The sequence below is a fragment of the Streptomyces sp. NPDC057900 genome (assembly GCF_042887885.1).
GTDB lineage: Bacteria > Actinomycetota > Actinomycetes > Streptomycetales > Streptomycetaceae > Streptomyces.
The window spans coordinates 284,607-341,362 of sequence record NZ_JBHVOI010000007.1 but is presented as its reverse complement, the minus strand read 5'-3'; the positions used below and the strand labels follow the sequence as shown (position 1 = coordinate 341,362).

General features: G+C 70.1%; 56 protein-coding genes and 4 pseudogenes (2 of these 60 cut by a window edge). 45 read left to right on the top strand and 15 right to left on the bottom strand.

The genetic code is table 11. From position 1 onward, the window contains the following. The 6 genes and pseudogenes from arc to prcA form a co-directional block, all read left to right on the top strand. On the top strand, positions 1-371 hold the final stretch of the coding sequence (arc, locus tag ACFVQ0_RS26180) for a proteasome ATPase (protein WP_390091631.1). It extends 1,396 nt beyond the left edge of the window; only the last 371 of its 1,767 coding nucleotides appear in the window; the start codon falls outside the window, past its left edge; the stop codon is at positions 369-371. 239 nt (positions 372-610) lie between these two features. Further along, positions 611-2,122 carry a depupylase/deamidase Dop gene (dop, locus tag ACFVQ0_RS26175; protein WP_390091630.1) on the top strand — a complete coding sequence of 504 codons (1,512 nt, stop codon included), beginning with the start codon at positions 611-613 and terminating at the stop codon, positions 2,120-2,122. Between the two features lie 120 nt (positions 2,123-2,242). Continuing rightward, entirely contained in the window at positions 2,243-2,461 is a 219-nt protein-coding gene (locus ACFVQ0_RS26170) for a ubiquitin-like protein Pup (RefSeq protein WP_311306644.1), read from the top strand. 158 nt (positions 2,462-2,619) lie between these two features. Then, positions 2,620-2,814, top strand: a pseudogene (locus ACFVQ0_RS26165) (endonuclease VII domain-containing protein); the annotation flags it as partial. Further along, complete coding sequence (prcB, locus tag ACFVQ0_RS26160) at positions 2,766-3,611, top strand: proteasome subunit beta (protein ID WP_311306646.1); 846 nt, start codon at positions 2,766-2,768, stop codon at positions 3,609-3,611. The pseudogene ACFVQ0_RS26165 and the gene prcB, both read left to right, overlap by 49 nt. Before the next feature lie 58 nt (positions 3,612-3,669). Next, on the top strand, positions 3,670-4,527 hold the full coding sequence (prcA, locus tag ACFVQ0_RS26155; protein WP_390091629.1) for a proteasome subunit alpha: 858 nt from the start codon (positions 3,670-3,672) through the stop codon (positions 4,525-4,527). Positions 4,528-4,583: 56 nt separating this feature from the next. On the opposite strand, the gene ACFVQ0_RS26150 is transcribed toward prcA, so the two are convergent. Next, a complete protein-coding gene (locus ACFVQ0_RS26150) occupies positions 4,584-5,621 on the bottom strand; it encodes a LacI family DNA-binding transcriptional regulator (RefSeq protein ID WP_390091628.1) in 1,038 nt (345 codons plus the stop codon). A 132-nt stretch (positions 5,622-5,753) separates the two neighbouring features. Between ACFVQ0_RS26150 and ACFVQ0_RS26145 the strand changes: the two genes are divergently transcribed. The 8 genes and pseudogenes from ACFVQ0_RS26145 (at position 5,754) to ACFVQ0_RS26110 (ending at position 10,690) form a co-directional block, all read left to right on the top strand. Beyond that, a complete protein-coding gene (locus ACFVQ0_RS26145) occupies positions 5,754-7,013 on the top strand; it encodes an MFS transporter (protein ID WP_390091627.1) in 1,260 nt (419 codons plus the stop codon). A gap of 9 nt (positions 7,014-7,022) precedes the next feature. Continuing rightward, positions 7,023-8,384: a Pup--protein ligase gene (pafA, locus tag ACFVQ0_RS26140; protein ID WP_390091626.1), complete on the top strand. Its 1,362-nt coding sequence runs from the start codon at positions 7,023-7,025 to the stop codon at positions 8,382-8,384. 337 nt (positions 8,385-8,721) lie between these two features. After that, positions 8,722-8,955, top strand: a complete 234-nt coding sequence (locus tag ACFVQ0_RS26135; RefSeq protein WP_390091625.1) for a hypothetical protein — start codon at positions 8,722-8,724, stop codon at positions 8,953-8,955. 106 nt (positions 8,956-9,061) lie between these two features. After that, positions 9,062-9,184 (top strand): annotated as a pseudogene (locus ACFVQ0_RS26130) (IS5/IS1182 family transposase); the annotation flags it as partial. A 106-nt stretch (positions 9,185-9,290) separates the two neighbouring features. Beyond that, positions 9,291-9,422: a hypothetical protein gene (locus ACFVQ0_RS26125; protein ID WP_390091624.1), complete on the top strand. Its 132-nt coding sequence runs from the start codon at positions 9,291-9,293 to the stop codon at positions 9,420-9,422. After that, positions 9,419-9,547 (top strand): hypothetical protein, encoded by a 129-nt coding sequence (locus ACFVQ0_RS26120; RefSeq protein WP_390091623.1) that lies wholly within the window; start codon positions 9,419-9,421, stop codon positions 9,545-9,547. Before ACFVQ0_RS26125 ends, ACFVQ0_RS26120 begins: the two co-directional genes overlap by 4 nt. Positions 9,548-9,928: 381 nt before the next feature. Continuing rightward, positions 9,929-10,078: a transposase gene (locus tag ACFVQ0_RS26115; protein ID WP_390091651.1), complete on the top strand. Its 150-nt coding sequence runs from the start codon at positions 9,929-9,931 to the stop codon at positions 10,076-10,078. A gap of 240 nt (positions 10,079-10,318) precedes the next feature. Beyond that, positions 10,319-10,690 (top strand): transposase, encoded by a 372-nt coding sequence (locus ACFVQ0_RS26110; protein ID WP_390091622.1) that lies wholly within the window; start codon positions 10,319-10,321, stop codon positions 10,688-10,690. A gap of 347 nt (positions 10,691-11,037) precedes the next feature. Here ACFVQ0_RS26110 and ACFVQ0_RS26105 read toward each other — a convergent pair whose 3' ends face one another. The 3 genes and pseudogenes from ACFVQ0_RS26105 to ACFVQ0_RS26095 all read right to left on the bottom strand — a co-directional run. Continuing rightward, on the bottom strand, positions 11,038-11,895 hold the full coding sequence (locus ACFVQ0_RS26105) for a hypothetical protein (RefSeq protein WP_390091621.1): 858 nt from the start codon (positions 11,893-11,895) through the stop codon (positions 11,038-11,040). 175 nt (positions 11,896-12,070) lie between these two features. Further along, positions 12,071-12,490 carry a hypothetical protein gene (locus tag ACFVQ0_RS26100; protein WP_390091620.1) on the bottom strand — a complete coding sequence of 140 codons (420 nt, stop codon included), beginning with the start codon at positions 12,488-12,490 and terminating at the stop codon, positions 12,071-12,073. Between the two features lie 597 nt (positions 12,491-13,087). Continuing rightward, positions 13,088-13,401, bottom strand: a pseudogene (locus ACFVQ0_RS26095) (transposase); the annotation flags it as partial. Between the two features lie 144 nt (positions 13,402-13,545). Here ACFVQ0_RS26095 and ACFVQ0_RS26090 point away from each other — a divergent pair. The 11 genes and pseudogenes from ACFVQ0_RS26090 to ACFVQ0_RS26040 all read left to right on the top strand — a co-directional run. After that, positions 13,546-14,013, top strand: a pseudogene (locus tag ACFVQ0_RS26090) (proteasome accessory factor PafA2 family protein); the annotation flags it as partial. A gap of 140 nt (positions 14,014-14,153) precedes the next feature. Further along, positions 14,154-15,113 (top strand): FKBP-type peptidyl-prolyl cis-trans isomerase, encoded by a 960-nt coding sequence (locus tag ACFVQ0_RS26085; protein WP_390091619.1) that lies wholly within the window; start codon positions 14,154-14,156, stop codon positions 15,111-15,113. A 43-nt stretch (positions 15,114-15,156) separates the two neighbouring features. Further along, entirely contained in the window at positions 15,157-15,528 is a 372-nt protein-coding gene (locus ACFVQ0_RS26080; RefSeq protein WP_390091618.1) for an FKBP-type peptidyl-prolyl cis-trans isomerase, read from the top strand. A 115-nt stretch (positions 15,529-15,643) separates the two neighbouring features. Next, positions 15,644-16,597, top strand: a complete 954-nt coding sequence (locus ACFVQ0_RS26075; protein WP_390091617.1) for a helix-turn-helix transcriptional regulator — start codon at positions 15,644-15,646, stop codon at positions 16,595-16,597. A 15-nt stretch (positions 16,598-16,612) separates the two neighbouring features. Then, positions 16,613-17,569, top strand: coding sequence for a helix-turn-helix transcriptional regulator (locus ACFVQ0_RS26070; protein WP_390091616.1), 957 nt, complete (start codon positions 16,613-16,615; stop codon positions 17,567-17,569). An 18-nt stretch (positions 17,570-17,587) separates the two neighbouring features. Then, entirely contained in the window at positions 17,588-17,866 is a 279-nt protein-coding gene (locus ACFVQ0_RS26065) for a hypothetical protein (protein WP_390091615.1), read from the top strand. A 60-nt stretch (positions 17,867-17,926) separates the two neighbouring features. After that, a complete protein-coding gene (locus tag ACFVQ0_RS26060) occupies positions 17,927-18,124 on the top strand; it encodes a hypothetical protein (protein ID WP_311306655.1) in 198 nt (65 codons plus the stop codon). A 244-nt stretch (positions 18,125-18,368) separates the two neighbouring features. Further along, positions 18,369-18,659 (top strand): Sec-independent protein translocase subunit TatA, encoded by a 291-nt coding sequence (gene tatA / locus ACFVQ0_RS26055; protein WP_390091650.1) that lies wholly within the window; start codon positions 18,369-18,371, stop codon positions 18,657-18,659. A gap of 46 nt (positions 18,660-18,705) precedes the next feature. After that, complete coding sequence (gene tatC / locus ACFVQ0_RS26050; RefSeq protein WP_390091614.1) at positions 18,706-19,671, top strand: twin-arginine translocase subunit TatC; 966 nt, start codon at positions 18,706-18,708, stop codon at positions 19,669-19,671. A gap of 17 nt (positions 19,672-19,688) precedes the next feature. Continuing rightward, a complete protein-coding gene (locus ACFVQ0_RS26045) occupies positions 19,689-20,597 on the top strand; it encodes a diacylglycerol kinase (protein WP_390091613.1) in 909 nt (302 codons plus the stop codon). 44 nt (positions 20,598-20,641) lie between these two features. Beyond that, entirely contained in the window at positions 20,642-23,476 is a 2,835-nt protein-coding gene (locus tag ACFVQ0_RS26040; RefSeq protein WP_390091649.1) for a DEAD/DEAH box helicase, read from the top strand. A gap of 21 nt (positions 23,477-23,497) precedes the next feature. On the opposite strand, the gene ACFVQ0_RS26035 is transcribed toward ACFVQ0_RS26040, so the two are convergent. The 4 genes from ACFVQ0_RS26035 to ACFVQ0_RS26020 all read right to left on the bottom strand — a co-directional run bounded on the left by ACFVQ0_RS26035 (position 23,498) and on the right by ACFVQ0_RS26020 (position 28,181). Then, on the bottom strand, positions 23,498-24,943 hold the full coding sequence (locus ACFVQ0_RS26035) for an FG-GAP-like repeat-containing protein (protein ID WP_390091612.1): 1,446 nt from the start codon (positions 24,941-24,943) through the stop codon (positions 23,498-23,500). A gap of 221 nt (positions 24,944-25,164) precedes the next feature. Further along, a complete protein-coding gene (locus ACFVQ0_RS26030) occupies positions 25,165-25,608 on the bottom strand; it encodes an SPW repeat protein (protein WP_390091611.1) in 444 nt (147 codons plus the stop codon). A 182-nt stretch (positions 25,609-25,790) separates the two neighbouring features. Continuing rightward, on the bottom strand, positions 25,791-26,435 hold the full coding sequence (locus ACFVQ0_RS26025; RefSeq protein WP_390091610.1) for a fasciclin domain-containing protein: 645 nt from the start codon (positions 26,433-26,435) through the stop codon (positions 25,791-25,793). Positions 26,436-26,552: 117 nt separating this feature from the next. Continuing rightward, on the bottom strand, positions 26,553-28,181 hold the full coding sequence (locus ACFVQ0_RS26020) for a molybdopterin-dependent oxidoreductase (protein WP_390091609.1): 1,629 nt from the start codon (positions 28,179-28,181) through the stop codon (positions 26,553-26,555). Between the two features lie 172 nt (positions 28,182-28,353). Between ACFVQ0_RS26020 and ACFVQ0_RS26015 the strand changes: the two genes are divergently transcribed. From ACFVQ0_RS26015 to ACFVQ0_RS25995, 5 genes are read left to right on the top strand one after another with little or no spacing between them, the layout of a single operon-like run. Then, entirely contained in the window at positions 28,354-29,628 is a 1,275-nt protein-coding gene (locus ACFVQ0_RS26015) for an NAD(P)/FAD-dependent oxidoreductase (RefSeq protein ID WP_390091608.1), read from the top strand. Continuing rightward, the gene (locus tag ACFVQ0_RS26010) at positions 29,622-30,347 is read left to right on the top strand and encodes a DUF1365 domain-containing protein (protein ID WP_390091648.1); all 726 of its coding nucleotides are present in this window, start codon (positions 29,622-29,624) and stop codon (positions 30,345-30,347) included. The genes ACFVQ0_RS26015 and ACFVQ0_RS26010 overlap by 7 nt, the downstream gene beginning before the upstream one ends. Next, positions 30,344-31,678 (top strand): class I SAM-dependent methyltransferase, encoded by a 1,335-nt coding sequence (locus ACFVQ0_RS26005; protein WP_390091607.1) that lies wholly within the window; start codon positions 30,344-30,346, stop codon positions 31,676-31,678. Before ACFVQ0_RS26010 ends, ACFVQ0_RS26005 begins: the two co-directional genes overlap by 4 nt. Then, on the top strand, positions 31,678-33,045 hold the full coding sequence (locus tag ACFVQ0_RS26000; RefSeq protein ID WP_390091606.1) for a class I SAM-dependent methyltransferase: 1,368 nt from the start codon (positions 31,678-31,680) through the stop codon (positions 33,043-33,045). Before ACFVQ0_RS26005 ends, ACFVQ0_RS26000 begins: the two co-directional genes overlap by 1 nt. Beyond that, positions 33,042-33,848 (top strand): DUF1295 domain-containing protein, encoded by an 807-nt coding sequence (locus ACFVQ0_RS25995; RefSeq protein WP_390091605.1) that lies wholly within the window; start codon positions 33,042-33,044, stop codon positions 33,846-33,848. The genes ACFVQ0_RS26000 and ACFVQ0_RS25995 overlap by 4 nt, the downstream gene beginning before the upstream one ends. Positions 33,849-33,862: 14 nt before the next feature. Here the strand turns inward: ACFVQ0_RS25995 and ACFVQ0_RS25990 are convergent, their stop codons facing one another. The 3 genes from ACFVQ0_RS25990 to ACFVQ0_RS25980 form a co-directional block, all read right to left on the bottom strand. Next, positions 33,863-34,033, bottom strand: coding sequence for a hypothetical protein (locus tag ACFVQ0_RS25990; RefSeq protein WP_390091604.1), 171 nt, complete (start codon positions 34,031-34,033; stop codon positions 33,863-33,865). 81 nt (positions 34,034-34,114) lie between these two features. After that, positions 34,115-34,891 carry an anti-sigma factor domain-containing protein gene (locus tag ACFVQ0_RS25985; protein WP_390091603.1) on the bottom strand — a complete coding sequence of 259 codons (777 nt, stop codon included), beginning with the start codon at positions 34,889-34,891 and terminating at the stop codon, positions 34,115-34,117. Then, on the bottom strand, positions 34,888-35,472 hold the full coding sequence (locus tag ACFVQ0_RS25980) for a sigma-70 family RNA polymerase sigma factor (RefSeq protein ID WP_073737408.1): 585 nt from the start codon (positions 35,470-35,472) through the stop codon (positions 34,888-34,890). Before ACFVQ0_RS25980 ends, ACFVQ0_RS25985 begins: the two co-directional genes overlap by 4 nt. A gap of 217 nt (positions 35,473-35,689) precedes the next feature. Between ACFVQ0_RS25980 and ACFVQ0_RS25975 the strand changes: the two genes are divergently transcribed. From ACFVQ0_RS25975 to ACFVQ0_RS25965, 3 genes are all read left to right on the top strand, one after another. After that, the gene (locus ACFVQ0_RS25975; protein WP_390091602.1) at positions 35,690-36,352 is read left to right on the top strand and encodes a PadR family transcriptional regulator; all 663 of its coding nucleotides are present in this window, start codon (positions 35,690-35,692) and stop codon (positions 36,350-36,352) included. Positions 36,353-36,578: 226 nt separating this feature from the next. Continuing rightward, complete coding sequence (locus ACFVQ0_RS25970; RefSeq protein WP_390091601.1) at positions 36,579-37,592, top strand: ATP-binding cassette domain-containing protein; 1,014 nt, start codon at positions 36,579-36,581, stop codon at positions 37,590-37,592. Next, complete coding sequence (locus tag ACFVQ0_RS25965; RefSeq protein ID WP_390091600.1) at positions 37,589-38,368, top strand: ABC transporter permease; 780 nt, start codon at positions 37,589-37,591, stop codon at positions 38,366-38,368. Before ACFVQ0_RS25970 ends, ACFVQ0_RS25965 begins: the two co-directional genes overlap by 4 nt. Positions 38,369-38,451: 83 nt before the next feature. On the opposite strand, the gene ACFVQ0_RS25960 is transcribed toward ACFVQ0_RS25965, so the two are convergent. Together ACFVQ0_RS25960 and ACFVQ0_RS25955 are read right to left on the bottom strand one after the other, a co-directional pair. After that, positions 38,452-39,291 carry a siderophore-interacting protein gene (locus tag ACFVQ0_RS25960; protein ID WP_390091599.1) on the bottom strand — a complete coding sequence of 280 codons (840 nt, stop codon included), beginning with the start codon at positions 39,289-39,291 and terminating at the stop codon, positions 38,452-38,454. Positions 39,292-39,410: 119 nt separating this feature from the next. Further along, entirely contained in the window at positions 39,411-40,319 is a 909-nt protein-coding gene (locus tag ACFVQ0_RS25955; protein ID WP_390091647.1) for a 5'-3' exonuclease H3TH domain-containing protein, read from the bottom strand. A gap of 318 nt (positions 40,320-40,637) precedes the next feature. Here ACFVQ0_RS25955 and ACFVQ0_RS25950 point away from each other — a divergent pair, with 318 nt between their 5' ends. The 5 genes from ACFVQ0_RS25950 (at position 40,638) to ACFVQ0_RS25930 (ending at position 46,822) form a co-directional block, all read left to right on the top strand. Continuing rightward, positions 40,638-41,702, top strand: a complete 1,065-nt coding sequence (locus ACFVQ0_RS25950; protein ID WP_390091598.1) for a glycine betaine/L-proline ABC transporter ATP-binding protein — start codon at positions 40,638-40,640, stop codon at positions 41,700-41,702. Continuing rightward, positions 41,695-44,334: an ABC transporter permease/substrate binding protein gene (locus ACFVQ0_RS25945; RefSeq protein ID WP_390091597.1), complete on the top strand. Its 2,640-nt coding sequence runs from the start codon at positions 41,695-41,697 to the stop codon at positions 44,332-44,334. The genes ACFVQ0_RS25950 and ACFVQ0_RS25945 overlap by 8 nt, the downstream gene beginning before the upstream one ends. 169 nt (positions 44,335-44,503) lie before the next feature. Further along, on the top strand, positions 44,504-45,055 hold the full coding sequence (locus ACFVQ0_RS25940) for a helix-turn-helix transcriptional regulator (protein ID WP_024494137.1): 552 nt from the start codon (positions 44,504-44,506) through the stop codon (positions 45,053-45,055). A 43-nt stretch (positions 45,056-45,098) separates the two neighbouring features. After that, positions 45,099-45,806 (top strand): helical backbone metal receptor, encoded by a 708-nt coding sequence (locus ACFVQ0_RS25935; protein ID WP_390091596.1) that lies wholly within the window; start codon positions 45,099-45,101, stop codon positions 45,804-45,806. Positions 45,807-45,877: 71 nt separating this feature from the next. Then, on the top strand, positions 45,878-46,822 hold the full coding sequence (locus ACFVQ0_RS25930; protein ID WP_390091595.1) for an aminoglycoside phosphotransferase family protein: 945 nt from the start codon (positions 45,878-45,880) through the stop codon (positions 46,820-46,822). A gap of 171 nt (positions 46,823-46,993) precedes the next feature. Here the strand turns inward: ACFVQ0_RS25930 and ACFVQ0_RS25925 are convergent, their stop codons facing one another. Further along, the gene (locus ACFVQ0_RS25925) at positions 46,994-47,716 is read right to left on the bottom strand and encodes a gamma-glutamyl-gamma-aminobutyrate hydrolase family protein (RefSeq protein ID WP_390091594.1); all 723 of its coding nucleotides are present in this window, start codon (positions 47,714-47,716) and stop codon (positions 46,994-46,996) included. Positions 47,717-47,846: 130 nt separating this feature from the next. Between ACFVQ0_RS25925 and ACFVQ0_RS25920 the strand changes: the two genes are divergently transcribed. From ACFVQ0_RS25920 to ACFVQ0_RS25905, 4 genes are read left to right on the top strand one after another with little or no spacing between them, the layout of a single operon-like run. Beyond that, on the top strand, positions 47,847-49,214 hold the full coding sequence (locus tag ACFVQ0_RS25920; protein ID WP_390091593.1) for a glutamine synthetase family protein: 1,368 nt from the start codon (positions 47,847-47,849) through the stop codon (positions 49,212-49,214). A gap of 8 nt (positions 49,215-49,222) precedes the next feature. After that, positions 49,223-50,587: an aldehyde dehydrogenase family protein gene (locus ACFVQ0_RS25915; protein WP_390091592.1), complete on the top strand. Its 1,365-nt coding sequence runs from the start codon at positions 49,223-49,225 to the stop codon at positions 50,585-50,587. A 6-nt stretch (positions 50,588-50,593) separates the two neighbouring features. Beyond that, the gene (locus ACFVQ0_RS25910) at positions 50,594-51,382 is read left to right on the top strand and encodes a 3-oxoacyl-ACP reductase (RefSeq protein ID WP_390091591.1); all 789 of its coding nucleotides are present in this window, start codon (positions 50,594-50,596) and stop codon (positions 51,380-51,382) included. A gap of 35 nt (positions 51,383-51,417) precedes the next feature. After that, the gene (locus ACFVQ0_RS25905; protein ID WP_390091590.1) at positions 51,418-52,359 is read left to right on the top strand and encodes a DUF2510 domain-containing protein; all 942 of its coding nucleotides are present in this window, start codon (positions 51,418-51,420) and stop codon (positions 52,357-52,359) included. A gap of 13 nt (positions 52,360-52,372) precedes the next feature. Here ACFVQ0_RS25905 and ACFVQ0_RS25900 read toward each other — a convergent pair whose 3' ends face one another. After that, positions 52,373-53,575, bottom strand: a complete 1,203-nt coding sequence (locus ACFVQ0_RS25900) for an amino acid deaminase/aldolase (protein WP_390091589.1) — start codon at positions 53,573-53,575, stop codon at positions 52,373-52,375. Between the two features lie 558 nt (positions 53,576-54,133). Between ACFVQ0_RS25900 and ACFVQ0_RS25895 the strand changes: the two genes are divergently transcribed. The 3 genes from ACFVQ0_RS25895 to ACFVQ0_RS25885 form a co-directional block, all read left to right on the top strand. After that, positions 54,134-54,955 carry a hypothetical protein gene (locus tag ACFVQ0_RS25895; protein WP_390091646.1) on the top strand — a complete coding sequence of 274 codons (822 nt, stop codon included), beginning with the start codon at positions 54,134-54,136 and terminating at the stop codon, positions 54,953-54,955. A gap of 137 nt (positions 54,956-55,092) precedes the next feature. Further along, positions 55,093-56,226, top strand: coding sequence for a type VII secretion-associated serine protease mycosin (gene mycP / locus ACFVQ0_RS25890; protein ID WP_390091645.1), 1,134 nt, complete (start codon positions 55,093-55,095; stop codon positions 56,224-56,226). A 72-nt stretch (positions 56,227-56,298) separates the two neighbouring features. Then, a protein-coding gene (locus ACFVQ0_RS25885) for an SseB family protein (RefSeq protein WP_390091588.1) crosses the window boundary here: on the top strand, positions 56,299-56,756 show its 5' portion. It continues 271 nt past the right edge of the window; only the first 458 of its 729 coding nucleotides appear in the window; it begins with the start codon at positions 56,299-56,301; its stop codon lies beyond the right edge, outside the window.

Below are 56,756 nucleotides of genomic sequence, written 5' to 3'. Positions count from 1 at the left end.
CCGAGTCCGAGGAGAACCGCTTCCTTGAGGTGACATACGCCAACGGCGACAAGGAGGTCCTGTACTTCAAGGACTTCAACTCCGGCGCGATGATCCAGAACATCGTCGACCGGGCCAAGAAGATGGCTATCAAGGCCTTCCTCGACCAGGGCCAGAAGGGCCTTCGCGTCTCCCATCTCCTCCAGGCGTGTGTGGACGAGTTCAAGGAGAACGAGGACCTTCCGAACACCACCAACCCGGACGACTGGGCCAGGATCTCCGGCAAGAAGGGTGAGCGGATCGTCTTCATCCGCACACTCGTCACCGGAAAGCAGGGCGCGGACACCGGGCGGTCCATCGACACGGTGGCAAACACCGGGCAGTACCTGTAGAACGCAGACCGGCTGCGGATGCCCGGCCGGGCATCCGCAGCCGGTTGCTTTCCGGACAGCTGCGCCGACACCGCAGCAATGACGTAATTGATCTCCCCACCAGCACAGAGGCGCTCTAGGCTCATGGATACCGCCCGGTCGCGCAGTGCGGGTACGGGCAAAACCGCGCACGCACCGGACAAGCAGCGGTACTTGAGCGCCGTTCCCGGAAGGGAGCGCCGCCGGGCAAGGAGGGCCGCATGACCGTACGGCGAGTAATGGGCATCGAGACCGAGTACGGGATCTCCGTGCCCGGCCATCCCAACGCCAATGCCATGCTCACCTCGTCCCAGATCGTCAACGCCTACGCGGCGGCGATGCACCGGGCGCGCCGCGCCCGCTGGGACTTCGAGGAGGAGAACCCGCTGCGAGACGCGCGAGGCTTCGACCTCGCCCGCGAGACCGCCGACTCCAGTCAGCTCACGGACGAGGACATCGGCCTGGCCAATGTCATCCTCACCAACGGGGCACGGCTCTACGTCGACCACGCACACCCCGAGTACAGCTCCCCGGAGATCACCAACCCCAGGGACGCCGTCCTCTGGGACAAGGCCGGCGAGCGCATCATGGCCGAGGCCGCCGAACGCGCGGCCCAGCTGCCCGGCGCCCTGCCGATCCACCTGTACAAGAACAACACCGACAACAAGGGCGCCTCGTACGGCACGCACGAGAACTACCTGATGAAGCGGGAGACCCCGTTCTCGGACATCGTGCGCCACCTGACCCCGTTCTTCGTCTCGCGCCAGGTCGTCACCGGAGCGGGACGGGTCGGAATCGGCCAGGACGGCCACGAGCACGGCTTCCAGATCAGCCAGCGCGCCGACTACTTCGAGGTCGAGGTCGGCCTGGAGACCACGCTCAAGCGGCCGATCATCAACACCCGCGACGAACCCCACTCGGACGCCGAGAAGTACCGCCGGCTGCATGTGATCATCGGCGACGCGAACCTCTCGGAGATCTCCACCTACCTCAAGCTGGGCACCACCTCGCTGGTCCTCTCCATGATCGAGGACGGTTTCATCAACGTCGACCTGGCCGTCGACCAGCCGGTGCGGACGCTGCACCAGGTGTCCCACGACCCGGATCTCCAGCAGCTGGTCACTCTGCGCAGCGGCCGGACACTCACCGCTGTACAGCTCCAGATGGAGTACTTCGAGCTCGGCCGCAAATACGTCGAGGAGCGGTACGGGGCGGACGCCGACGAGCAGACCAGGGACATCCTGGTCCGCTGGGAGGACACGCTCAACCGGCTGGAGAACGATCCGATGAGCCTGTCGCGCGATCTGGACTGGATCGCCAAGCGGGAGCTCATGGAGGGCTACCGCCGCCGCGACAGCCTCGACTGGGACGCGCCCCGCCTGCACCTGGTGGACCTCCAGTACGCCGACGTACGGCCCGACAAGGGTCTGTACAACCGTCTGGCGGCCCGGGGCAGGATGAACCGCCTGCTGGACGAGAACGAGGTCGAGCAGGCCCGTACAGCACCTCCGGAGGACACCAGGGCGTATTTCCGCGGCCGCTGCCTGGAGCAGTACGCGGACGACGTCGCGGCGGCCTCCTGGGATTCGGTCATCTTCGATCTTCCGGGCCACGACTCCCTGCAGCGGGTGCCCACCATGGAACCGCTCCGGGGCACCCGTGAGCACGTGAAGGACCTCCTGGACCGCTGTCGTACCGCGGAAGAGCTGGTCCGGGTGCTCGCGGGCGGCTGAAAGGGCCGTCGGCTGGGAATCATTCCGATGACCTCCGGACGTTGAGACAAGTACCGGGCCAATGTCGGACCCCGTAGGTAGGGTCTGATCAAGTGCTTCGAACCGAGCGGGGTGAGCTATATGGCGACCAAGGACACCGGCGGCGGACAGCAGAAGGCGACGCGCTCCACCGAGGGGACAGAGGAGCAGGCGCAGGACGCGCAGGCCTCCGAGGACCTTCAGGAGCGACAGGACAAGCTGAGCGACGACGTCGACGACGTTCTGGACGAGATCGACGACGTCCTCGAAGCCAATGCCGAGGATTTCGTGCGGTCGTTCGTGCAAAAGGGCGGCGAGTAGGACGCGATGTCCGGTGTGAGCCGCCCGAAGGGCCGCTCACGCTGACGGCGTTCCCGTCACGGGGTGCCTCTGCCCACAGCAGGGCATCCCGTGGTGGGCCGCGGGCGTACCGCGGGGCTGGGCATCACCGGGCGACAGATGTCCGCGCGATCTCCCCAGCTGTTCCCGCCGTACATGTGGATCACTGCCACCAGACGGGTAGGGTCCGAGGCGTACTGTGCTTCAACCGCAATTCGGCCATCGGCAAGTTGGGGGATGATCCTGACACCTTGCGCAGGGCCATCGCTTACCTGGAGGGAAACGCGTGGAAGCCAACACTCGTAGCACCGGGCGTCTACCAGCTGCCTTCCTGACGCCGGGATCGTCCTCCTTCATGGACTTCCTGACCGACCAGTCGCCCGCGATGCTGCCGGGCAACCGGCAGCTGCCGCCCATGAAGGGGGCCATCGAGGCCCCGCACGGGACGACGATCGTGGCGGCCTCGTTCCCCGGCGGCGTGGTGCTGGCCGGTGACCGGCGGGCGACCATGGGCAGCATGATCGCGCAGCGCGACATCCAGAAGGTGTTCCCGGCCGACGAGTACTCGGCGGTGGGTATCGCCGGTACGGCCGGGCTGGCCGTGGAGATGGTCAAGCTCTTCCAGCTGGAGCTGGAGCACTTCGAGAAGGTCGAGGGTGCCCAGCTCTCCCTGGAGGGCAAGGCGAACCGGCTCTCCACGATGATCCGGAGCAATCTGGCGATGGCCATGCAGGGGCTCGCCGTGGTGCCGCTCTTCGCCGGCTACGACGTCGACCGCGAGCGGGGCCGGATCTTCTCGTACGACGTCACCGGAGGCCGCTCCGAGGAGCAGGGTTACGCCTCCACGGGATCCGGGTCGATCTTCGCCCGTACCTCCATGAAGAAGCTCTACCGCGAGGACCTGACGCAGGAGCAGACGCTCACTCTGGTCGTTCAGGCGCTGTACGACGCGGCGGACGACGACTCGGCGACCGGTGGGCCCGATGTCGCCCGGCGTATCTATCCGATCATCACCGTCATCACCGACGAGGGTTTCCGGAAGCTGACCGAGACGGAATCCGCCGACATCGCCCGCTCGGTTCTGGAACGAAGGCTGGAACAGCCCGACGGCCCGCGCGCCGAGCTGCTCTGACCCCCGTTCCCAGGCTTCTTCGATGCTCTTGTCACTGACAGAAAGGGACGGATAGCCGGTGTCGACGCCGTTCTATGTCTCACCTCAGCAGGCCATGGCCGACCGGGCGGAATACGCCCGGAAGGGCATCGCCCGTGGTCGCAGCCTGGTTGTGCTGCAGTACACCGACGGCATTGTGTTCGTCGGCGAGAACCCGTCCCGTGCGCTGCACAAGTTCAGCGAGATCTATGACCGGATCGGTTTCGCCGCCGCCGGTAAGTACAACGAGTACGAGAATCTCCGCATCGGCGGAGTGCGCTACGCGGATCTGCGCGGATACACCTATGACCGTGACGATGTGACGGCCCGTGGACTGGCGAATGTCTACGCGCAGACGCTCGGCACCATCTTCTCCAGTGCGGCCGAGAAGCCGTACGAGGTGGAGCTGGTCGTCGCCGAGGTGGGCGCGGCGGCGGACGGTGACCAGATCTACCGGCTGCCGCACGACGGCTCGATCGTGGACGAGCACGGCTCGGTCGCCGTCGGTGGCAACGCGGAGCAGATCAGTACCTTCCTGGACCAGCGGCACCGTGACGGGATGTCACTGGCCGAGGCGCTGAAGCTGGCGGTGCAGGCGCTCTCCCGTGATCCCAACGGCAGTGAGCGGGAGATCCCCGCCGACCGGCTGGAGGTCGCGGTCCTGGACCGCACGAGGCCGCAGCAGCGCAAGTTCAAGCGGATCGTCGGCCGGCAGCTGGCGCGGCTGCTGGAGGCCGACGGCGCCGGCTCGACGCCGACGGACGCCCCCTCGGACACGGAGGACGGCGACGACGCCACCACGGCGACGGCCACCGGTAAGCCGGGCGGCAAGTCGACCGGCAAGAAGGCCGTGACCGACTCCGGTGACTCCACCGACTCCGGTGGGGACGTCGAGTAGTCCGTTCCGCCATAAGGCTCTGCCCCGGTCCGCCTCCCCGGCGGGCCGGGGCTCTGTCATGCCGGCCGGCCGGCGGGTGGGGGAGCGGACGAGCCGCGGACGACCAGATGGACCGGCAGGCTGCCGGTCTCGGCCGTGCGGCCGTCCAGAACGGCCAGCAGGGCGCTCATGCCGCGCTCACCGACCTGTTCCGCGGGCAGCCGCACGGTGGTGAGTTCGGGCTCCACGGCCGTGGCCAGGGCCAGATCGTCGAAGCCGGTCACGGAGATGTCGTCGGGTACGCGCAGTCCGAGCCGGCGTGCCGCCTTGCACGCGCCCGCGGCCAGGATGTCGTCGTCGCAGACCATGGCGGTGGGCCGGGGGCCGGGGAGGGCCAGCGCGCGTTCCGCGGCCGCGTGGCCGGCCCGTACGTCCAGCGCCGCCGGCACGGTGCGTACGTCGGTGCCGGGCACGCCGCGCAGGGCGTCCCGGACGGCTTCGGCGCGGACCGCGAACGTCCAGGTGTCGACGGCCGAGGCGAGGTGGACGAAGCGGCGGTGGCCGAGGCCGAGCAGATGCTCCGTCACCTGGCGCATCCCGTCGGCGACATCGAGGTTGACCCGGGCCGCCGGACCCGGGGCAGAGGGGTCGCTGTCGAGCATGACCAGCGGCAGGTCGGCCCCGTGCAGGGCGCCCAGCGCGTCGGCGGCCATCGAGGAGGCGATCACCCCGTCGAGCGCGGCGCGGGCCGAGGCGAAGGGGTCCCGGGCCGGACCGGTGCCGTCGGGCGAGGGGTACAGGACGACGCCGAAGCCGTGTTCCGCGGCGACGGCGGCTGCCCCGGTGTACACCCGGGCGAAGAACTCGTTGGTGAGGGCCGGCACGACGAGCAGGGCGGTCCTGGTGCTGCCCAGGCGCAGACTCCGGGCGGCGAGATTCGGCCGGTACCCGAGCTCGTGGGCGGCCTCCCGCACCCGCTCTGCGGTGGCGGAGGAGACCCGGCCGCGCCATTTGCCGCCGAGGACCAGGGAGACGGTGGCCTGCGAGACGCCGACGGCCCGTGCCACGTCACGGCTGGTGGGCCGGGAGGGGGCGGGCTGTGCTGGGCTGGTCACTCGGGCCTCCGGGCCGGTCGGTGCAGGCGCCGTGAGGTGGACCCGCGCACTGGTCACATGGTACGTATGAACCCGGAAGTTATACGTAAAACCTAGGGTGGCCGTAAGGCGTCCCGGGGAGAGGGGCGGGACATGGCCGCGGGATATCTGGACATCCTCCGGGCGCGGCATGCCGCCCGGCTGCTGACCGGCACCCTCGTGGGGCGGCTGCCGAACGGCACCGCCCCCATCGCCATCGTCCTGTTCACCCGTGCGGAGGGCGGCGGCTACGGCCTCGCGGGCGCGCTCGCCGCCGTGTACGGGCTGGGCACCGCCGTCGGGCAGCCGCTGCTGGGCCGCGCCGTGGACCTGTACGGCCAGCCGCGCGTCCAACTGCCCGCCGCTGTCCTGTCCGCGATCGGAATGACCCTGCTCGCCGTGGTGGGCCTCGGCCCGCTGCCGCTCGCCTACGGGGCCGTGGCCCTCGCGGGCGTGGCCACACCTCCGCTGGAGGGCGGCCTGCGCGCCCTGTGGCCGAGCGTCCTCGGCAGTGAGGACCGGGTGCACCGGGCGTACGCCATGGACGCGGTCGCGCAGGAGGTCATGTTCACGGTGGGGCCGCTGCTGGTGACCCTGCTGGTCTCCCTCTGGTCGCCCGCCGCCGCACTCCTCGTGATCAACGCGATAGGGGTCCTGGGGGCGCTGTCCGTCGTCCTCTCCGAGCCGTCCAGGACCTGGCGCTCCGCGCCGCGCGAGGCGCACTGGCTGGGGGCGCTCCGTTCGCCGGGGCTGCTGGCCCTGCTCGGCTCGTTCTTCTTCGTCGGGCTGGCGTTGGGCTCCATCACGGTGGCGGGCGTGGCCTACGCCGACGACCAGGGCCAGGAGTCCGTCTACGGCTGGCTGATGGCCGCCCTGGGGCTCGGCGCCCTGATCGGCGGCGCGCTGTACGGGGCCCGGCAGTGGTCGGGGCCGCCCGAGCGCCGGCTGCGGGTGATCGTGGCGCTCCTCGCGCTGGGCTACCTGCCGCTGACGCTGACGCCTGGCGTGGTGGCGATGACCGTGCTGGCCGGGGTCGCGGGAGTGTTCCTGGCGCCCGCGATCGCCTGCTCGTTCATCGTCGTCGACCGGCACGCTCCGAGGGGCACGGTGACGGAGGCCTTTTCGTGGCTGGTGACGACGTTCGGGGTGGGCGCGGCGGCCGGGACGGCCGTGGCGGGACCGGCCGTGGAGCTGGGCGGGACGGCGTGGAGCTTCGCGGTGGCGGGGGCCGGTGGAGTGGCGGCGCTGCTGGTTCTGCTGGCCACCGGAAGGGTCCTCGCAGCTCCCGGGCGTAGTGCTGTCGCGGTGCGAGGATCGGAAAATGATCGAAACGGTGCCGTCGAACCCGGTTTCAGCTCGGGCCATCAGGCGTAATGTTCAGTCATGGACCGCCGCATTTTCGGGCTGGAGAACGAGTACGGCGTCACGTGCACGTTCAGGGGACAGCGCCGACTGTCTCCTGATGAAGTGGCGCGCTACCTCTTCCGCCGTGTTGTGTCATGGGGCCGCAGCAGCAATGTCTTTCTGCGGAACGGCGCCCGCCTCTACCTCGACGTGGGATCGCATCCGGAATATGCAACCCCCGAATGCGACAACCTGACCGAGCTGGTCACTCACGACAAGGCCGGCGAGCGCATTCTCGAAGGCCTGCTTGTCGACGCCGAACGCCGTCTGCACGAGGAGGGAATCGCGGGCGACGTCTATCTCTTCAAGAACAACACCGATTCGGCCGGAAACTCCTACGGATGCCATGAGAACTACCTCGTGGCCCGGCACGGGGAATTCTCCCGGCTCGCGGACATCCTCATTCCCTTCCTCGTCACGAGGCAGCTGATCTGCGGCGCCGGCAAGGTACTGCAGACCCCGCGGGGCGCCGTCTACTGCGTCAGCCAGCGTGCCGAGCACATCTGGGAGGGCGTCAGTTCCGCGACGACACGCTCCCGTCCGATCATCAACACCAGGGACGAACCGCACGCGGACGCGGAGCGGTACCGCCGCCTCCACGTCATCGTCGGTGACTCCAACATGTCCGAGACGACCATGCTGCTCAAGGTCGGCGCCACCGACCTGGTGCTCCGCATGATCGAGGCGGGCACGGTGATGCGGGATCTGACGCTGGAGAACCCCATCCGGGCGATCCGGGAGGTCAGCCACGACATCACGGGACAGCGCAAGGTGCGCCTGGCCAGCGGCCGTGAGGCATCCGCCATCGAGGTGCAGCGCGAGTACTACGAGAAGGCCGTGGACTTCGTCGACCGCCGCGGCATCCGTACGGGCAACGTCGAGAAGGTCCTCGAACTGTGGGGCCGCACGCTCGACGCGGTCGAGGCCGAGGACCTCGACCGGATCGACACCGAGATCGACTGGGTCATGAAGTACAAGCTCATCGAGCGGTACCGGGGCAAGCACAACATGACCATGTCGAATCCGCGGGTCGCCCAGATAGACCTCGCCTACCACGACATCCACCGCCGCCGAGGCCTGTACTACCTGCTGGAGCGCAAGGGGCAGGCCGCCCGCATCTGCAACGACCTGAAGATCTTCGAGGGCAAGTCGGTGCCCCCGCAGACCACCAGGGCCCGGCTGCGCGGCGACTTCATCCGGCGGGCCCAGGAGCAGCGCCGGGACTTCACCGTCGACTGGGTCCACCTCAAGCTCAACGACCAGGCGCAGCGCACGGTGTTGTGCAAGGACCCGTTCCGTTCCGTGGACGACCGAGTGGAGAAACTGATCGCGGGTATGTGAGCCGGTGGCACGCACCACGGCCCCCAGGACTTGCCGGTCCTGGGGGCACCTCTCATGGCCTTGATCAACAGCGGCGATCATGCGATCGTGGCGACGTTTCGGGACCGTTTGCCGGGGCATTGCCCATGGAGACATCCATGATCAAGGCTCTTGCCGCAAGGCACCGTTCGGCAGTCCGAAGATGGCCGCCAAGCACAAGGTCGGAATCGATACTCCCAATGGACCCCGCGTCCGTTCGAGGCCCGAATCGAACGGAAGGACAGGAAGCCACTGGTGGCACGGTGCGGCGGACCGACGGCAGTGAGCGGCGGAACTCGCTGATCGTCAACCGATCCGGGTGGACTATCCGCAGAATGAACTCATCGCGAGACTCCTGGCGGATACGTGCGAGATCTGGGGAAGCGAGGGCAACGTGCAAGTGCACCACATCCGCGCTCTCGCACATGCCGGATTGCAGTCTTCCGACTGGGCGCGCGCCACGCTCCACCGGCGCCGCAAAGCGGTTGTGGCCTGCGATACCTGCCACGACCGTATCCATTCGGAAGGGCCGACCAGACCACTCACGCAGTAGTCACCGGAGAGCCGGATGACAGGAATCCTTCATGTTCGGTTCGGCGGGAGGCCGCGCGGAACAGGACCTGCCACGGCAAGCGCCTCACTGCGCGGCCGACCCAACCGCCTGGCTCCACGGCTTCAAACGCCTCCGCATCCGCTGGGAACGACGAGCAGACATCCACGAAGCCAATCTCAAACTTGCCTGCTGCCTCATCACCCACCGACTGTTCAGGGCAGTGCTCTAACCTTGACCAGCAAGATTGTCGGTCATCCCGTAGATGGCCGCGGCGCATTTCATGATCCACGCTCATGAGTGACCGTTCGCTTTCGTACGCCTGGTTGGCTTTGTAGATGAGCACGGTATCTGAGGACCTGAAGGCAATGACCAACGAGTTCGAGCACGAGCACGGATTCCCACCAGGGACCAATGTGGTCCGGCCGGCCACGACGATCAGGCCACTGCTCGCATGCTCGTCCAAGTGAGTCTCGCCCCTGCTGGCCTGGTGACCTTCTACGACAGCATTGGTGACGTCACTTGGGCGGACGTCGGCAACGGCTACTTCGTCGCCCCTGCAGGGGATGTTTTTCTGCAGCTCAAGGAGTATTGAGCTGTCGATATGGGCGTGGCCCAGAAGTCCTGCGGTCTGGCCATTGGGTCGAACGTAGGAGGCCAGTCCCACATCGCTGCCCCTGGCGGGGCGATCTACCGGACGCGAACAGCATCGCTGGACGAGCCTGAGCTCGACCGCGTGGCCGATGACCTGCAGCAGTTTCCGGAGTTGCTAGAGCAGGCCTGACCGGTTCGTCAATAGCGGTGGGCCGGGATACCTCTAGGGACGGACCTCTGCGCGTCATTGTGTTATTCGTTGTTACAGCGGCTAACACAATGAGGTGGCTGGGCCATGGTGGCCGTGTCCGCGTCTTGATTTGGGCGTTGGCGGTGCATGGGGACTTCGCCGTGCATCGTGTCGGATGACTTGTAGGAGCGGATCGAGCCGCTCCTGCCGCGCAAGGAGCGTCGGTTCCGGCACCCGGGCCGGAAGCTGCTGCCCGACCGGGAGGTGCTGTGCGGCATTCTCTTCGTGCTCCACATGGGCATTCAATGGGAGTTCCCGCCGAAGGAGTTGGGATTCGGGTAGGGCATGACGTGCTGGCGACGGCTGCGGGACTGGAACGAGGCCGGCGTCTGGCAGCGCTTGCACGAAGTGCTCTGGCCGAGCTGAACGCGGCTGCCCGCCTCGACTGGTCGCGGGCCGTCGTCGATTCCAGCCACGTGCGGGCCGTAAAAGGGGGGCCACACGGGACCGAGTCCGGTCGATTGTGCCCGATCCGGATCGAAACACCACCTGATCACGGACGGCCACGGCACTCCGCTCGCCGTGATCCTCACCGGCGGCAACCGCAACGACGTCACCCAGTTACTGCCTCTAATCGACGCCATCCCGCCGGTCAGAGGCGGGGTCGGTCACCCACGACACAAGCCCGACTCCCTCTTCGCCGGCCGCGGATACGACCACGACCTACCGCGACGAGGTCCGCCAACACCGGATCGTGCCGGCCATAGCCCGCCGCGGCACCCGCCACGACACTGGACTGGCACCTACCGCTGGGTCGTGGAACGCACCTTCGCCTGGCTCCACGGCTTCAAACGCCTCCGCATCCGCTGGGAACGCCGAGCCGACATCCACGAAGCCTTCCTCAAGCTCGCCTGCTGCCTGATCACCCGCCGACAGATCAACTCATTGTGTTAGCCGTTGTTAGTGGCGTGCAAGTACGAAACAATGCAGAGTTGCGTATAAGCGATCCCTCCGAGTCGTTCACGCATGCTCTAGACATGGAATTTTACTGTCCGTTTGGTGACGTTGAGGGATTCGGCGAGATCATCAAAGACGGGTGCATTGGATAGGAGTGAAAAGGCCTCCTTCTCGCGGGTGGTCAAGCTGTGTAGAGGGATAGGGTGCGATCAAGTGCTCCGGTAAGAGGAGGCGGAAGTGTGGGGGCGGCTTCACGGCAGGTTTGACAGAAATTGATTCAAGATTCGATCCGCTTGAGAATTTCTGTGGCGAAATTCTCGACGTGGTCGAGCTTCCGTGATCTGTTAACGGGTGAGCGATTCGGCGAGCTTGGTCCTCTCTTTAAGCTGACGTTTAGCGAGATCGAGTGTCTTGATATTGGTGTGAATTGTTCTATTCTGATAGATGGATTGAACATCAAAATAGACACCCGCCAAATTTACCTTTTGCTTACACTTGACGTCCTTCTTTGCGGCGTTTATGGCGCGAGGGGAGGATGGATCCTTATCGAATCCCAGTTGCGTGGCCGCCTTCATCGGATCACTTGCGGTGAATCCTTGCTTCTTCATGCATGCAGACCAAAGCTTGTTGACATTCTTGATCCGTGAGTCATTCAGAGCTGCAGACTCGGCATCTCTCTGGAGGCTGAAGACGTACAGGAGATCAACACTGTCTGGTGTGCGAGCGTAGAGCTTTAGAAACGATTCTCTGGTGCAGCCCCCGACAGGTACCCGCCGACCGTTGATTTTTTGCTCGCTGCCACCTTGTTTTTCGGCTTCCTCTTGGCTCATCGGCAGATCTTCGAGAGTCAAATCGTTCGCTCCGGTCAGGGCGACACGCTCAGCTTCACTACGCGGTGACGCGCCCTCGGATTGAGGGTCCGTCTCGACCTTGCGTCCATATCCGTGTCGAGCGGCGATCTCCATGTCGAGAATTCCAAAAACCCCCGCATGCCTGTGATCCGTGGAGGTGGAAATTTTTTCGGGGGGAGCATACTCGAATCCAAATCGCTCCATGCATTGATTCGTCAGAATCGCCTGGGCCCTGTCAAATTTCTCTTGCTCCTGTTCTGACGCTTGGTATTCGTCAAGGGGGAACTCCAAACCCTCTGTTGTTGTAATCTTAGGGGCCGTCACTGGGTGATGGGCCGTTTCGTCATTCACCGGGTCGTGGGTCGAACAACTCATGAGGAGGGCAGACATACACGCGACAGAAGTTGACCGCGTAAGATAATACCAATAAGAGCGCATGCGGATTCCTGTAATAGAGCAGAAAGCGGAACCGCCATTCTGATCCGAAAACTCGGACAGAATGGCGGCCCTGAGTGCACGGGGGAGATTAACCCTTCCAGATGGCCCGGTATGTGGCATCTGCGAACGAAGTAATGGCATTCTTGTAATTTAGAGAGGCGTTTCCTGCGTATCCTGCGGGAAGTGATCCTTCGAGGCCGCCACCCCTCACTCCGGTATAGACCCAAATAGTCCCGTGAGTGCGATTCCAGTACGCGGCGGCGTTATTGTTGACGGTCTGCCCCTGGCCTGCGCAGCTGACGTAGATGCTGGACGATTTATAATAGTCCTGGCTCAAGTCTCCATCTGCGATCGCGACGCCGGGCTGGTTGTGGTCAAATACGCACCCCTTTTGGTTGGAGTTGTAATAGAGGCCGAACTCTCCGTCGTTGAGGGTGCCGTCCTTGTCCGCCGCCGATGCGATGCTGACAGTCGCGAGGGTGACGCCGATGGCGGCAGTCGTCGTCACGGCTGCTCTGGCAAGGTTTCGTGCGATTGTAGATCTGGACATATCTACTCCTCCTAGGAGTGTTTGTGGTCTCGGGGATCGTGGCTCGCGACAGTTATCCAATCAGAGTATAAGGATGATACGCAACTATCTCATGAGGCAGGTTCGTTTAATCCGGTTGGGTTCCGCAGTCTGGCGTTGTCTGGTGAGTGACCGGTGTGTCTCCGCCCATCTGGATCCCTCGACAGCGGAACTGTTTGGAATGGGAGGTTCAGGGGTGTCTGGGTTGGTTTATCTGCATGGATGACTGGCACCCGATCTAATTCGGGGCCCTACCTCGCCGTTTCGGTTGAGGTGATGAGGCGTCGCTGAGGGGTCATTGCGGGTGGTCGACGGGATCTCGGTGCTCGGTCATGGCGGAGTCCCGGCGCAGGGGTCGGGTTCTCCAAGGTCCTTCGGATCGTGGTGGGCCGGGGTTCGCCGGTCAGCTGGCGGGACGGGGTAACGCGGCGAGGCGAAGGAAGGTGCTGGTCAGTTCAGGTCTCCAGGGCCAGGTCGCCGATATTCGTAAGCCCAGGCGGCGGCCAGTTCGCCGTCCAGCAGCAGGACGCGGGCCCAGGCCAGCAGGTCGATCGTCGTGAGGCTGCGAGCCAGACGGTGTGATGCCGAAGTGACGATGGCCGACGGGGCCCGCAGCGTCCCGACATCGGCCAGGCAGCCACCGCGACCGCCAGCGCCACGTCCAGCAGGATCTTCCCGGGGTCGGAGACAGCCTGCGGCTTCCGCCAGGGCCCCAGGGCTGCGGATACCGCCTGGTCAAAGCCCGTCTTGCGGACTGTCTGTATTAGCAGGACCGCACCGGCCTGCGAGACCACCTGCCGACCGTCTCCCTGGACACGGACACGCGGGTACGACGAGAGAGGCTCTCTCACCTGGAAAGTGCTCTTTTTTCACCAGAACCCTCAGAAAGTCCTATCGTTGCAGGTCAAGGGAACTTTTCGAGTTCCTGATGAACTCTTGGACAGCCCTCGTGAAAGCGCGAGGCTAACGATTTCACGAGCGGTAGGGTCAGCCGCAGGGTGCGAAGATGCTGGTTAGGGGCTCTGCGCGCTGGCGATGCGGGTTCGCGGGCGCTCGACGGGCCGGTCTCCATCGAGATCGACTGGGGCATGAAGTACCAGCTCATCGAGCAGTACCGGGCGAAGCGAAACATGACCATGTCGAATCCGAGGGGCGCTCAGAGAGACCTCCCCCACCGCGACATCCACCGGCGGCGCGGGCTCCACTACCTCCTGGAGCGTAAGGGACAGATCGCCCGCATCTGCCACGACCTGAAGATCTTCGAGGGCAAGTCGGTGCGTCCGAGGACGACCAGGGCACGGCTGCGTGGCCATCTCATCCACCGCGCCCAAGGGCAGCGATGGGACTTCACTGTCGACTGGGTCCGGCTCAAGCTCAGCGACTAGGCGCAGCGCACGGTCCTGTGCAAGGACCCGTTCCATTCTGTGGACGACCGAGAGGAGAAGCTGACCGCGGGTATGTGAGCCGACGCAGGACGCGCCTCGGCCCTCGTACGACTCGGGCCCCGTACGTTCCTCGTACGGGGCCCTTTCCACGCCCTAGAGTGTCGGGGGCCCCATGGGGTCTGCCCCAACAAATGTGTCGTCTGAGATCTGAGGAACCAGTGCGCCGACTTGCCGGCCTTCTAGTTGTCCCCCTGCTGCTGCTGTCAGCGGCCTGCGGTAGCGACGACAAGGGCTCCGACTCCGCTTCCGCCTCCGCGTCCGCCCCCTCCAAGAGCGGATTCCCCGCCATCACTGCGGGCGCGAAGTTCGGCGAGAAGCCCACCCTGGCCAAGGGCTCGGGAACACCGCCCAAGGAGCTCAAGACCAACGTTGTCAGTGAGGGCGACGGCGCGAAGCTCAAGAACGGTGACGCGATCCAGGTCAACTACCTCGGGCAGGCCTGGGACTCCACCAAGCCGTTCGACAACAGTTACGACCGCAAGCAGCCGTTCGACCTGACGCTCGGCGCCGGCATGGTCATCCAGGGCTGGGACAAGGGCCTCGTCGGCCAGAAGGTCGGCAGCAGGGTCGAGTTGGTCATCCCGCCGGATCTCGGTTACGGCGCGAACGGCCAGGGCCAGGACATCAAGCCCAACGCCACACTCGTCTTCGTCGTCGACGTGGTGAGTGGAAAGCCGGTACCGAAGTCCCCGAAGGGCAGCGAGGTCGCCCAGGACAACGTCGACCTGCCGAAGGTGGGCACCAACACGGACGGCAAGGCGCCGAGCGTCAAGATCCCCAGCAAGTCCACCCCGCCGAAGAAGCTGGTCTCCAACTACGTGCTGGAGTCCAAGGGCGAGGTCGTCAAGGGGACCGACAGCGTCGTCGTGAACTACGTGGGGCTGCTGTGGAAGGACGGAAAGACCTTCGACAGCACCTACGCGACGGGCAAGACGCAGACCTTCCCGCTGGCCCAGGTGACCCTCAAGGGGCTCAAGAACGGTCTGATCGGGAAGAAGATCGGCAGCCGTGTGCTGCTCGTCGTCCCGCCGGACCAGGCCTTCGGCAGCAAGGCCCAGCAGTCCATCCCGGCGAACTCGACGCTGGTCTTCGCCGTGGACATCCTGGCGAAGATGTAAGACTGTCCCGGTTGTCCAGTTCATCATTTAGAGGAGCAAGTCAGTGAGCATCGAGAAGCCCGAGGTCGACTTCCCGGGTGGCGAGCCGCCGGCCGACCTGGAGATCAAGGACATCTGGGAAGGCGACGGCCCGGTGGCCCAGGCCGGCCAGACCGTCTCCGTCCACTACGTGGGCGTGTCCTTCTCCACCGGCGAGGAGTTCGACGCCTCCTGGAACCGTGGCACTCCGCTTCAGTTCCAGCTCGGTCAGGGTCAGGTCATCGCGGGCTGGGACAAGGGCGTGCAGGGCATGAAGGTCGGCGGCCGTCGCCAGCTGACCATCCCCGCGCACCTCGCGTACGGTGACCGCGGCGCCGGCGGCAAGATCGCCCCGGGCGAGACGCTGATCTTCGTCTGCGACCTGGTCGCTGTCTGATCCGCACCTGTGTGTGATGCGAGGGCCCGTGCCGCGAGGCACGGGCCCTCGCTTTCTTCCGGAGCCCCCGGAGCGGTACGGTCGAGGGTCGTAGCGCAAAACAGAGAGGGCGTCGATGGCGATTGCCAAGGCCGAGCGGCTGATGAACCTGGCACTGTGTCTGCTGGGGACCCGGCGCCCGCTCAGCAAGCGCGAGCTGCGCGGTTCCATCGAGGCCTACCTGGAAGCGGGCTCCGACGACGCCTTCAACCGGATGTTCGAGCGCGACAAGGACGATCTGCGCGAGCTCGGTCTGGTCATCGAGACCGTGGAGAACCTGGACGGCGACACCGGCTATCTCGCCCGCCGCGACAGCAACCGGCTGCCCCCGATCACGCTGGACGCCGAGGAGGCCGCCGCGCTCGGGCTGGCCGCCAAGGTCTGGCAGCAGGCCCGGCTGGCCGGTGCGGCCAGCGGCGCCCTGCAGAAGCTGCGGGCCGCCGGCATGCCGGAGGCCGAGGACGCGTACGAGGTGCACAGCGCCCTCGAACCCCGCATCCCGGTCCACGAGGCCGCGTTCGAACCGCTGATGCTGGCCTGCCGGGACCGCCGCGCCGTGACCTTCGACTACCGCAAGGCCAACTCCGCCCGCCCCGAGCAGCGCCAGGTCGAGCCCTGGACGCTGGAGTGCTGGCGCGGCCACTGGTATCTGGCCGGCTGGGACCGGGGCAGGGGCGCGGAGCGGGTGTTCCGGCTCTCCCGGATCGCCGGCAAGGTGCGCTCCAGGGCCGGCGCCTTCACCGCGGAGGTGCCCGACGTCGTCACCGTCCGCGAGACCGTCGAGAGCTGGGCGGGGGAGACGGCCACCCGTACCGCGCTGATCAGGCTCCGCACCGGTTCCGGCTACCCGCTGCGGGCCCGGGCGATATCGGTCCGGGAACTCGGTGACGGGTGGGAGGAGTTGGAGATCCCGTACGGACACGGTCTGGACGCCTGGCTCGTCGAGTTCGGTCCGGACGTGGTCGTGCGGGAACCCGCGGATCTGCGGGCCGATGTGGTGGACCGGCTGCGCGCCGTGGCCAAGGACTGAGGGGGACCCGTACTCATGGCCACGAACGCCATCGACCAGACCCGCCGGATGCTCTCGCTGGTGACGTATCTGCGTGAGCGCCCCGGCGCCCACGTCCAGGACGTCGCACGTGCCTTCGGGATCACGGAGGACGAGCTCATCTCGGACCTCGACGTCCTGCCCATGTGCGGGACGAGTTTCCGCGGCGGCGATCTGCTGGACATCGACACCGACGGCGACCGGATCTGGTGGCACAACCCGGACGATGTCGCGGAGCCGCTCCGGCTCGCCGCCGACGAGGCGACGGCCTTGCTGGTCGCCGCCCGTGCCGTCGCGACGCTGCCCGGACTGCGGGAGAGCGACCGGCAGGCGCTGCTGCGCGCCACCGCCAAGCTGGAGGCCGCGGCCGGTGAGGTGGGGGCGGCCAGCTCCCGGCTCTCGGTCACCTTCGAGTCCGAGGGCGGCGTCTTCGCGGATGTGGACCGGGCGATCTCCGAGCGGCGCCGGCTCTGGCTGCGCTACTACTCGCCCGCCCGAGACGAGCTCACCGAGCGCGAGGTGGACCCGATCCGGCTGTTCGCCGTCGGGCACACCTATATGGAGGCCTGGTGCCGGTCCTCGGAGGACCGGCGCACCTTCCGTCTCGACCGGGTCGCCGAGATCCGGCTGCTCGACGAGCCCGCCGCACCGCCGGAACTGGAGCTGCGGGACCTGTCGGAGGGGCTGGTCCAGCCCGCCGCGGAGGATCCGGAGGTCGTGGTGGAGGTGGGTCCCGGCGGGCGCTGGGTCGCGGAGTACTACCCGCACGACAGCGCCCACGAGCTGCCCGACGGCGGCATGCAGATCACCCTGCGGACGCCCGATCCGGCCTCGCTGCGCCGCCTGGCGCTCCGGCTCGGCCGGGAGGGGCGCATCGTCTCACCACCGGAGCTGGCGCAGAGCGCGCGGCGGGCGGCCCGCGCGGCACTCACCGCCTACGACGGCCCGGCCTGAGGGGCCGGCGGAGGAGACATGAGCAACCTGTCCGTGGTGTCGGATGTTTCGTCCGTTCCGACCGTCGTCGTTCCCGATTCCGTACGGTTCAGGGCCGCCTGCCCGGACTGCCGCGCACGGTTCGAGCTCGCGGCGGGCGCCATCCGGCTCGCGATCGGTGCCACCAGCCGGACGACGTTCTACTCCTTCACCTGCCCCGAGTGCGACAGCGCGGTCCGCAGGATCGCGGGGGAGCGGATAGTGGAGCTGCTCACCGACGGCGGCGTACGGACACTGCGCCTGCACACCGGCCGGTAGCTCCAGACAGATCAGATCGGTCCTCCGGACCCGGACACGAGAAACATCGAGGCTCTGCGGATGTTCTGGCCCATGCTCGCCATCGCCCTGGGGTTCCTCGGCATCGCCGTCCTGGGCGTGCTGGCCATCAGGGTGTTCATCGAGGCCCAGCGCCTCGGTCACCAGGTGACGCGTACCACGGAGCGGATCAACCGGGCCGCGGAGGATCTGGAGCGAGCGGCCACCGATCTCGCGGCCACGGGTGAAACCCTGAGGTAGGCGGCCTGTCCGATCCGGGCGGGCGTGGCCTCCTGTTTCTCAGTTCCGGGGGGTACGCTGCTGGTGGCGGCCTGGGCAGGGAGGTGCTGGCCGCTAGCCAAAGTATGCACGGGCATTGCCTCGCGTTTACTCCTGCGGGTTACGATCGCTCCCAGCGAATAGGTCGGACGAGTGTCCGATCCAGGGGCAGTCCGGCCCAAGGGCAGCGAGCCCACCTCCAGCCGTCTCAGCGAGAAGGAAGCACATCATGGGCAATCTGAAGCCTCTAGAGATCGTTCTGATCATTGCTGTCGTTCTCCTGTTGTTCGGTGCCAAGAAGCTTCCTGACATGGCCCGTTCGCTCGGCAAGTCGGCCCGCATCCTCAAGAGCGAGGCCAAGGCCATGAAGAAGGACGACGAGCCGGCGACCGCGCCGGACGCCGCCGCGGACCAGGCGGCCCAGCAGCCCGCCGCCGCGCGCACGATCCAGGCCTCCCCCGGTGACGTGACGAGCTCCCGCCCCGTGAACGAAGCGAAGCCCACCACCCAGAGCTGACAGCTGCCGAACTCCCGCAGCTGCCGCACGAGACGAGGGAAGTGGGTTGCTCAAGTCTGCCCGCAAGCAGGAGAAGGACGGCGAGGGGCGGATGCCTCTCGCTGATCACCTGCGTGAGTTGCGTAACCGACTGCTGATCGCGGTCCTGGCGGTCATCGTCATCACCTCGGTCACGGCCTTTTTCTACAAGGACCTGATCGACTTCCTGATCCGCCCCATCCTGGAGTCGGTCGGCTGCACCAACGGCAGGAAGGTCCAGGAGAACGGCCACCCGTGCGCCGAGATGACGGTGAACGGTCTGGTCGCGCCGTTCTCCATCGCGCTCAAGGTCTCCCTCATGGCGGGCGTGGTGCTCTCCACTCCCGTCTGGCTCTACCAGCTCTGGGCGTTCCTCGCGCCGGGTCTGCACAAGCACGAGAAGAAGTACGCGCTGAGCTTCGTCGGCGCGGGTGTGCCGCTGTTCCTGGTGGGTGCCGCGCTGGCCTACAAGCTGATGCCGCAGACGGCCGCGGTGCTGCTCGAATTCACCCCCGACAACACGACGAACCTGCTGCCCGTCGACGACTACCTCAACATCGTCACGCGCATGGTGGTCGTCTTCGGTCTCGCCTTCGAGCTGCCGCTCCTGCTCGTCCTGCTGAACTTCACCGGGGTGCTCACGGCCAAGCGGCTCGCGGGCTGGTGGCGCGGCATGGTCATGGGCATCACGATCTTCTCGGCGGTCGCCACCCCCACGGGTGACCCGCTGACGATGATCACGCTGGCAGCTCCGATCGTGCTGCTCTACTTCCTGGCACTCGGCATCTGCCTGGCCAACGACCGGCGCAGGCGACGGAACAACCCCGACGCCGAGCTGGACGACGACGAGGCCTCGGAGCTTGACCTCACCCCCGAGGACATCGGCGACATGGAGAACGTCTCGGCGTCACGGCCCTCGCTGCCCGAACAGGCCGACGGGGAACGGGACGGCGGACGATCGCACCGGTCGAACGGTTACGACGACATCACCTGACCTTGTAGGGTCCCCGGGTGACCAGCGAGATCACCCTCTTCGTCAATCCCACCGCGGGACGCGGCCGGGGCGCGCACGCCGCGCAGCCGGCCGCTTCCGCGTTGCGGGACGCCGGATTCTCCGTCCGTACGGTCCTCGGTGAGGACGCCGACGACGCGTTGCGGCGGGCCCGCGAGGCCGTGGCCGGGGGGACCGGCGCGCTCGTGGCGGTCGGCGGGGACGGGATGATGTCGCTCGCGCTGCAGGCCGTGGCCGGAACCCGGACACCGCTCGGCGTCGTGGCCGTCGGCACCGGCAACGACTTCGCCCGCGCTCTCGGCCTGCCGATACGGGATCCGGCCGCGGCCGGCCGGCTGGCCGCGCAGGCGCTCAAGGGGAGCCTCGTCCGGGAGATCGACCTCGGCCGGGCCGGGGACCGGTGGTTCGGGTCCGTGCTCGCCTCCGGCTTCGACTCCCGGGTCAACGACCGGGGCAACCGGATGCGCTGGCCCGGCGGCCGGTTCAAGTACGACCTGGCGATCCTCGCCGAACTCGCCGCGTTCCGGCCCATCGCCTACCGCGTCAGCCTCGACGGCGGCCCGGTCCAGGAGATCGCGGCGACCCTGATAGCCGTCGGGAACGGATCGACGTACGGCGGCGGCATGCGGATCTGCGCGGACGCCGTCATGGACGACGGGCTGTTCGACGTGACCGTGGTGGGCGACTGCACCCGCACCACCCTGCTCAAGGTGTTCCCCAAGGTCTACAGGGGCACCCATCTCGGCCACCCGGTCGTCACCGTGCACCGGGTCTCCTCGATCACGCTCGAAGCCGTCGGCGTCACCGCGTACGCGGACGGCGAACCGCTCGGCGCGCTGCCGCTGACCGCGACCTGCGTCAGGGGCGCCGTCAGAGTGCTCGGGGCGGGTTCTGCCACGGTGAATTAAAGATCGCGTCACTGTCGGACCCGGCGGGTAGGCTCGTGGACAAGATGACAGAGGACCTCTCACCAGCTGAGCGATACCAGGCTTCCCGGATCCGAGCCGCCGAGCAGGCGACCGCGCTCGGGCCGTTCCGCGAGATGTACGAGTTCGATCTGGACCCCTATCAGATCGAAGCGTGTACGGCGCTGGAGGCCGGCAAGGGCGTCCTCGTCGCGGCGCCGACCGGCTCGGGCAAGACGATCGTCGGCGAGTTCGCCGTACACCTCGCCCTGGAGCAGGGCCGCAAGTGTTTCTACACCACACCGATCAAGGCCCTCTCCAACCAGAAGTTCGCCGACCTCGTCAAGCGCTACGGCGCGGACAAGGTGGGCCTGCTCACCGGCGACAACAGCGTCAACGCCGATGCCCCGGTGGTCGTCATGACCACCGAGGTGCTGCGGAACATGCTGTACGCGGGCTCCCAGGCACTGAGCGGGCTCGGCTACGTGGTGATGGACGAGGTGCACTACCTCTCCGACCGCTTCCGCGGCGCGGTGTGGGAGGAAGTGATCATCCACCTCCCCGAATCCGTGACACTGGTGTCACTGTCGGCGACCGTGTCCAACGCCGAGGAGTTCGGTGACTGGCTGGACACCGTCCGCGGCGACACCGCCGTGATCGTCTCCGAGCACCGTCCCGTACCGCTCTGGCAGCATGTCCTGGCCGGGCGCCGGATGTACGACCTCTTCGAGGAGGAGAGCGACCACGGCGGCCGTGGCGTCGGCCGCCGTGAGGTCAACCCCGACCTGGTCCGGCTCGCCCGCATGGAGAACCAGCGCGGATACAACCCGCGCGAGCGCCGGCGCGGAAAGATGGTGCGCGAGGCCGACCGCGAGCGCGAGCGGCGCCAGCGCAGCCGGATCTGGACCCCGTCGCGGCCCGAGGTCATCGACCGGCTGGACGCCGAGGGGCTGCTGCCCGCCATCACGTTCATCTTCAGCCGGGCCGGCTGCGAGGCCTCCGTCCAGCAGTGCCTGCACGCCGGACTCCGGCTCAACAACGAGGAGAAGCGCCGGCTCGTACGGGAGATCGTCGAGGAGCGTACGGCGTCCATCCCCGCAGAGGATCTCCACGTCCTCGGCTACTACGAATGGCTCGAAGGCCTGGAGCGGGGCATCGCCGCGCACCACGCGGGAATGCTGCCGACCTTCAAGGAGGTCGTCGAGGAGCTCTTCGTACGCGGGCTCGTCAAGGCGGTCTTCGCGACCGAGACGCTCGCCCTGGGCATCAACATGCCCGCGCGCTCCGTCGTCCTGGAGAAGCTCGTCAAGTGGAACGGCGAGCAGCACGCCGACATCACCCCCGGCGAGTACACCCAGCTGACCGGCCGGGCCGGGCGGCGCGGGATCGATGTCGAGGGGCACGCGGTGGTGCTCTGGCAGCGCGGCATGGACCCGGGCGCGCTCGCCGGACTCGCCGGTACGCGTACGTATCCGCTGCGCTCCAGCTTCCGGCCGTCCTACAACATGGCCGTCAACCTGGTGCAGCAGTTCGGCAAGCACCGCTCGCGCGAACTGCTGGAGACCTCGTTCGCACAGTTCCAGGCGGACCGGTCCGTGGTCGGGATCTCCCGCCAGGTCCAGCGGAACGAGGAGGGCCTGGAGGGCTACAAGGAGGGAATGACCTGCCACCTCGGTGACTTCGAGGAGTACGCGCGGCTCCGCCGCGACCTCAAGGACCGGGAGACGGAGCTCGCCAAGCACGGCGCGTCGCAGCGGCGGGCCGCCGCGGCGGCCTCCCTGGAGAAGCTCAAGCCCGGCGACGTCATCCATGTGCCGACCGGCAAATTCGCCGGACTGGCACTCGTCCTGGACCCCGGACTGCCCGCGGGCCGGACCAACGGGCACGGCCACCGGGGCATGGAGTACCACGACGGTCCCCGCCCCCTGGTGCTGACGGCCGAACGGCAGGTCAAGCGGCTCGCCTCGATCGACTTCCCGGTGCCGGTGGAGGCGCTGGAGCGGATGCGCGTCCCCAAATCGTTCAACGCGCGCTCACCGCAGTCACGCCGCGATCTGGCCTCCGCGCTGCGCACCAAGGCCGGACACATCGTGCCGGAGCGGCACCGCAAGCAGCGCTCCGGCGCCGCCGACGACCGCGAGATCGCCCGCTACCGGGCCGAGTTGCGCGCGCACCCCTGCCACGGCTGCGACGAGCGCGAGGACCACGCGCGGTGGGCCGAGCGCTACCACCGGCTCCAGCGGGACACCCAGCAGCTGGAGCGCCGCATCGAGGGGCGCACCAACACGATCGCCCGCACCTTCGACCGCATCGTCGCGCTGCTCACCGAGCTCGACTACCTGCGCGGCAGTGAGGTCACCGAGCACGGCAAGCGGCTGGCCCGGCTCTACGGCGAGCTTGACCTGCTGGCGAGCGAGTGCCTGCGCGCCGGTGTGTGGGAGGGGCTCAACCCCGCCGAACTCGCCGCGTGCGTCTCGGCGCTGGTGTACGAGGCCCGGCAGTCCGACGACGCGGTGGCGCCCAAGCTGCCGTCCGGACCGGCGAAGACGGCGATGGGCGAGATGGTCCGGATCTGGGGGCGGCTGGATGCCCTGGAGGAGGACTTCAAGATCAACCAGGCGGAGGGGGTCGGACAGCGCGAACCCGATCTCGGCTTCGCCTGGGCGGTCTACATGTGGGCGTCCGGCCGGACGCTGGACGAGGTGCTGCGCGAGGCGGAGATGCCCGCGGGCGACTTCGTGCGCTGGTGCAAGCAGGTGATCGATGTGCTGGGCCAGGTGGCCGCCGCGGCGCCGCGCGAGGGCAGTTCGGTGGGACGCAACGCCCGGAAGGCCGTTGACGAGGTGCTGCGGGGAGTAGTGGCGTACAGCTCGGTGGGGTGAGCCCGCGGGGGCCGGTGGTCCTCAGCGTGCGGTCCGGCCGGCGACGGCCGAGCCGAAGCGGGCCTTCGCGACCGGGTGGCCCAGCGACTCCGGGGTGAAGAGGATCGAGCCCGTCCCGGTCGGTCCTGTCTTCGAACCGGGGATGACGCTCACCGCGCCCGTCGCGAGGTACTTCCCCGGCGCGCCGACCGCCAGGTCCGCGCGCCCGTCCGCGTCGAAGTCCCCGGCCGTCACGGAGCGGCCGAACTGGTCGTTGCCCTCCATCACGCCCATCACCCCCGGCGAGTCCAGGGTCAGCTTCCGGGCGCGGGCGGCGTCCAGACCGCTCGCGGCCCCCGGTACGACGGTCAGCGCGCCCGCGTTCTGGATGCCGTCGGAGTCCGGCTCACCGACCACGGCGGTCACCAGGTCGGCGTGCCCGTCGCCGTCGGTGTCCGCCAGGACGCCCGCGGTGCCCGGTTCCACCGCGCCGCCGTAGGGCACGCCCGCGCCCAGCCCGGCGGCGGTGCCCGGGAACATGCGCAGCAGGAAGTCGTCGGGGCCGTCGGAACCGGTGGTGTCCACCACCACGTCGTCCCGGCCGTCGCCCGTGATGTCACCGGTCACGACGCTGTAGCCGGTGAAGGGCAGTCCGGTCCGGCCGATCGGCTGTGTCCTGAGGCCCTTCGCCGAGCCCGGCAGCACGCCCAGGGTTCCCTCGTCGGCTCCGTCGTCGAAGTAGGCCTGTGTGACCAGGTCGGCATAGCCGTCGCCGTTGATGTCGCCCGAGGCGATCGGTCCCATTCCGGCGCCGCCGCCGGGCGGGGCGTACGCGGTCATCGCCGGTTCGTCGATGTCCCGCAGATCGCTCGCGCCGCGTACGACGTTCACCTTCGTGCCGGTGGCGACCGCGATGTCGTCCCGGCCGTCGTGGTCGAAGTCCCCGACCGTCAGGTTGTCGCCGAAGCCCTCACGCGCGGAGGGCTTCGGGTTGTGGAACGCGATGGCGTCGCCGCTCAGCCCGCCCTTGGCCCCGAAGACGACGGTGACGGCGCCCGCGCCCGCCACTGTCCCGATGGCCTCGCCGCCGGAACCGATCACCAGGTCGGTGTACCCGTCGCCGTCCACGTCGCCCATGGCCACGGCGGAGCCGAACCGGTCACCGGCCTCCGGTACGCCGGGAATTCCGGGCGTGTCCTGAGTGATGCCCTTGTGCCGGGTGACCCGTACGCCCTGGTCCGTGCCGTAGACGAGGGAGACGTATCCCGCCTTCGGGTAGCCCTTGATGGTGCCCTCCGGGGCGCCTGCGGCGAGGTCGCCGAAGCCGTCGCCGTCCACGTCGCCCGGCGCGGGCGCGGCCGCCTTCCGCTGCGTTCCCGGCGCCGCCTTCGCCCCGTGAACCGGTGCGGCGAAGGCGGCCGGTGCCGCCAGAGCCCCCGCCGCCAGAGCTGTCGCCAGAGCCGTACACGTCAAGAGATGCCGCGCCATGTGCCCACTCCCGTCCCGGTACTTCCCGAATGCCGCTACCGGCCGCCCGAGGGTCGCCGGCAGCCGCCGTCAACCCACAAGACCCGTGAGGGGGATGAATAGTTGCGGTCGTCGTGACGGCCGGCTGGGGAGTGCGGTCGCCCGCGCGGCACGCTCCGGGCACGCGGACGCCCGCACCGTGGGTGATCCCCGGTGCGGGCCGTCACAGCCCAGGGGCGCGTCTACGACCTGCCCCGGCTGCTCCTCAGTGACGCCCCCGCGCAGACCAACCCGAGCAGGGCGGTCAGGCCGCCGATGATGACGTTGTTGAGTACGACGCCCATGTCCGGGCTGCTGCCCACCACCCAGGGCGAGACGATCATCCAGGCGCCCATGGCGCAGATGGCCCAGCTCAGGCCATACATCCTTTGCGGCATCACGGTGAACCCGAGACCCAGCACGGCGATCGCGATACCCATGATCAGGTTGTGGTTCACCAGGGTGGTCTGGCTTGTCGTGAAGTGCAGCACCCAGGGCGAGATGGCGCAGTACAGGCCGACCAGGAACACCGGTCCGTCCACGAGCGCCACATCACGACCACCCATCACCCGGGCGTAACGATCGCGCATTTCGGAGGCGTCGGGGTGTCCGGCCAGGTCGTGGCCGGCGTGCGAGACGTTTGACATGAGGTTCGTCTCCTTCGCTCCCGCAGGCCAGTGAGCGCCTTGTGCGATGAGCGGCCTGCTATGCCATTCTGCTCTTATTTGTGCCTTATGTGTAGTTTCCAGGCAGCCCAATTTCGTCGGGAATCGCGACGGCGCGCGCCCCCGGTGGGTACCGGGGGCGCGCGCCGTTCAGCGGTGGGCGGTTACTTCGGGGGCATCAGGACGGAGTCGACGATGTAGACCGTCGCGTTGGCCGTCTGGACGTTGCCGCAGACGACCTTCGAGGAGTCGTTCACGGTGTACTCCATGTTCGAACCCGACGTCGTCAGCTTGCCCTTCTCCAGGGTCTCGAAGGAGCCCTTGTCCAGCTGCTTCGGCGCCAGCCTCTCGCCCACCACGTGGTAGGTGAGCACCTTGGTCAGCTCGGCCTTGTCGGCCAGCAGCTTGTCCAGGTCGGCCTTCGGGACCTTGGCGAAGGCGTCGTTGGTCGGGGCGAACACCGTGATGTTCTGCGCGTTGTTCAGGGTGTCGACCAGCCCGGCCTTCTTCACGGCCGTGACGAGGGTGGAGAGCGCCGGGTTGTGGGAGGCGGCCGTGGCGACCGGGTCCTTCGCCATGCCGTCGAAGGAGCCCGAGCCGCTCTTCGGTACGGAGGCGCAGCCGGGACCGAAGGGCTTGTCCATGTTCATCGAGTCGCCGGCGGAGGCGGAGGCCGATGCCTTCGCGGAGCTGGCGGTGGAGCCGGAGGCGCTGTCCTTGGAGTCGCTGGAACAGGCGGTGAGGGCGAGCGGCAGTACCACTGCCGCGGAGACGGCGACGGCGGCGCGGCGGATGTGGAGGGTCTTCATGATGTGCTCCTGGATCGGTCCGGGTAACGGATTGATTACGTGAAGTGAGTAAGGGTGGGGTGTGTGAGCCGGTGGGTGTGCTCCGCACGGAAGCGGGGCGACGGGGCGGGTGTCCGCTCAGGACACGTCGACCACCACCGAGTGCCAGCCGGTCGCCCCGTTGGGCACCGTGCCGACCCGTTTGTCGGTCTGGGTGACGCCGGTACGGTCCGTCGCGCGGACTTCGAGGGTGTGGTTGCCGGAGGTGGCCGGCCACTCCCACACCCACTGGCGCCAGGTGTCCCGGTTGTCCTCCGCGGCCAGCCGGGCGGTGTGCCACGGTCCGCCGTCCACCCGGACCTCGACCCGCGAGATCCCGCGGTGCTGGGCCCAGGCGACCCCGGCGACCGGGATCGTGCCGGGCTTCGGGGAGGCGAACGGGCGGGGGGTGTCGATCCGGGACTCGGTCTTGATGGGGGCCTGCTGGGACCAGGTCCGCTTGACCCAGTAGGCGTCGTAGTCGTCGAACGTGGTGAGCTCGATGTCCTTCATCCACTTGCAGGCCGACACATATCCGTACAGGCCGGGAACGACCATCCGGACCGGGAAGCCGTGCTCGAAGGGCAGTGGCTCACCGTTCATACCGAGGGCGAGCATCGCGTCGCGGCCGTCCATCACCGTCTCGACCGGGGTGCCGATGGTCATGCCGTCCACCGAACGCGTGATGATCTGGTCGGCGGGTCCGCCCCGGGACGGCGGCCTCACCCCCGCCTCGCGCAGCAGATCGGCCAGCCGCACCCCGATCCAGCGGGCGTTGCCGACGTACGGTCCGCCGACCTCGTTGGACACGCAGGTCATGGTGATGTCGCGCTCGATGATCTCGCGGCGCAGCAGGTCCTTGAAGGTGAGCTCCACCGGGCGCTTCACGCCCTTGCCGTGGATCTTCAGCTTCCACTCGTTCGCGTCGATGCGCGGGACGACCAGAGCCGTGTCCACCCGGTAGAAGCTCTTGTTCGGCGTGATGAACGGGCCCAGCCCCCGGATCCGCAGATCGGCGCCGGCCGGTACCGCCGGCGCCGCCGAGGCGGGCACGGGGAGCACCAGGTCGTGCCGGGAGGCGGTCGCCCCGGCCTGGACGGCGGAGGTGAGCCGACGGCCCAGCAGCCCGGCGCCCGCGGAGGCCGCGGCCGCGGCGCTCGCCGCGATGACGAAGCCCCGCCGGTCGAAGGTGCGAGGCGCCGGCCCCCCGCCCCTCCCGCCAGCCGCGGGGGAGGGACCGGGAACCAGGGCGAGCCGCCCGACCAGCAGATACAGCACCCCTGCGGCCAGTACGGCACCCACCGCGGAGGGCAGTGCGTCGGCCGGCTGCCCCTCCGGGCGGCCCACCGCCGCGACTGCCCCGACCACACCGAAGACCAGTACGGCAGCCGAGCCGATCCGCCGGTGCCGCAGCGCGAGCACTCCGATCACCACGGCGAAACCGGCCAGGATCACCAGGATTCCCAGCTCCAGGACCAGCTTGTCGTTGGTGCCGAAATGCCGGACGGCGAAGTCTTTCAGCGCCGGGGGAGTGCGGTCGATGACCGCGCCGCCCACCGCCGTGACCGGACCCGCCTCGGGACGGACCGCCGCCGCTGCCAGCTCGGCGACGGCCAGGGCGCTGAACCCGGCGATCAGGCCGCTGAGCGCGGCGAGAGCGGCTCGCGCCCAGCGGGATCGCCGGGACCCGGGGGCCCCGTCCTGCGCATCGTTCTGATCTTCGCTCACACCGGGGATTCGGCGCCGGTCGTCCCGCGGATTGGTCCCTCACCCGAATGGATGAGAGCGGATCACCGCCAATCCACGGTGCGACCTGCAACGAATCACACCTGAGAGGCATCCGCCGCTGCCCCGGAAACAGAAGGAGGGGTAAGTGGCGCCGGTGCTCGAAGGGAGCGGTATGACAGGGATGCGGCGACGGACAGCCGTGGTGGGCAGCGGGGTGGCCGGACTGACGGCCGCCCACATCCTGCGGAATGCTCACGACGTGACGTTGTTCGAGGCGGACGGCCGGGTGGGCGGCCACGCGCACACCCATGAACTGCCCGCGTCGGACGGCCGCGTCCACCGGGTGGACTCCGGGTTCATCGTGCACAACCGGCGCACCTATCCGCACCTGCTGCGGCTCTTCGCGGAACTCGGCGTCGCCACGCAGGAGTCGGAGATGAGCATGTCCGTGCGGTGCGAGGGCTGCGCACTGGAGTACGCGGGCGCGAGGGGCGCGGCGGGCCTGTTCGCCCGGCCGGGGGCGGCCCGCGATCCGGCCTATCTGCGGATGCTGGCGGCGGTGCCGCGCTTCCACCGGTCCGCCCGGCGCCTGCTGGCGGACGGCGGCCCCGGCGCGGACACCATGACGCTGGGCGAGTTCGCCGCCCGAGGCCGCTTCTCGGCGTACTTCACGGCCCACTTCCTGACCCCGCTCGTCTCCGCCGTCTGGTCCTGCGACCCGGTGACCGCGATGCGGTACCCGGCCCGCTACCTCTTCCGCTTCCTCGACCACCACGGGCTGCTCTCGGTCAGCGGCTCCCCGGTGTGGCGGACCGTGACCGGCGGATCGGGCGCCTACGTCGAACGGATCACCAAGGAACTCGGCGCCGTCCGCACATCGACCCCGGTCCGTGCGGTGCGCAGGCACCCCGACGGCGTGGAGATCACCACCGCCGACGACACCGCGGAACGGTTCGACTCCGTCGTCATCGCCACCCACCCCGACCAGGCGCTGCGCCTGCTCGCCGACCCCACGGACGAGGAGCGCGACACCCTCGGCGCGTTCCGCTACTCCCGCAACCCGACCCTCCTGCACACCGACACCCGGCTGCTGCCGAGCGCCGCAGGGGCCCGCGCCTCCTGGAACTACCTGATGCCGTCCTGCACCGCGAGCCCCGACCACGTCACCGTCAGCTACGACATGAACCGGCTCCAGCGGCTCGACGCCCCCGAGACCTTCGTCGTCACGCTGAACGGCGCGGACCGCGTCGCCCCCGGACTGGTCCGCGCCCGCATGGTGTACGAGCACCCCGTCTACACCCCGGAGTCGGTCGCGGCGCAGGCCCGGCTGCCCGCCCTGTCAGGACCGCGCACCGCCTACGCCGGGGCGTACCACGGCTGGGGATTCCACGAGGACGGCTGCCGCTCGGGGGCGGACGCGGCCCGAGCCCTGGGGGTGGACTGGTGAACGCCCTCTACCCGTGCACCATCGCCCACGTACGGTCCGCGCCCGTCACCTACGCGTTCCGGCACCGCACCTACCTGTGGCTGATCGACCCGGACGGACCGCCGCCGCTGCCCGCCGCCCTGCGCGTCCTGGCCCGCTTCGACCCGCGCGACCACTTCGGCGGCACGGCCCCCACCATCCGGGCCGGTCTGAGCCGCTTCCTGGCCGCGAACGGCGTCGACCTCGCCGACGGAACCGTACGGATGCTCACCCAGGCCCGGGTGTTCGGCCACGTCTTCAACCCGCTGACCGTCTACTGGTGCCGCCGCGCCGACGGCACCCCGCTCTGCACGGTCGCGGAGGTGCACAACACCTACGGCGAACGGCACTGCTACCTGCTGCGCCCCGACGCGGCCGGACGGGCCTCCACCGAGAAGGAGTTCTACGTCTCGCCGTTCTTCGGCGTCGACGGCGCCTACCGGATGCGGCTCCCGGAGCCCGGACCCCGGCTCGAACTGGCGGTGCATCTGGAACGGTCCGGCATGCGGCCCTTCACCGCCACCGTGCGCGGTGTACGACGCCCGGTGACCGCGCGCGTCCTGCTCGGCCTGGCGTTGCGCCACCCCTGGTCCACGGCGGTCGTCTCGATCGCCATCCGGCTGCACGGAATCCGCCTCCTGCTGCGCGGACTGCCCGTGCGGCCCCGTCCCCGCCACACCGTTCAGGAAGGAATGCAGTGAGCGTGTCCACGTCCCACTCCCCGTCGCCCCGGCCCGCGTCGTCCCCGGCCACCTCGCCCACGGCGGCTGTCCAGTCCCCGGTCCCGCCGTCCCCGGCGCACGTCCCGGACGCCGACCCGGAGCGCTGGCCGGATGTCGCCCGGCCGCCGCGCGCGTCCCGGCTGCGGACCGCCTTCGCGCGGCGGCTCGTACGCCACGCACTGGCCCGGCTCCCGCTCCGCGCCCGGCTCGCCGGACAGGAGGACATCGGCCTCGGCGGCCCCCTGATGGACATCCGCGACCCCGACGCCTTCTTCCGCAGGATCGGCGTGAACGGCCTGATCGGCTTCGGGGAGTCCTACATGGCGGGCGAGTGGGACTCGCCCGACCCGGTGGGTGTCCTCACGGTCCTCGCCGGGCACGTCTCCACCCTGATCCCGCCGCCCCTCCAGAAGCTGCGCGGACTCTGGGCCGGGCGCCGGCCCGCCGACCAGCTCGGCACCCCGGAGGGCGCCCGGGACAACATCAGCCACCACTACGACCTGTCCAACGAACTCTTCGCGCTCTTCCTCGACGAGACCCTCAGCTACTCCTCCGCCGTCTTCCGCAGCTTCCCCGCGGACGCCGAGGCGCTGCCCGCCGCGCAGCACCGCAAGATCGACCGGCTGCTCGACCTGGCCGGGGTCGGACCCGGCACCGAACTCCTCGAAATCGGCACCGGCTGGGGAGAGCTGGCGATCCGGGCCGCCGCCCGCGGAGCCCGCGTCCTCTCCGTCACGCTCTCCGCCGAACAGCGGGACCTGGCCCGCCGCAGGATCAGCGAGGCCGGGTACGCGGACCGGGCCGAGGTCAGGCTCTGCGACTACCGCAGCGTCGAGGGGAGTTACGACGCGGTGGTCAGCGTCGAGATGATCGAGGCGGTCGGCGCGGAGTACTGGCCGGTCTACTTCCGGACGCTGGAGGAGCGGCTGGCCCCCGGCGGCCGCATCGCCCTCCAGGCCATCACCATGCCGGACGACCGGATGCGCGCCTCCCGGACCACCTTCACCTGGATCCACAAGTACATCTTCCCCGGCGGACTCCTGCCGTCCGTCGAGGCCATGGCGGAGGTCACCGCCGGACACACCGGCCTGCGCATCGACCGGTGCGACGACTTCGGCACCCACTACGCGGAGACGCTGCGGCTGTGGCGCGAACGGTTCACCGAACGGACCGCGGAAGTCGACGCGCTCGGCTTCGACGCGACCTTCCGCCGCATGTGGACCTTCTATCTGGCCTACTCCGAGGCGGGATTCCGCTCCGGCTACCTCCATGTGCGGCAACTGCTGCTGACCCGTCAGGAAAACGCGTGATGACTCTTACCGGCAAGCGGGAAACGACCGGCGCCGCCCAGCGCCTCGAACCCCTCGTCGAGCAGCTGCTCGGCGGCGCCCTCCCGGTCAGGGTGCGGATGTGGGACGGCAGCGAGACCGGCGCCCCCGACGGCCCCCTGGTCCATGTCCGGTCCCGGCGGGCGCTGCGCCGGCTGCTCTGGGCACCGGGCGAACTCGGCCTCGCGGAGGCCTACATCACCGGTGACGTCGACGTCGAGGGAGACCTGGCCGAGGGGCTGCGGGCGATGCGCCTCGCGGTACGCGAGCGTGGGCTGCGCCCGCCGCGGCCCGGTGTCGGCGACCGGCTCCGGGCCGCCGGAACCGCGCTGCGGCTGGGCGCGGTGGGCCCCCGGCCGCCGGTCCCGGCCGCCCGCGCGGGACTCCACGGCGTCCTGCACAGCAAGTCCCGGGACCGGGCCGCGATCAGCCACCACTACGACCTCTCCAACGACTTCTACGCCCTGCTCCTCGACGAGACGATGGCCTACTCCTGCGGCTACTGGACCAGTGACGCACCCGGTTACGAAGCCGTCGACGCCCAGCACGACAAGCTCGAACTCATCTGCCGGAAGCTGGACCTGCGCCCCGGCGCCCGGCTGCTCGACATCGGCTGCGGCTGGGGATCGCTGACCCTGTACGCCGCGGAGCGGCACGGCGTCCGCGTCACCGCCGTCACCCTCGCCAGGGAACAGGCCGCCCACGTCCGCGCGCAGGTGGCGGCACGGGGCCTGGAGGACCTGGTCGAGGTCCGCTGCTGCGACTACCGGGACATCGACCGGGCGCCGGGCCACGAGGGCGGATACGACGCGGTGTCCACCATCGAGATGGGCGAGCACGTCGGTGACGCCGAGTACCCCGCCTTCACCGCGACGCTGCACGCCATGGTCCGCCCGCGCGGCCGGGTGCTGGTCCAGCAGATGTCCCGGGGCCGCGACGCCCCGGGCGGCGGCGCGTTCATCGAGTCGTACATCGCGCCCGACATGCACATGCGCCCGCTCGGCGAGACGGTCGCGCTGCTGGAGGGCGCCGGACTCGAAGTACGGGACGTCGAGGGGCTGCGCGAGCACTACGTGCGGACCGTCGACGCGTGGCGGGAGACCCTGGAGCGGAAGCAGGAGGAGTTCAGGGACCTGGTCGGTGAGGAGACCGTACGGGTGTGGCGGCTCTATCTGGCAGGCGGCGCCCTCGCCTTCGAGGAGCGGCGGATGGGCGTCGACCAGATCCTCTCCGTACGGCCGGAGGAGACCGGAGCGGCCGGGATGCCCGCCACCCGGCGGGGCTGGTACGGCGATCCGGCGTCGGTGCCGCCCGCCCGCGACGGCATGACGGCCGGGGCCACCGGATGAACGGCTTCGGATGGTCGGCGTTCGCACAGGGCCTCGCGCCCGCCGCGGGCGCCGCCCTCGCCGTCATGCTCGTCACCTTCGCCGTCGCCCTGCGCAAGGGCGTGCACCGGGTCGTGGACATCGCGTGGGGCCTGGGCTTCACCGCCGTCGCGCTGGTCTCGTACGCCATGTCGGCGGGCGGCGGGGGAGACGGCACCCGGCGGCTGCTGGTCACCGCGGCGACGGCGGTGTGGGGGCTACGGCTCGCCTGGCACATCGCCCGCCGGGGACGCGGGCACGGTGAGGACCCGCGCTACGAGAAGATGCTGGCCAGAGCGCCGGGCAGCCCCGCGCTGTACGCCCTGCGGAAGGTGTACCTGCTCCAGGGCGCGCTGGTCTGGCTGATCTCGCTGCCGGTGCAGGCGGCCGGGTACGTACAGGGGCCGGCCGGGGCCCTGGTGTGGGCGGGGACCGCGCTCTGGGCGGTCGGGCTCGCCTTCGAGGCGGTGGGGGACCACCAGCTGGCCCGGTTCAAGGCGGATCCGGCCAACCGGGGACGCGTCATGGACCGGGGGCTGTGGTCCTGGACCCGGCATCCGAACTACTTCGGTGACTTCTGCGTGTGGTGGGGCCTGTTCCTGATGGTCTGCGAGGCACCGGCGGCGGCCGCGGCCACCGTCGTGGCTCCCGTGTTGATGAGCTTCCTGCTCATCGGCGGCAGCGGAAAGGCCCTGCTGGAACGGCATATGGCCGAGCGCCCCGGCTTCGCCGAGTACACCGCGAGGACCAGCGGCTTCTTCCCCCGGCCGCCGCGCGGGACCTGACGACCCGTGCACGGTCAGCGGCGCAGTGGGCCCCGTACCTCCATCGCCTCCCAACGGCGGAGGTACGGGGTGAGCACCGCGAAGTGGCCCCGGCCCGCCGGGACGACCCGGCCCTGGGCGGGTACGGAGGCCACCGCGTCCCGGGGCGGGACCCGCGCCGCGTGGCGGTGGGCGGTCCCGCTCACGACATGTTCCCGTCGTGGCGCGGCTCATGCGGCCCGTATCCGGCCGGAACGCCCTGTTCCGGCCGGATACGGGCCACCGGCTCAGGCCGGCAGCTTCATCAGCGCCAGCGGGGTGGAGGTCGGCTGATCCGAGCCGCCCGCGGGCTCGACCGTGACGCCCATTCCGGTCGCGCCGTCCACCGGCCCGTCGAGCAGGGTCGCGTACGTCGTCGAGGAGGGGCCGGTCGCCTGCATCAGCCCTGCCGAGCGCATCGCGCCGTCGTCCTCGAACCACAGCTGGTAGACCTTGCCGCCGGGAGCCTCCGGCAGCCCCGAGGCCAGGAACACGGCCCGGTTCTCGCTCCTGGAGACGACCACGGTGCCCTTCGCGCCGTCGCTCAGCGTGGCCGAATCGGTCCGGGCGTCGGGCGCCGAGATCACCTCGGCCACCTGTGCGCTCCGCTGCTCGCTGGCGCGGGCGTCGGACCGGGCGTCCTGCGCCTCCTGGTTCTGCCAGACGGCGACGCCGCCGAATCCGGCCGCCGCGGCCAGGCACGCGGCCAGCGCGAACTTCGTCCAGCGCCCGGCCCTGGCCGCGCCGTTCCGCCGCGCCGTACCGCCGGAGCGGGCGCGGTGACCGCTGGACGGCGGCTCCTGGCGTACGGTCGTGATCTCCCGCAGCACCCGCTCGCGCAGATCCCGCGAGGGCGTGACCGACACGGCGAGGCCGAGCCGGGTGGCGGTCTCCGAAAGCTCCCGCACCTCCACGGAGCAGGCCTCGCAGTCGCCCAGGTGGCGTTCGAACTCCCGGCGCTCGGTCTCCGGCAGCGCGTGCAGGGCGTAGGCCCCGGTCAATGTGTGAAGTCCGGCGTTGCTCATGCGCTCACCCCCAGGCAGTCGCGCAGCCGGATCAGCCCGTCGCGCAGTCGAGTCTTGATCGTTCCGAGTGGTACCGCCAGCAACTCCCCGACCTCGCGGTAGGTCAGTCCTCGGTAGTACGCCAGCGTGACGGATTCCCGTTGCAGCTCCGAGAGGGTCCGCATACAGCGGCGGACCTGCTCCCGCTCCAGTCGGCTCTCGACCTGTTCGGTGACGTCGTCGAAGGCGGGGGTGCGGTCGAGCAGTGCCGCCTTGTGCTCACGGGCCGTCGTCGCCTCCACCGAGCGCACCCGGTCCACCGCGCGGTGATGGGCCAGCGTCAGCACCCAGTTCATGGCGCTGCCCCGGGCCGCCTGGAAGCGGGGCGCGGTGCGCCACACCTCCACCAGTACCTCCTGCGCGACCTCCTCCGACTGGGCGGGGTCGCGCAGGACGCTTCTCACCAGCCCGAGCACCGGGCCGCAGACGGCTTCGTATACCTGGGCGAAAGCGTCCTGGTCGCCTCTGGCGACCATCCCCAGGAGTTCCTGGAGGTCGGGTCCGGCCGAGGCCAGTCCGCTGATGTGCACGGCTTCTTTCACGCGGGCTTCCTCCCGGGACGGTCAACGGTCTCCACGGATGATTCGGAGCCGGTGGCGGTGCGGATTGGTCGGCGGACGAGAAAGTGTGCGGATCCTTCCACGTCCTGTTCCTTCCATGATCTGCGAAATTCGCGATACATCGCGGTTGACGCCTTCTTGGGACTCGCGATATGTTCGGTGACGAGTATTCGATGACGAGCGAAGGGTGGTAGGGGCGATGGCCAAGCGGCGCAAGCTCAGTAATCCTCTGGCACTCACGGTGATGGTGCTGCTCGCCGAGCGGTCGATGCACCCGTACGAGATCGCCCAGACCCTGCGCCGCCGGGGCAAGCAGCACAGCGTCAAGATCAATTTCGGCTCGCTCTACACCGTGGTCCAGAACCTGGAGAAGCACGGTTACGTGGAGGTCGCGGGCGTACAGCGGGAGGGCAACCGACCCGAGCGCACGCTCTACGGCATCACGGAGGCCGGGCGGACCGAGATGCTGGACTGGCTGTCCGATCTGATCGCGGTCCCGGCCGCCGAGTTCCCCGCCTTCGACACGGCCCTGTCGCTCCTTCCCGTCCTGCCGCCGGACGAGGTGGCCGAGCTGCTGGCGGACCGGGAGCAGGCCCAGGCCATGCAGGCCGCCGCGCTCCGGGGGGTCCTCGCCCAACTGGGCGGCAGGCTCCCCCGGGTCTTCGTCGTGGAGACCGAATACCAGGTCCACATGATCGAGGCGCAGCTGGAGTGGATCAGGAAGTTCCGTGGGGAACTCGAAGACGCCACCATCAGCGGCATCGAGGAATGGAAGTCGTTCCACGAGACGGGCGAGGTGCCCCAGGACTGGCAGGACCTGGACCAGCAGGACATCGTCCTCGATCCCGCACGCGAGGTGTGACAGGGGGAGGACGGGCAGCACAGAGAAGAGAAAAAAGACCCCGGCAGGCGCTGTTGGAGCAGCGCCCGCCAGGGTCTCGAACCCCGGACCGGACATGCCGTGACGGCGGGCCAGGCCATCGAGGTGCGGCACACCCAGGATAGCCCGGCACTCCTCACGCGGAACGGACCGGCGTACCGGGCACCCGGAGAACCGGGTGCCCCGCCGACCACAGGAGGGCTCTGTCATGAGCACCCGTGCGCCTGCCGTAGCGGCGCGACAGCTGATCAAGACCTATCCGGGTGACGTCACCGCGCTGAACGGAATGGACCTCACCGTCCCGTCCGGCGCCGTCTTCGGGCTCCTCGGGCCCAACGGCGCGGGGAAGTCCACCACCGTCAAGATCCTCACCACACTCGCCCGCCCCGACTCCGGCCACGCCTCGGTCGCCGGGCACGACGTCCTGCGCCACCCCGACCGGGTCCGCCGGGCCACCGGCGTGGTCGCCCAGAAGTCCGGCGCCGACCCGGTCGCCACCGGCCGCGAGAACCTGCTGCTCCAGGGCCGGCTGTACGGGATGCGGGGCGCCGCCGTCCAGCGGCGGGCCGACGAACTGCTGGACCGCTTCGGCCTCGCGGACGCCGCCGGGCGCCAGGTCAAGGGGTACTCGGGCGGGATGCAGCGCCGCCTCGACGTGGCACTCGGCCTGGTCCACCGCCCCGAGGTGCTCTTCCTCGACGAGCCGACGACGGGCCTGGACCCCGAGGCCCGCACGGCGATGTGGGACGAGATCTCCCGGCTGGCCGGCGAGGAGGGCCTGACCATCGTGCTCACCACGCACTACCTGGAGGAGGCCGACCGGCTCGCGGAACGCATCGCGATCGTCGACCGGGGCCGGATCGTCGTCGAGGGCACCCCCGACGAGCTCAAGGGCGAACTGCGCGGCGACGCCGTCCACATGGAGCTGCGCGCCGAGACGGACCGCGACACCGTCGGTGCCGCACTGGGCGGCCTGCCCGGCGTGTACGAGGTGCTGGTCGAGGGGCGCCGGGTCAGCGTCCGCGCCGAGGACGGAGCGGCGGCCGTACCGGGGCTGCTCGGCGCCCTGGAGCGGGCCGGTTCCGCCGTCGCCTCGGCCACCGTCGCCAGGCCCTCCCTCGACGACGTGTACCTGCGCTACGCCGGGCGCCGCTTCTCCGAGGCGGAGTCCGCCGGTTCACACGTCGCCCACGACCAGGTCACCGCGGGAGGCACCCGATGAGCGGTCAAGCCCTCTCCCAGACCTGGTACATGACCCAGCGCCAGCTGATGGCGATCCTGCGGCAGCCGGTCTTCCTGGTGATCTCGCTGATCCAGCCGGTGATCTGGCTGTTCCTGTTCGGCAACCTCTTCAGGAAGGTCGTCGAGCTGGGCGGCTTCGGTACCACGTCGTACCTGGACTACCTGATCCCCGGCATCGTCGTGATGAGCGCCCTGGGGTCGAGCATGTGGGCCGGCATGGGCACCCTGGAGGAGATCGAACGGGGCACGCTCAACCGCTTCCTGACGACCCCGGTCAGCCGCAACGCCCTGATGAACGCCAACGTCGTGCAGAACGGCATCAGTACGGCCGTGCAGTCCGTGGTCATCGTCCTGCTCGGCTGGGCCGCGGGCGCCGACTATCCGGGCGGGGCGGGCGGACTGCTGGTCCTGGTCGTCGCCTCGATCCTGCTCGGCACGGTCTTCGGCGCGCTCTCCAACGCCCTGGGCATGCTGGTGCGCCAGCGGGAGTCGATCATCGGCATCAACACGTTCCTGCTGCTGCCGCTGACCTTCCTGTCCTCCTCCTTCATGGCCCCGAGCCAGATGCCGTCGTGGATGCGCCACATCGCCGACTTCAACCCGGTCAACTGGGCGATGGTGGCGGGCCGCTCGGCGCTGAGCGCGGACCCGGACCGGTGGCTGGTGCTCAGCCGAGGGGGAGCGCTGGTGGTGCTCGCCGCCGTCGCGGTGTGGCTGTCGACCCGGACCTTCCGCTCGTACCAGAAGTCGGTCTGACCCGGCGGCCCCGCTCATGGCTGTGCCCCGGTCCTCGGACCGGGGCACAGCCATTCATGAGCCGGATTCGGCGCGGACGCCACCTACGCGGCGCTCTCCTCGCGTTCCACCTGTGCGTTCCACTCGCGCTTGACCGAGCGCCATGCGTCGTCGTTCTGGCCGAGCCGCCAGTAGCCGGAGATCGACAGCTGGGACAGCGGGATGCCTCGGTCCAGCCGCAGGTGGCGGCGGATGTCCTTGACGAAGCCGGCCTCGCCGTGGACGAACGCCTGCACCTCGCCCGCCGGGAACTCCAGATCCTTCACGGCGGCGGTGAGCGCCTCACCGACCGGGCGGTCGCCCCGGTGCAGCCAGGTCACCTCCGCGCCGTCCGGAGTGGTGATCTTCTGCTCCTCCGCGGCGTCCGCGACCTCGATGAAGGCGCGCACCACCGCGTCCGCGGGCATCTGCTCCAGCGCCGCGGCGATCGCCGGCAGCGCGCTCTCGTCGCCCACCAGGAGGTGCCAGCCGGCCGAGGCGTCCGGGCCGTAACCGCCGCCCGGCCCCAGGAACGTCACCTGGTCACCGGCCTCGGCACGGGCCGCCCACGGGCCCGCCAGGCCCTCGTCGCCGTGCACCACGAAGTCGATGGCCAGCTCCCGGGCGGCCGGGTCCCAGGAGCGCACCGTGTACGTACGCGTGGTGGGCCACAGCTCCCGCGGGAACTCCTCGCGGATACGGGCCATGTCGAAGGGGTGCGCGTAGTCGGCGCCCTCGGGGGCGAAGCAGAGCTTGACGTAGTGGTCGCTGTAACCGGAGAGCGCGAAGTCCGCGAGACCGTCACCTCCGAGCACGACCCGGATCATGTGCGGGGTGATCTGCTCGGTACGCAGGACCTGCGCACCCTGTGCCGTGGGGGCCTGCCGCGCCGGTCGTTCTGCCACGAGGTTCTCTCCCTGCCTGGGGCCGGTCTCGTACCAGCCGTCCTTAGGGTTACCTAACCTAACACCTCGTCCCTGAAGTGTCCTCAGTCATGTCCCCTGTGATGTCCCCGGCGGCGCTCTCAGCTCCGGAGCGTGAAGAGCAGTCGTTGCAGGGCGCCGCCCAGCCCCCACTGGTCCGCGAGGGCTTCGAGGGCCGCCGGATCCAGCGGCTCCGCGGGCAGCGCGGGGTCGAACTCCGGAAGCGGCACATCGCCGGCGACCCTTACCACCGTCGGCGCGACGGCCACGTAGTCGCGGGCCTCGTCGAGCCGTTTGCGCTGCGAGGGCGTCAGCTTCGCGGCCGGGTCGTCGACCGCCGCCATGATTCCGGCGAGGTCACCGAAGGCGTCCAGCAGCTTGGCCGCCGTCTTCTCGCCGATGCCGGGCACGCCGGGCAGCCCGTCGCTCGGGTCGCCGCGCAGCAGCGCCAGGTCCACATAGCCGGAGCCGTCCACCCCGTACCTCTCGCGCAGCCAGGCCTCGTCCGTCACCTGGAGCGAGCCGACGCCCTTCAGTGGGTAGAGAACCCGCACCTCGCGGGCGTCGTCCACCAGCTGGTAGAGGTCCCGGTCGCCCGTGACGATGTCCACCGGACCGGTCGCCAGGCCGGTCAGCGTGCCGATCACATCGTCCGCCTCGTACCCCGCCGCGCCGACCCGGGCGATCCCCAGGGCGTCGAGCACGTCCGCGATGACCGGCACCTGCGGGGCCAGCGTGTCGGGCGTCTCCTCCTCGTCGGGCAGCCCCGTGCCGGTCTCCACCGCGACGCGGTGCGCCTTGTAGGACGGGATGAGGTCGACCCGCCACTGCGGCCGCCAGTCCGCGTCCCAGCAGGCGACCAGATCGTCGGGCCGGTGGTCCTGGACGAGCCGGCCGATGAAATCGAGCAGTCCGCGCACGGCGTTCACCGGGGTGCCGTCCGGCGCGCGCACCGAGTCGGGGACCCCGAAATAGGCGCGGTAGTAGAGGGAAGCGGTGTCGAGGAGCATCAGGCGTCGCGTCACCCTCCTGATGATGCCGCACCCCACCGACAGTGGCCGCCACGGGCGCGGTTCCCGATCCCGAGCCACTTCTATGTGAGCTGGGTCACTCTCGTGTTTGGGCTGTGTAAGCGGGGGCAGGCGCGGCATTGGAGCGGACCACGTCGCATTTTCAACTAGTGCACGTGCCATGCGGACCGAATCCGCGCGCTCCACGGTCTGCCGGAGGGGGTGGCAGACCGTTTCGGTTCAACGCGTGAGGTGTATGTGTCAAGGCTGCAAGCCGAACACTTGTACAAGGTCTTCGGCAGACGACCCGATCAAGCCGTGCAGAAACTCGAAGGCGGCTCCAGTCGCGACGAGCTGCGCGCCGAGGGAACGACCGCAGCGGTGATCGACGCATCGTTCACCGTGGAACCGGGACAGATCTTCGTTGTGATGGGTCTGTCCGGGTCCGGCAAGTCCACTCTGCTGCGGATGCTCAACGGGCTGCTGGAGCCCACCGCGGGGAAGGTGCTGTTCGACGGCCAGGACCTGACCGCCCTGGCCCCCGCCGAACTGCGCCACGTCCGGTCCACCAAGATCAGCATGGTGTTCCAGCACTTCGCCCTCTTCCCCCACCGCAGCGTGCTGGAGAACGCCGGCTACGGCCTGGAGGTACAGGGCGTCCCGCGTGACGAGCGCAACCGGCGCGCCACCGAGGCCCTGGAGATGACCGGCCTGGCTGGCTGGGAGAACTCCTGGCCCGACGAGCTGTCCGGCGGTATGCAGCAGCGTGTCGGCCTGGCCCGCGCGCTGGCCACCGACGCCGACCTGCTCCTCATGGACGAGTCCTTCAGCGCACTCGACCCGCTGATCCGCCGCGATATGCAGGACCAGCTCCTGGAACTGCAGAAGCGGCTGAAGAAGACCATCGTCTTCATCACCCACGACCTCAACGAGGCCATGCGCCTCGGTGACCGTATCGCCGTGATGCGCGACGGGGAGATAGTCCAGCTCGGCAGCGCCGAGGACATCCTCGTCACCCCGGCCAACGACTACGTCGCCTCCTTCACCCAGGACGTCGACCGCTCCCGGGTGCTGACCGCGGGCGCGATCATGGCGGAGCCGGACACCGTCATCGGCACCAAGACCGACGCGGGCAAGGAACTGCGCACCCCGCAGGACGTCCTGCGGGAGGCCCCGGCCACCGTCACGGAGGGCACCCCGATCATCGAGCTGTTCACGCCCTGTTCGCAGAGCTCCGTCGCGGTCGCCGTGACCGACGACAAGGGCGAGCTCGTCGGTGTCGTGCCCCGTGCCAGGCTGCTCGCCGTGCTCGGTGAGCCGATGACCCCCGCGGAGGCTCCCCAGGACGCCGCGGCCTCGCTGAAGAAGGTGGCCAGTGTTTAGGCTCCACCTCGGCGACTGGGTCGACTCCGCCGTCGACTGGCTCCAGACCCATCTGGCCTGGCTCTTCGACGCCATCAGCTCCATAGTCAGCGGAATGTTCGACGGCATAGCCGCCGTGCTCTCCGCCCCCGCACCCCTGCTCTTCGCGGGCATCGTCGCCGTCATCGCCTGGTGGCTGCGCGGTCTGCTCGCCGGTGTGCTCGCGTTCGTCGGCTTCGCCCTCATCGACTCGGTCGAGTTGTGGGACGAAGCGATGGACACGCTCACCCTGGTACTCGTCGCGACGATCGTGACGCTGGTGCTGGCCGTACCGCTCGGCATCTGGGCGTCCCGCTCCAAGACCGTCAGCGCGGTGACCCGGCCGGTCCTCGACTTCATGCAGACCATGCCCGCCATGGTCTACCTGATCCCCGGCGTGATCTTCTTCGGCGTCGGTGTCGTCCCCGGCATCATCGCCACCATCATCTTCGCGCTGCCCCCGGGTGTCCGGATGACCGAGCTGGGCATCCGGCAGGTCGACGGTGAGCTCGTCGAGGCGGCGGAGGCCTTCGGCACCACCTCGCGCAACACCCTGCTGCGGGTGCAGCTGCCGCTCGCGCTGCCCACGATCATGGCGGGCATCAACCAGGTCATCATGCTGGGCCTGTCCATGGTGGTCATCGCCGGCATGGTCGGCGGCGGCGGCCTCGGCGGCTCCGTCTACCGCGCCATCGGCAACGTCGACGTCGGCCTCGGCTTCGAGGCCGGTATCTCCATCGTCATCCTGGCGATGTACCTGGACCGGATGACCAGCGCCCTGGGCCGCGAGGTCTCCCCGCTGGCCCGCCGCGCGCTCGCCAAGGCGCAGGCCGTGGCCGGCGGACTGAAGGTGTGGAACTACCGCCCGCAGCCCGTCGTCGCCGTGGCCGGAATCGTCGTCCTGGCGCTCGTCGCCGGAAGCATGAGCCTGTTCGGCGGCTCCTCGGACTCGGACAACACCGCGAAGACCGACCCGAAGAACATCGGCGCCGGCAAGACGGTCAGCATGGGTTACATCCCGTGGGACGAGGGCATCGCCTCCACCTTCCTCTGGAAGGAGCTGCTGGAGCAGCGCGGCTTCAAGGTCGACGCCAAGCAGTACGAGGCCGGCGCGCTGTACACCGGTATGGCCAACGGCCAGATCGACTTCGAGACGGACTCCTGGCTGCCGGTCACCCACGCCGCGTACTGGAAGAAGTACAAGGACCGCCTGGACGACATGGGCTCCTGGTTCGGACCCACCACGCTGGAACTGGCCGTCCCTTCGTACGTGAAGGACGTCAAGACCCTGGACGACCTCAAGGGCAAGGGCTCCAAGTTCAAGGGCCGCGTCGTGGGCATCGAGCCGAGCGCCGGTGAGACGGGCCTGCTCAAGGACAAGATCCTGCCGGGCTACGGCCTGGACAAGGAGTACAAGGTCGTCGACGGCTCCACGCCGTCCATGCTGGCCGAGCTGAAGCGCGCGTACGCCAAGAAGGAGCCCATCGTGGTTCCGCTCTGGTCGCCGCACTGGGCGTACAACCAGTACGACCTGACCAAGCTCAAGGACACCAAGAACCTCTGGGGCAAGGGCGACGGCATCCACACGCTGAGCCGCAAGGGCTTCTCCGACGAGAACCCCGAGGTCGGCAAGTGGCTGAAGAACTTCAAGATGACCGAGGACCAGCTCACCAGTCTTGAGGCGCAGATCCAGAAGAGCGGATCCGGCAAGGAGCAGGAGGCCGTCCGCACCTGGCTCAAGGCCAACCCGGGCTTCGTCGACAAGGCGGCTCCGGTCGCCGCGGCCAAGACCTCCAAGGGCGCCAACGGCAAGGACGAGCGCGAGCGCGCCGTCGAGATGGCCTGGTTCCCGTGGGAGGAGGACATCGCCGCCACGTACCTGTGGAAGGCCGTCCTGGAGGACCGCGGTTACAAGATCAACCTCAAGCAGTTCGAGGTCGGCCCGATGTACACCGCGATGTCCCGCGGTCAGCTCGACGTGCAGTTCGACGGCTGGCTCCCGTACACCCAGAAGAACTATTGGGACAAGTACGGCTCCAAGCTGACGGACGTCGGCTCGTGGTACGGCCCCACCTCGATCGAGGTTGCGGTGCCCAGCTACGTCAAGGACGTCAAGACCCTGGCGGACCTCAAGGGCAAGAGCTCGGAGTTCAAGGGCCGGATCGTCGGCATCGAGCCGGGCACGGCCACGATGGAGAACCTCAAGAAGAACGTGCTGCCGAAGTACGGCCTGGACAAGGAGTACAAGGTCGTCGACTCCTCGACGCCCGGCATGCTCGCCGAGCTGAAGCGCGCGTACGCCAAGAAGGAGCCCATCGCCGTACTCCTGTGGACCCCGCACTGGGCCTACAACGAGTACAAGATGACCAAGCTCCAGGACCCGAAGAAGGCCTTCGGTGAGGGCGACCGGCTGCACACCATCGCCTCCAAGGACTTCCCGGAGAACTACCCGCAGCTCACGAAGTGGTTCAAGAACTTCAAGCTGAGCGAGGACCAGCTCGGCGGCCTGGAGAACGAGATCCAGAAGCGCGGTACGGGACACGAGGAAGAAGCCGTGAAGGCCTGGATGGACAAGAATCCGGGCATCGCGGACAAGATGGCTCCGCAGCAGTAACCCGGTCGTGCCCCCACCAGGGGCGCGGCACAGGAAGGGGTGGTCACCGCCGACGGCGGAGACCACCCCTTCCGGGCTGTCCGGACGTCCCATTACCGGCCGTCCTCGCGTAACGGTGTGCGTAAGGTGCTGGCAGCCGGAAGGATGGGGAGTCGGGAGGGAGCCGGACATGGACGACAAGGAAACACTCCGGGTGGGCGCGGCGGTCCGACGGCAGCGCAGGTCCCTGGGGCTCACGCTGGCCGCGGTCGCGACGCGCAGTGGCCTGTCCGTACCGTTCCTCAGCCAGATCGAGAACGAACGGGCCAGACCCAGCGCCCGGTCCCTGGACCGGGTCGCGGACGCGCTGGAGACCACCACCGCGCGGCTGCGGGCCGCCGCCGACTCGGCGCGCGCCGTCGACGTCGTGCGCGGTACGCCACAGGACGGGGACGGGGTACGCCGGGTGGTGCGCGGACGCCACCAGCTCAGCGCCCTCGAATTCACCGGTGAGCTGGACCTCGGGCGCGAGTTCCAGCACCGCAACGACGAGGTGCTGTACGTGGCGGAGGGCGCCGCGGAGGTGGAGGCGGAGGGCCAGGCATACCGGCTGGAGCGCGGGGACACGCTGTTCCTGTCCGGCGGGGTGCGCCACCGCTGGCGGGCCACGGTCCCCGGCACCCGGCTGCTGTTCGTCGCGGTGGCCGAACACATCGACGCGACGTTCGACCCGCGCCGCTGAGGCGCGGAGCCGGTCACGGGCCGGCCGTCAGGAGGTAACAGCCGTGCGGGTCGTCTCCCTCGTCCCCTCGCTCACCGAGGCCGTCGCCGAGAGCGGCCCCGGGCTGCTCGTCGGCGCCACCGACTGGTGCACCCACCCCGCCGGACTGGCCGCCGCGCGCATCGGCGGCACCAAGAACCCCGACGTGCCCGCGATCCTCGCCCTGCGCCCCGATCTCGTCGTGGCCAACGAGGAGGAGAACCGGGAACCCGACCTGGCCGCGCTGCGGGCGGCCGGGACCGAGGTGCTCGTCACCACCATCCGCACGCTCGACGACGCGTTCGCGGAGCTGGACCGGCTGCTGACCGTGGCCTGCGGACTGCCGAGGCCCCGGTGGCTGGACGAGGCCGAGGCCGCCTGGGCGGCACCGGAGCCGCCGTCCGCCCCGCGCCGCGCCGTCGTCCCCGTCTGGCGCAGGCCCTGGATGGTCCTGGGCCGCGACACCTTCGCCGGTGACCTGCTCGCCCGGCTCGGCGTGCGCAACGCCTACGCGGACCACGCCGAGCGCTACCCCCGGATCCCGCTCGACGAGCTGAACGCGGCCGGCGCGGACCTGGTCGTGCTGCCCGACGAGCCGTACCGGTTCACCGCCGACGACGGCCCCGAGGCCTTCCCCGCGCTGCCCGCCGCACTCGTCGACGGGCGGTACCTCACCTGGTACGGACCGTCACTGGTACGGGCGCCCGCGGCGCTGCGGGCGGCACTGGGCTGAACGGCCCACCGCGTCCGAGGCCCGCGCAAAACCGCTGGCCCCTGCCCCGGGCGGCCGGGAAGGATACGCGGATGACCGTCACCGCGCCGCCCGCCTCAGGTGTCCGCCACGACTGGGCCGATCTGCCTGCCGGGGTGCGCCGCGCCGTCGAGGACATCCTCGGCTCACCCGTCATCGAAGCCCGCAGCCAGAGCGGCGGCTTCTCGCCCGGCGTCGCCGCCCGGATCCGGCTCGCGGACGGCGGCCGGGCGTTCGTCAAGGCGGTGAGCGCGGAGGTGAACCCCGGAGCACCGGACCTGCACCGCGCCGAGGCCCGCCACACCGCCGCCCTGCCGCCGCACGCCCCGGTGCCCCGGCTGCTCGGCTCGTACGACGACGGCACCCGCGTCGCACTGGTCCTGGAGGACATCGAGGGCCGTCAGCCCACCGTCCCCTGGGACTCGGCCGAACTGGACCGGGTGCTGGCCGCCGTCACCGCGCTCACCCGCTCCCTCACCCCGGCGCCGATCGACGCACCCTCCGTCGCCCGGCGCGAGGCCTCGATGTTCACCGGCTGGCGGACCCTGCACGCGGCAGGGGGCGACGCCCGCCTCGGTCACTGGGCCGCGTCCAGCCTCGGCGCACTGGCGGAACTGGAGTCCGGCTGGGCGCGGGCGGCGGAGGGCGACAGCCTCGCCCACGCCGACCTGCGCGCGGACAACATCCTGCTCACCGAGGACCGGGTCGTCTTCGTCGACTGGCCGCACGCGGTGCGCGCCGCGCTCTGGTTCGACCTGCTGGCGATGCTGCCGTGCGTCGCGGCGCAGGGCGGCCCGGACCCGGAGGCCGTCTTCACGGCCCACCCGCTCGGCCGGGACGCGGAGCCCGCGGCGGTCACCGCCGTGCTCGCCGCCCTGGCCGGCTACTTCGTCGCGCACTCACTGCTTCCCGGCCCGCCGGGCCTGCCCACCCTGCGGGCGTTCCAGGCGGCCCAGGGCGCGGCAGCCCTGGACTGGCTACGGAACCGGCTCGGCTAGGCCCTGTCCGGCGGATCGTCGCGGGTCCGCGACGCCTGGCACGCACTCTCGCCGCACGCCCGACTCACCCGAGTACGTCCAGTACGAGGGCGACTCGGGCGCACACCGAGAAATGGGGTCTCCCCTGTTCGAGCGGAGCCGAGAGCTTGGGGAAGCACCAGACGCCGCGGACTACTCCACGAAGATCCGCCGGACAGGCCCTAGCCGGGCCGCCTCCGCCACCAGCGCCGCCATCACCCGCACGTCGTCGCCCATCTCCGGATGCCACTGCACCCCGAGCACCCAGCCGGGACCGGGCCGTTCGACCGCCTCCACCGTGCCGTCCGCCGCGTGCGCGGAGGCCACCAGGCCCGCGCCGAGCCGGTCCACCGCCTGGTGGTGGTAGGTCGGCACGGCACAGTCGCCGGGCACCACGGAGGCGTACCTGGTCCCCGGCACCGGCGTCACCGTATGGGAGCCGAACACGCCGGTCGTCCCCCCGGGGCCCGCGTGCCCGTCCATGTGCTGCGTCAGCGTCCCGCCGAGGGCGACGTTGAGGAGCTGCATCCCCCGGCAGATGCCGAGCAGCGGGGTGCCGGACTCCAGCGCCGCCCCGATCAGCGCCGCCTCCCAGCTGTCCCGCTCGGGGGTGGGCGGCCCGGTCCGCGGATCACGCCCGGCCCCGTACCGCGCCGGATCCACATCCGGACCGCCCGCGACCACCACCGCGTCCAGCCGCGCCACCACCGACGCCGCCACCTCCGGGGAGTCCGGCGGCAGCAGCACGGCCAGGCCGCCCGCCTCCCGGACGAGCCGGCTGTAACCGGCCGGCAGCAGCGTGGCGGGCAGGTCCCAGAGCCCCCAACGCGCCGAGTCCACCAGATACGTACTGATCCCGATCAGCGGGCTGTTCATCGGATCTCCCTGTCGCACGGCACGCGGAACGCATCGGCACCGTATCCAAATCCCTTGCCCTGCCCATAGATTTGGATCAGCTGTCCAAAGATCCGGATCATCTGTCGGCCCGCGAGGAGAGGATCCATCCGTGTCCGACCGAACAGCCCCGCTCGCCGTCGAGGAACTCCGCGTCCTCGTCGACAGCGGCGAGATCGACACCGTGGTCCTGGCCTTCCCCGACATGCAGGGGAGGCTCCAGGGAAAACGCTTCGCCGCCGGCTTCTTCCTCGAAGAGGTGGTGCCGCACGGCACGGAGGGCTGCAACTACCTGCTCGCCGTCGACACCGACATGAACACCGTGGACGGCTACGCCATGTCGTCCTGGGAACGCGGCTACGGCGACTTCGCCATGCTTCCCGACCTCACCACGCTGCGCCGGGTGCCCTGGAACGAGAGCACCGCGATGGTCACCGCCGACCTCGCGTGGAGCGACGGCGCACCCGTCGTCGCCGCGCCCCGCCAGATACTGCGCCGCCAGCTGGACCGCCTCGCCGGGCACGGCTACACCGCCCACGTGGGCACCGAACTCGAATTCATCGTCTTCAAGGACACCTACGAACAGGCCTGGGACCGGGGTTACCGCGACCTGACCCCGGTCAACCAGTACAACGTCGACTACTCCGTCCTCGGCACCGGCCGGGTCGAACCCCTGCTGCGCCGCATCCGCAACGAGATGGCGGGCGCGGGCCTCACCGTCGAATCCGCCAAGGGCGAGTGCAACCCCGGCCAGCACGAGATCGTGTTCCGCTACGACGAGGCCCTGGTCACCTGCGACCAGCACGCCGTCTACAAGACCGGCGCCAAGGAGATCGCCGCCCAGGAGGGCGTCGCGCTCACCTTCATGGCCAAGTTCAACGAGCGCGAGGGCAACTCCTGCCACATCCACCTCTCGCTCCGCTCCACGGAGGAGCCCGGCCGCAGCGTCATGGCGGACGGGGACGGCGCCATGTCCCCGGTGATGCGGCACTTCCTGGCCGGACAGCTCGCGGCCCTGCGCGACTTCTCACTCCTCTACGCGCCGAACATCAACTCCTACAAGCGTTTCCAGCCCGGCTCCTTCGCCCCGACCGCCGTCGCCTGGGGCGCCGACAACCGCACCTGTGCGCTGCGGGTCGTCGGACACGGCCATTCGCTGCGCTTCGAGAACCGGCTCCCCGGCGGAGACGTCAACCCGTACCTCGCCGTCGCCGGACTCGTCGCGGCGGGCCTGTACGGGATCGAGCACGGGCTCGAACTCCCCGAGCCCTGCGCCGGGAACGCCTACACCGCCGAATACGACCACGTCCCCACCAGTCTGCGCGAGGCCGCCGGGCGCTGGGAGCGCAGCGAGATCGCCGAAGCCGCCTTCGGGGCCGAGGTCGTCGCGCACTACGCCAACATGGCCCGCGTCGAGCTCGAAGCCTTCGACGCGGCGGTGACCGACTGGGAGATCAAGCGCTCCTTCGAACGTCTGTGAGGACTTCCTTGACCCGTGAGCACCAGGTACTGAACCCGGCGACGGAGGAGATCGTCGCCGCCGTGCCGGCCACCACCGCGGCCGGGGTGGACGCAGCCGTCACCCGGGCCGCCGCCGCCCAGCGGGCCTGGGCCGCGCTCGCCCCCGCCGACCGGGCACGGCTGCTGCGCCGGTTCGCCGCCGCCGTGGACAGCCGGATCGAGGAGCTGGCCCGGCTGGAGGTCCGCGAGGCGGGCCACACCATCGGCAACGCCCGCTGGGAGGCCGGCAACGTCCGCGACCTGCTCGACTACGCCGCCGGGGGAGTGGAACGGCTGAACGGCCGGCAGATCCCCGTACCCGGCGGCATCGACATCACCCTGCTCGAACCCCTCGGCGTCATCGGCGTGATCGCGCCCTGGAACTTCCCCATGCCGATCGCCGCCTGGGGCCTGGCCCCCGCCCTCGCGGCGGGCAACGCCGTCGTCCTCAAACCCGCCGAGACCACCCCGCTGACCGCGCTCCGGCTCGCCGCCCTCGCCCTGGAGGCCGGACTCCCCGAACACCTCTTCCAGGTGCTGCCCGGCGCGGGCGACGAAGCGGGCAACGCCCTGGTCGAGCACCCCGGCGTCGCCAAGATCGTCTTCACCGGCTCCACCCGCGTCGGCAAGCGGATCATGGCCAAGTGCGCCGAGCAGGTGAAGCGGATCACCCTCGAACTCGGCGGCAAGAGCCCCAACATCGTCTTCGCCGACGCCGACCTCGAAGCCGCCGCGGCCGCCGCCCCCATGTCCTTCCTGGACAACGCGGGCCAGGACTGCTGCGCCCGCACCCGGATCCTGGTCCAGCGCTCCGCGTACGACCGCTTCCTGGAGCTCCTCGCCCCGGCCGTCGCCGCCGTCGTCGTGGGCGACCCGTCCGACGAGAAGACGCAGATGGGCCCGCTCATCTCCCGCACCCAGCTGGACCGGGTGCGCGGCTACGTCCCCGGGGGCGCGGCAGCCATCCGGGGCAGCGCGCCCGGAGGCGCCGGCTTCTGGTTCCCGCCGACCGTCCTCACCGACGCCGCCGCGGACTCGCCCGTCGCCACGGAGGAGGTGTTCGGTCCGGTCGCGGTCGTGCTGCCCTTCGACGACGAGGCGGACGCCGTCCGGCTCGCCAACGCGACGCGCTACGGCCTCGCGGGCTCCCTCTGGACGCGGGACCTGGGGCGCGCGCTGCGCGTCTCGCAGGCCGTCCGGGCGGGAAACCTCTCCGTCAACTCCCACTCCGCGGTCCGCTACTGGACCCCGTTCGGCGGCTTCAAGCAGTCCGGCCTCGGCCGCGAACTCGGGCCCGACGCCCTCACCGCCTTCACCGAAACCAAGAACGTCTTCCTCAGTACGGAGGCCTGAACCGGTATGACCACGGACAACGGGAACATCTGCCGCCGCCTCGTCGGCCGCACCGCCGTCATCACCGGCGCCGGCAGCGGCATCGGCCTCGCCACCGCCCACCGGCTCGCCTCGGAGGGCGCGCACGTGGTCTGCGGCGACATCGACGAGACCGCGGGCAAGGCGGCGGCGGAAGCGGTCGGCGGCAGCTTCGTACGGGTCGACGTCACGGACCCGGGACAGGTCGAGGCGCTGTTCGCGGCGGCGCACGACACCTACGGCTCCGTCGACATCGCCTTCAACAACGCGGGCATCTCGCCGCCCGACGACGACTCCATCCTCACCACGGACCTGGAGGCCTGGAAACGCGTCCAGGACGTCAACCTCACCTCCGTCTACCTCTGCTGCAAGGCGGCCCTGCCCTACATGCGGCGCCAGGGGCGGGGCTCGATCATCAACACCGCCTCGTTCGTCGCCAGGATGGGCGCGGCCACCTCGCAGATCTCCTACACCGCATCCAAGGGCGGAGTGCTCGCGATGTCCCGCGAACTGGGCGTCCAGTTCGCCCGCGAGGGCATCCGGGTCAACGCGCTGTGCCCGGGACCGGTCAACACCCCGCTGCTCCAGGAGCTGTTCGCCAAGGACCCGGAGCGCGCCGCCCGCCGGCTGGTGCACATCCCGCTCGGCCGGTTCGCGGAGGCGACGGAGATCGCGGCAGCCGTCGCCTTCCTGGCGAGCGACGACTCCTCCTTCGTCAACGCCACGGACTTCCTCGTCGACGGCGGCATCTCGGGCGCCTACGTCACGCCCCTTTAGGGCGTGACGCGAGGTCCGGAACCTAGAGTGGGGCGATGAGCAACGCGACGCCGCCCGGCTGGTATCCGGACACGGCCGTACCGGGCCACGAGCGGTGGTGGGACGGTACGGCGTGGACCGGTCACACCCGCCCGTACGCCGCCGAGCTGCCGCCGTACGTCCCCGCGCGGTCCGCTTCCCCCGCCGGGCCCGGCCGGGGGAGCGGCGGCGGAAGCAGCCGGATCATCGCCATGGTGGTGGCCGGTGCGGTCGTCGTCGGCGCGGCGGTGACCGGAGCGGTGCTGCTCGGCAGGGACGACGACGGCACGCCGCCGGTGGCCCGGTCGAGCAGCACCCCGCCCGCCGGCACCGCCACCCACGACGGCCCCGGCGGCAGCCCCTCGCCGGACGCATCCGCCGACGGCGGCGACCCGGCCGTGCTCGTGGACCAGCTCAACGGCATCACCCTGCCGGTCCCCGACGGCTGGGAGAAGCCGGAGAACAACATGGACGGGGTGCCCACGATGCGTACCACCCGCTCCTACAACTGCCCCGGCAGCTCCGGGGACTTCTGCTACCACGGCACGGTGACCACCAGGACCCCCAACGCCGCCGACGCCGACACCGCGGAGAAGCTCGCCAGGGCCGACATAGCCGACGCGGCGGACGCCGCGTACCAGGAGAACGCCGTCGGCACCCGTATCCACGGCGGCATCACATCCCACGAGCAGCTCGCCGCCACCTCGGTGAGCGTGGCGGGACGCACCGGCTACGAGGTGCGCTGGAGGGTCGTCACCGGCAAGGGCCCCGGCGGCTACGTGCAGTCGCTCGTCTTCCCGTCGAGCGTCGGCAGCGAGTCGCTCGTCGTGGTGCGCTACGCCTTCGACGCCGGATCCGGCGGGCCCCCGCTCTCCCTCATGGACACCCTCACCAAGGGCATCCGGCCGATCGGGGACAGCGCGACGAACGGCGGCGTCGGCAGCTCCGTGGCCCCCTGACGCCGCCCGGGGCTCAGAGGAACGTGCGGCCCTCGCCCCGGTACGTCGGCACGGTCGCCGTGATCCGGTCCCCCTCGATCAGCTGCAACTCGTCGAACCGCTCGCACAGTTCACCGGCCTTGGCGTGCCGGAACCACACCTTGTCACCGATCAGCAGGTCGTCGGCCGGGGCGCCGAGCAACGGGGTCTGTACCTCGCCCGGCCCCTCCTGCGGGTCGTAGCGCAGCCCCTCCGGCAGGTACGGGACCGGCAGCCGGTCGGGACCGGCCGCACCGGATGCCGGGTAGCCGCCACCGAGCACCGTCACCACGCCCACCCCGGGCCTGCGTACGACCGGCTGGGCGAACAGGGCCGCCGGACGGGCCGTGAACGAGGTGTAGTTGTCGAACAGCCGGGGCACGTACAGCCCGGAACCGGCCGCGATCTCCGTCACCGCGTGCTCCGCGGCGGTGTGCTGCACACTGCCGGTGCCGCCGCCGTTCACGAACTCCAGGTCCGGCGCCACGGCCCGTACCGCCCGCACCACCTCGGCCCGCCGGACCGCCAGCTCCCGGCGGGCGGAGGCCTGCATCAGCCGGATCGCCCGGGACCGCAGCGGCCGCCCCGCGACCGAGTCACCGACCCCGGCGATATGACCCTCGTACGCCATCAGCCCCACCAGCCGGAAACCGGGCCTGCGGGCCACGGACCGTGCCAGCTCGGCCAGTTGGGCGGGGGAGCGCAGGGGCGAGCGGAGCGCCCCGATCCTGACCCGGCCGCCGAGCATCCGCAGCGAGGTGTCCAGCTCCAGACAGACCCGGATCTCCTCTTTGCCCCCGGCACGCGCCGCGTCGATCAGCTCCAGCTGCGCGTGGTCGTCCACCATCACCGTCACGGCGGCGGCCAGCTTCGGGTCGGAGGCGAGCTCCGCGAACGCCGGCCGGTCGGCCGACGGATAGGCCAGCAGTACGTCCTCGAACCCGGCACGGGCCAGCCACAGCGACTCGGCCAGCGTGAACGACATGATCCCGGCGAAGCCGGGCCGCGCGAGCACCCGCTCCAGCAGGGCGCGGCAGCGCACCGACTTGCTCGCCACCCGGACCGGCTTCCCGGCCGCACGGCGTACCAGGTCGTCGGCGTTGGCGTCGAAGGCCTCCAGATCGACGACGGCGATCGGGGCATCGAGATGGGCGGTGGCCCGGTTGTAGCGGGTCCGGTCAGCGGTGCGGGCAGTCATGGCCGCAGCTTGCCAGACACCTGTACCGCTGGGTAGGGGGATGATCTGCGCAGATCGGTCCGGCGCCCGGCGGCCCGCTCCCATCAGGGGCGCCGCAGCCCGTAGAGTGACGGGCACGCGGCGCGCAACGAGCCTGCCTGTGGCGGCGATCCGCGTGCGGTACGGAACGGACCAGGGGGGCTGATGAGTACCGAGGCGCAGCGCGCTCCCGTCCCGCCACGCCCGGCCACCCCGCCGGACGGCCGGGTCCCCACACCCCCAGGACCCACCACACCGACACCGCCCGCCTCACCCGCACCGCCCGCACCCGAGGCAACCGCAACCGTGGCCCCGTCCACACCCGCCGCCGCACCGCCCGCCGTTGAGTCGACCGCCCGGCTCCGGCCCGTGCCACCGGCCCCGCCGCGCCCCGCCGGGCCCCCCGCCGCTCCGGCCTTCCCGCCGCGCCCCGCGACGCCGCCCGCGGCGACCCGGCGCCGCCCGGTGGGCGCCGTGGAGCTCGGCACCCCGCCCTGGTGGCCCGACGGCCCCGCCCACCGGCCGCCGCACGACGACTTCCTGCCGCACGCCTTCCCGGCGGAGACGCCCGCAGAGACCACCACCAGGCTCCGCCCCGTACGGACCCGGAGCCCCTTCAGGACCGCGGCCGCGGCCGTCTGCGTCGTGCTCGGGCTCGGCCTGATCGGCGGCGCGGTCACCGGCAGCTGGCTGATCAGCGACTCCTCGGCCGATCCGGCGGCCCACAGCAGCTACACCGTGGGCCGCGCCGCCTGGCACAGCGTGCCCGTGGACACCCTCTTCCCGCGCACCCTCAAGGGCGACGGCGCGGGGCCCGGCGGCTCCGACCGGGTCTGGACCAGGCTCGCCGTCGCCCCGGACAGCGGCTGCGCGACGGCCCTGGACCCGCTGCTGCTCAAGACGGTGCGCCCGGCCGGCTGCGCCCGGCTGCTGCGGGCCACGTACACGGACGCGACGTCCAGCAGCGTCACCACCGTCGGGCTGCTCTTCACCGAGGGCGACACGGAGGCCATGCGGGCGCTCAGCACCCGGTTCACCGATCAGCACCTGGACGCGCGCACCGACCTGATGCCCCGCGCGTATCCCGTCAAGGGCACCCCGGCCGCCGGATTCGGCGACAAGCAGCGCGCCAGCTGGAGCGTGCACGTCCTGACAGAGGTCCCCGTCGTGGTGTTCGCGGTCTCCGGTTTCGCCGACGGCCGTACGGTCACCGCCCCGCAGCCCGCCGCCGAGGCCATGGCACGGAACGCCACGACCGCCGCCGCCCAGGCCGGGCTCGGCCACGAGGCGAAGGGGCTGGCGGACCTGGTCGAACGCGGTCTGCGCAAGACTGTCACAGAGCGCACGGAGAAACCGGAGTGACCCGAGTGACCCGAGTGCCTGGATTGACGCGAGTACCCGGAGACCCCCGAGTACCCGGAGCGGCGCAAGCGTCCGGAGCGACCCGCCGCGCCCGCCACCGCGTCCTCGGCGCGCTCTGCGCCGCCACCGCGCTCACGCTGCTGCCCGCGTCCCCGGCGCGGGCCGACACCATCCGGGCCCAGCAGTGGGGCCTGGACGCACTCCACACCGACGAGGCCTGGCGGACCACCCGGGGCAAGGGCATCACCGTCGCCGTCGTCGACACCGGGGTGGACGCCGCTCTGCCCGACCTGGCGGGCCAGGTACTGCCCGGCAAGGACATGATTGGCTTCGGCGCCGGACGGGGTGACCGGTCCTGGGCACGGCACGGCACCGCGATGGCCGCGATCATCGCGGGCCGGGGCCACGGTGCCTCGGACGACGACGGGGTGCTCGGCATAGCCCCCCAGGCGAAGATCCTCCCCGTCCGGGTCATCCTGGAGGCGAGCGACCCGGACCGGGCCAAGGCCCGCAAGTCCCGGGGCACGGCCCTCGCGGACGGCATCCGCTGGGCCGCCGACCACGGCGCCGACGTCATCAACCTCTCGCTGGGCGACGACAGCGAGTCCGCCCATCCGGAGCCGGGCGAGGACGCGGCCGTCCAGTACGCGCTGAAGAAGGGCGCGGTCGTCGTCGCGTCGGCCGGCAACAGCGGCGAGAAGGGCGACCACATCTCGTACCCCGCCGCCTACCCCGGAGTGATCGCGGTCGCCGCCGTCGACCGCTACGGCACCCACGCCTCGTTCTCCACCCGCCGCTGGTACGCCGCCGTGAGCGCCCCGGGCGACGACATCGTCGTCCCCGCCCCGGACCGGCAGTACTACGTGGAGTGGGGCACCTCGGCCGCGTCCGCGTTCGTCTCCGGTGCGGTCGCCCTGGTCCGTGCCGCCCACCCCGGCCTCACGCCCGCCCAGATCAAGAAGCTCCTCACGGACACCGCGCGCGATTCCCCGGCGGGCGGCCGGGACGACTCCCGGGGCTACGGCATGGTCGACCCGGCCGCGGCCATCAAGGCGGGCGGCAAGCTCCGTCCGGCCGGTCTGCGCCCGGACTCCACCGAGGCGGGCTACCGCGAGAAGTACTTCGGATCCGGCCCCGACCCGACCCGCGAGGACGGGGGGCCCGCAGGCTGGCTGGCCCCGGTCGCGGGCGGCCTCGGCGCACTCCTGCTCGCGCTGGCCGTGGTGCTGTGGCGCGGCCGCAACGGGCGGCCGGTCTTCCCGCGCCGCTGACGGGCACACCCCGGGGACGCCCGCACCGGACCTGTCGGCAGGACGGCTACGGCCAGGCACTACGCTCGCCCTGTGGCGCAGAAGAACATTCCGGACCCCGGATACTCCGACGACGACGGCACGGCCGACCCCGCCCTGACCGCGGCACTGTCCGCCTGGGCCGGGAACCGCGAGGCCGTCGGCCCGGTGCTCGAAGCCCTCAGGGGGGCCCGGCTGCTGGTCCCCGTGGTCGCCGTCCTCGGCGAGGTCGAGGAGGACGAGAAGGGGCTGCGCCGGGAGAAGACCAGCGACATGGCCGTCCCCACCCTCCAGGCCGGTGACCGCCGCGCCCTGCCCGCCTTCACCTCCACCGCCTCGCTGGCCCGCTGGGACCCGCAGGCGCGCCCCGTCGCCGTACCCCTGCACCAGGCGCTCCAGGCCGCCGTGCACGAGAAGGCGGACACCCTGGTGCTCGACCTCGCGGGCCCGGTGGCCTTCGAGGTGACCGGCTCCGCGCTGCTGGCCCTCGCGGAGGGCCGCACCAGCGCCGA

Bases quoted from the DNA above. Each gene is read 5' to 3' on its own strand.
- ACFVQ0_RS26000 (WP_390091606.1), top strand. From the start codon at position 31,678: ATGACTCTTACCGGCAAGCGGGAAACGACCGGCGCCGCCCAGCGCCTC.
- ACFVQ0_RS25970 (WP_390091601.1), top strand. From the start codon at position 36,579: ATGAGCACCCGTGCGCCTGCCGTAGCGGCGCGACAGCTGATCAAGACC.
- ACFVQ0_RS26170 (WP_311306644.1), top strand. From the start codon at position 2,243: ATGGCGACCAAGGACACCGGCGGCGGACAGCAGAAGGCGACGCGCTCC.
- ACFVQ0_RS26125 (WP_390091624.1), top strand. From the start codon at position 9,291: ATGAGCACGGTATCTGAGGACCTGAAGGCAATGACCAACGAGTTCGAG.
- ACFVQ0_RS26060 (WP_311306655.1), top strand. From the start codon at position 17,927: ATGTTCTGGCCCATGCTCGCCATCGCCCTGGGGTTCCTCGGCATCGCC.
- ACFVQ0_RS25925 (WP_390091594.1), bottom strand. From the start codon at position 47,716: ATGAACAGCCCGCTGATCGGGATCAGTACGTATCTGGTGGACTCGGCG.
- ACFVQ0_RS25940 (WP_024494137.1), top strand. From the start codon at position 44,504: ATGGACGACAAGGAAACACTCCGGGTGGGCGCGGCGGTCCGACGGCAG.
- ACFVQ0_RS26015 (WP_390091608.1), top strand. From the start codon at position 28,354: ATGACAGGGATGCGGCGACGGACAGCCGTGGTGGGCAGCGGGGTGGCC.
- ACFVQ0_RS26025 (WP_390091610.1), bottom strand. From the start codon at position 26,435: ATGAAGACCCTCCACATCCGCCGCGCCGCCGTCGCCGTCTCCGCGGCA.
- ACFVQ0_RS25985 (WP_390091603.1), bottom strand. From the start codon at position 34,891: ATGAGCAACGCCGGACTTCACACATTGACCGGGGCCTACGCCCTGCAC.
- ACFVQ0_RS26075 (WP_390091617.1), top strand. From the start codon at position 15,644: ATGGCGATTGCCAAGGCCGAGCGGCTGATGAACCTGGCACTGTGTCTG.
- ACFVQ0_RS25905 (WP_390091590.1), top strand. From the start codon at position 51,418: ATGAGCAACGCGACGCCGCCCGGCTGGTATCCGGACACGGCCGTACCG.
- ACFVQ0_RS26030 (WP_390091611.1), bottom strand. From the start codon at position 25,608: ATGTCAAACGTCTCGCACGCCGGCCACGACCTGGCCGGACACCCCGAC.
- ACFVQ0_RS25930 (WP_390091595.1), top strand. From the start codon at position 45,878: ATGACCGTCACCGCGCCGCCCGCCTCAGGTGTCCGCCACGACTGGGCC.
- ACFVQ0_RS25965 (WP_390091600.1), top strand. From the start codon at position 37,589: ATGAGCGGTCAAGCCCTCTCCCAGACCTGGTACATGACCCAGCGCCAG.
- ACFVQ0_RS26065 (WP_390091615.1), top strand. From the start codon at position 17,588: ATGAGCAACCTGTCCGTGGTGTCGGATGTTTCGTCCGTTCCGACCGTC.
- ACFVQ0_RS25900 (WP_390091589.1), bottom strand. From the start codon at position 53,575: ATGACTGCCCGCACCGCTGACCGGACCCGCTACAACCGGGCCACCGCC.
- ACFVQ0_RS25955 (WP_390091647.1), bottom strand. From the start codon at position 40,319: ATGCTCCTCGACACCGCTTCCCTCTACTACCGCGCCTATTTCGGGGTC.
- ACFVQ0_RS25975 (WP_390091602.1), top strand. From the start codon at position 35,690: ATGGCCAAGCGGCGCAAGCTCAGTAATCCTCTGGCACTCACGGTGATG.
- ACFVQ0_RS26040 (WP_390091649.1), top strand. From the start codon at position 20,642: ATGACAGAGGACCTCTCACCAGCTGAGCGATACCAGGCTTCCCGGATC.
- pafA (WP_390091626.1), top strand. From the start codon at position 7,023: ATGGACCGCCGCATTTTCGGGCTGGAGAACGAGTACGGCGTCACGTGC.
- ACFVQ0_RS26035 (WP_390091612.1), bottom strand. From the start codon at position 24,943: ATGGCGCGGCATCTCTTGACGTGTACGGCTCTGGCGACAGCTCTGGCG.
- dop (WP_390091630.1), top strand. From the start codon at position 611: ATGACCGTACGGCGAGTAATGGGCATCGAGACCGAGTACGGGATCTCC.
- ACFVQ0_RS26145 (WP_390091627.1), top strand. From the start codon at position 5,754: ATGGCCGCGGGATATCTGGACATCCTCCGGGCGCGGCATGCCGCCCGG.
- ACFVQ0_RS26070 (WP_390091616.1), top strand. From the start codon at position 16,613: ATGGCCACGAACGCCATCGACCAGACCCGCCGGATGCTCTCGCTGGTG.
- ACFVQ0_RS25995 (WP_390091605.1), top strand. From the start codon at position 33,042: ATGAACGGCTTCGGATGGTCGGCGTTCGCACAGGGCCTCGCGCCCGCC.
- ACFVQ0_RS25910 (WP_390091591.1), top strand. From the start codon at position 50,594: ATGACCACGGACAACGGGAACATCTGCCGCCGCCTCGTCGGCCGCACC.